Source organism: Rhodococcus sp. SJ-3 (assembly GCF_051918125.1).
GTDB lineage: Bacteria > Actinomycetota > Actinomycetes > Mycobacteriales > Mycobacteriaceae > Rhodococcus.
Genome location: NZ_CM123306.1, coordinates 3,436,115 through 3,492,977, shown reverse-complemented (window position 1 = coordinate 3,492,977; position 56,863 = coordinate 3,436,115). Strand labels below are relative to the sequence as shown.

Sequence of the window (56,863 nt, the reverse complement as noted above, 5' to 3'; positions counted from 1 at the left end):
GCTGCGGGAGATGCCGTACGCGGCAGCGAGATGATCGGGGAGATTCTGGGTGAGGAACGATTCCCACTTGTAGGTGTACTTCTGGCCGTTGAAGTTGCTCGGCGCGTACCAGTCGGCGTAGAAGCTCGACTGGCCGCCCACCGGCATCACGACGTTGATGCCGTTGTCGGCCAGCCATGCCGCATTGGTCTCGTGCTCCCAACCGCTGACATCGTCGGTGGCGCGCAGGCCGTCGAGCAGATACACAGCCTTGTTGCTGCCGTTGTTCGCGTGCCAGATGCGCACCTTGATCTGGCCGACGCCGCCGGGTGCGGCGACCCAGTCCTCGGAGAATCGGGTGTACGGGTCTGCGGACGCGGTACCTGCCCCGATACCTGCGAAAACGAGCGCGAGCGGGACCACGATCGCCGCTACGAGCAGCCGCACGAGGGCGCGCACTCCCCGTCGCGTTCCGTTATCGGACGAATTCGTCACACCAAGCTCTCCTTGAACGTTTACCCCAGAAATCACTCTCGTCACACGATATAAGTGCGCGCGAGACTTAAGCAGGCTTGCACACAATCGTTATCCTGCAAAGCCGAAACCGAAATCGGCGACTCGGCGGCTACCGTGTCTCGACGTGCCCGACGCTCCCCTTCCCGTCCGAGACGGACTGAATCCGACCCGCCTGCGAATTCCGGAAAACTGCACGTCGGAGACGGTGGTGGAGTACCTGTGCACCCGTTTTCCCGACGACGCAGCACGGATCGAAGAGAAGATCGACTCGGGTGAGGTCTTCTCCGGTGACGGAACTGTGATCTCACGTACCAGTCCGTGCGTTCCGCGCACGTTCGTGTTTCTCTATCGCGATCCGCCTGCGGAGACACGTGTTCCGTTCGAAATCGACATTCTTCATCATGACGACAATCTGCTCGTTGCCGACAAACCCCATTTCCTTCCCACTATCCCCCGAGGTTCGTGGGTTGCGGAAACCGCGCTCGTGCGACTGCGCCGCGAACTCGACCTTCCCGAACTCACACCCGCGCACCGACTCGACCGTCTCACCGCCGGGGTACTGGTGTTCACGGTTCGCCGTGAGGTTCGCCGCGCCTATCAGATGCTCTTCGAGAACCGAATGGTCGAGAAAGAGTACGAGGCGGTGGCACCCGCTGCGCCGCACCTCGGATTCCCTCTCGAGACACGAAGCCGCATCGTGAAGGAACGCGGGGTTCTCCAGGCGCGCGAAGTCCCGGGTGAGATCAACGCCGTTACCCACCTCGACGTGCACGATGTCCGCGGCGATCGTGCGCTGTACCGACTGTTACCGAGGACGGGGAAAACGCACCAATTGCGCGTACACATGAACTCCCTTGGTCTGCCGATCATGGGCGATCCCCTCTACCCGCACGTGTACGACGTTGCCCGCGACGACTATTCGTCACCGCTCCAGCTACTCGCGCGCGCGGTCGAATTCGACGATCCGATCACGGGTCGGCGGACTCACTTCACAAGCCGCAGAAACCTGGCAGCATGGGACCACAGCACCCCCTGACCCCGTTGGCAGCACGGGCTTCTCGTCGTGGAGGATCCATGAGTCTCGGCAGCATTTCTCGTACTTACGACGGCCGGGTGGCCCTGCGCTTCGAACGTGGCTTCCCTCACTCTCCGGAGAGGGTGTGGAGTGTCCTCACCGAGTCCGAGTACCTCGACGCCTGGTTTCCCGCCTCCGTCGACTGGGACCTCACCCCGGGCGCGCAACTACAGTTCCGCACCACCGATGAACAGGTACGCCGCTTCGATCTTCCCGCTGGGCATACCGCGAGCGGTTCGGTCCTGGTAGTGCACCCCGGACGAATTCTCGAGCTGATGTGGGACTCCGACGTACTTCACTGGGAGTTGGCACCCGACGGATCCGGCGGATGCTGGCTCACCCTCACCCACACCACGGACACCGAGGACGACGCGTACGCGCACGGTGCGGGCTGGCACGCGGGATTGGAGGTCGTCGAAGCCCAGCTCGACGGCAGACCGATCGATTGGTCGATGTGGGAACGTGCCGAGGAGCTCGCCGAGCACTACCGCCTCCCCGGCAGCTGAAGCGCGCCTCGGCCGGGTTATCGGATCTGTTCGGTGGGGACTCGCGCCCCGGTGCGTCCCGACACTCTCGCGACGATCTCCGACGCCCATGAACCGATCTCATCCCAGTCACGGAAGTCACCGAGCCGGGCCCCGGTCATCCGGACCACCACACGCTCACCGGCGCTGAGTACGGCGGGATCGACCTTTCCTGCGAACGTACGGTGTTCGAGAGCGCCTGTGCGGGCCATGGCGGGCGCGACGTCGTAATGGTTGTTCACGGGACGCCCCTGCTCCTTTATCGGTCCGGACGAGAAGAGGAAGACATCCCGGCGTCGCAGGGCCACAGCGTGCTCGTCGAGGAAATCTCGAACCGCGCGCAGCCACCGATTGCGGTAGACAGCGCTCCCCACGATCACGACGTCGTAATCGGCAATACTCGATACCGCCTCGGGCGCGCGAACATCGACGTCGGCGCCGTGATGACGCAGACCCGCAGCCAAAGCCGTTGCGAGTTCCGCGGTGGAACCGTGCTTGCTCCCCACCGCCACCAAAATCCTCATTCTCACCCTCCGGAGGCGCGCGTTTCCCCATGATCACCCGGAAATCGGCAGAAGACCAGAGTCCAAGTGCCCTTCTCCCGGGCTTTGTTGTGTTTCACATCCTGCACTCGCGACATATCGGGAACTCGATGGCACAGTTGCATTTCAGGGAGCACTCGGTGCACACCACCGACAGGAGGATCATGACGCCGGCGAAATCGACCACATCGGTATCCGAAGAGACCGAACGCAAGTACACGGCGACACCCGACCAGGACGTGCCCGATCTCTCCGGGATCGCAGGAGTCACGTCGATCGACACCGACACGGTCGATCTGTCCGCCCAATACTTCGATACCCCTGATCTGCAGTTGCTGCGATCGAAGATCACCCTTCGCAGGCGTGAGGGTGGCGACGACGCAGGCTGGCATTCGAAGCTTCCCGTCGGCGACGACACCCGGACCGAACTGCATCATCCGTTCGCGGCGAGCGGCCCCACCGACGTTGCGCCCGATGCGTTGCTCGGCTTGCTCCGCGGGGTTCGGCGGAATCGCCCTGTAGCGCTCGCCGCGCTACTGAACACTCGACGCCGTCGACATCGGCTCCGAGGGGCCGACGGCGCGCTGCTCGCCGAAGTGGTCATCGACGATGTGACCGCGATCCGCAGCGTCGACGACGCCGAACCGCAGTGGCGGGAGATCGAGGTCGAACTCGGGCCGGGGGCCGACCCCTCCATCCTGGATTCAGTCGAGGAACTCCTCGGTGCGGAAGGCATCACACGCTCCCCGAGTCCGTCGAAGGTGCACCGAGTCCTCGGCGACCTCATCCCGGCCACCGAACCCCTGCGCGGTACCGCGGGCTACCTGCGCGACTATCTCGCACACGAGCGACAGACGCTGTTGATGTCCGACATCGCCGTGCGACGCGACGCACCCGACGCGGTACACAGCATGCGCAAAGCAGCGCGCCGCCTCCGCAGTGCCCTGCAGACCTACGCAGACGATTTCGCGATCGACACCGCACTCGTCGAGGAACTGCGCTGGCTCGGAAGATGTCTGAGCCCGTCCCGCGATCTCGAGGTCCAGCACGAACGACTCGCCGATCGAGTCGCGGAGATCAGCGTCGAACGGTATCGCGAGGCCACCCGCGCGCGCATCGACGAGTACTTCACCGCCAAATCGATTGCGGCACGCGCAGAAGCGATCACGACGCTCGACTCCGATCGGTATCTGGCGCTGATCGACAGTCTCGACACGCTGATCGGCGAACTGTCGGCCACCCCGAAGAATCGTGACAAGCAGCACCGTCCCAAACCCGCAAAGCTCGCCCGGTCGATCGAGAATCTCGCAAAGAAAGTGACGAAACGTGTGGACCGGGTGGCCGAAGCCCGCGACGATACAGAGCGCGACGAACGGATGCACCGCGCACGTAAGGGGTCGAAACGCTTGCGCTACGCGATCGAGGTGATCGCGCCGCTGCATCCGAAACGCGCCGAGCACGCACTCGACAGGTTCGACGAGTTCCAGGACCTGCTGGGCGAGTTCCAGGATTCGGTGGTCGCGCGCGACCATCTGCTCGATCTGGCGTCCGAGCAGGGGCACTCCGCCGAGTCCAGTTTCGGACTCGGTGTCCTGCATCAGCTCGAAGCCGAGATCGGCGCTCGGCAGGCCGTGCACCTCGAGGCGGCATGGAAGAAGGCATACAAATCCGCACGCACGTTGTGGCGCTGAGCCAGGACCTCGAGACTCGCCACGACGCATCGCGGTTCCCGGGTATGCGTCGGATTCGTGTGGCGTAACGTGACATCCGTAGCCGATCGGTCGCCCCGTCCCGCAGGTCGCCGTACAAATGAAGGAGACATCGATGAGCACACCGAGCACCAGCAAGGCCGTCGTTGCAGGTGTCGACGGTTCCGAAACCTCTGCGGCAGCCGCCCGCTGGGCAGGCGCACTCGCCGCGCGTCTCGAGGTGCCACTCGAGCTCGTTCATTCGTTACCCAGCGAGGGGATCTTCTACAGCGAAGCTGCGGTCCTGATCCAGTCCCAGATGGTCGAACAACTCGAGAAGGACGGTAAACAGGTCCTCTCCGACGTCGCCGACCGCGTGCGTGCCGACAATCCCGGCCTGGAGGTGCAGAGCTTCATCGGCCCCGGGCCCGCAGCAACCTCCATTCTCGAGGCCGCCGAAAAGGCTCGCGTCGTCGTCCTCGGCGCCACGGGCGCAGGCAAGGTCGAAAACTTCCTGCTCGGCTCGACGGTCGTACGCGTCTCCAACCACGCACCGTGCCCGGTGGTGGTGTGGCGAGGCGACACCTCCAACCCCCTCCCCAGCTCGAAGCCCATCGTCGTGGGTGTGGACGGTAGCGAACTCTCTTCTGCCGCAGTGGAGTACGCATTCGAATATGCGCAGACCCTCGGAGCACCGCTCTCGGCCGTGCATTCGTGGATCGGCGACGCTGCACTCGGCGTCGGTGCCACGGCCGCGCTGGTCGACTGGGAGGCCGTGGAAGAGTCGGAGTCCGCCGTACTCGCGGAGTCCCTCGCGGGTCTGCATGACAAGTATCCGGACGTCGAGGTCCGTCGCGTCATCGATCGCGGTCCCGCCGCGAAGGTACTGCTGAACCACCTGCAGGATGCGCAACTCGCTGTGGTCGGCAGCCATGGGCGCGGCCAGTTCGCCGCCGCTCTACTCGGCTCCACCAGTCAGAATCTTCTGCACAACGCACCCTGCCCTGTCCTTGTCGCACGCAAGCCCTGAGAAAGCGCCGGACCGCACAACGCTCAGGCCCACGCCCCCGCCGCGGCGCGTGGGCCTTTGCGCGGGTCGATCAGAGTGCGACCCCGAATGCAGCGCCGAGTCCATAGGTCACCGCCATGGCAAGCGCACCTCCGAGCACAACGCGCGCCACCGCGCGCCCCGGTCGCGCGCCACCCAGCCAGGCACCGACGGATCCCGTTGCGGCAAGCGCACACAACACTGCCACGAAAGTCACTGGGATCCTGATAGTTTCGGACACGAATACGATCATGAGAAGCGGTGCCAACGCACCCGCTGTGAAGGCGACCGCAGATGAGAGGGCCGCGACCCACGGGTTCGCAAGCTCGCTCGGATCGATTCCCAGCTCTATTTCCGCGTGTGCCCGCAAGGCATTACGGGCTGTCAGTTCCTCCGCTGCCGAACGTGCCGTGGCACGGGACAATCCCTTGTGCTCGAGCAGGCCGGTAAGTTCTTCGAGCTCCTCTTCGGGCATCACTGCGAGCTCGCGGCGTTCGACCCGCAACGCAGCTCGTTCGGTGTCGCGCTGCGCACTCACCGACACGTACTCCCCCAACGCCATCGAGACCGCGCCGGCGGCCAGCCCTGCCACACCGGCAACGAGAATCGTCGACCGGTCTGTGGTGGCTGCGGCAATGCCTACGACGAGGCCCGCCGTGGAGACGATGCCGTCGTTCGCGCCGAGCACGCCGGCTCGCAACCAGTTCAGTTTGGTGGCCAGACCGCTGGTGTGCGGCTCGGCGGCGTGGTCGGACACCGACTCCGGTAGGGACATGATCGCCAGCGTAGAACTCGCACACCCCTTCCGATAGCACGGCCAGGCTCACCTCACCAAGGCGCGCGGCCGAGTTTCCTTTCGATCCAGTCGGAGTCGGGAGATCCCCCCTCCGTCGTATCGAGGACCACAGCACCCGGCCACTCGTCCCGCCGGTGCAGTTGTTCGTCGAGCACCGCCGGGGTGGCATCGGAGGCATCGTCTCCACGCGCGGTGCGAGAGGCGATGCGCTGCATCAGCACCTCCCGGTCGGCTCTGCATTCGATCTCGATCAGATCTGCAGCCGTCGAAACCGCGACCTCCCGCGCAGTGCGACGACGCTCCTCCGAAAGCCACGTCGCGTCGAGCACCACCGATTCGCCCCGTGCAAGCAGGTCACCGGCACGACGGCACAGTTCCCGGTAGGTGGCATCGGTGCTCTCCGCTGAATACAGACCCGAGCCGACACCGTCGCCGGTACGTTCGGTCGGAGCCATCCCGGCAAGTTCCTTACGGATCACATCGGTTCGCAGGACAGCCGCTCTCAGATGACCTCCGATCGTCTTGGCCAGCGTCGACTTCCCGGTTGCGGCAACACCACCGACGAGGACCAGCCGCACCCGTCCACGATCGAGATTGTGCTCTACCTGGTCGAGGTAGCCGAAGGTTTCCTCACGTGAGGAAGCATCGCCCTGCTCGTGGCGTAGCGCGGTCACCTTGGCGCGCACCAGGGCGCGGTAGGCGATGTAGTGATGCTCGAGCGACGCGGGGGGATGATCGTCCGCATGGGTGGCGTACGCATCGAGCAAGGTGCGCGCCGCGTCGAGAGCGCCGAGGCGTTCGAGATCCATTGCAAGAAAAGCGAGGTCGAGGGCCGCGTCTCCATAGCGCAGCTCGTCGTCGAATTCGAGGCAGTCGATGATGCGCGGGCCGTCGTCCATACAGAAGATGTCGTCGCAGAGCATGTCTCCGTGCCCGTCGACCGCTCTGCCTGCCGCAATACGGCCATCGAACAATGCTGTGCGTCCCTGTAGATAGCGTTGGGACGCAGTGCGGATGCGAGCCAGGGCAGACCCGGCCTCCCGCCCGACCTGCAGGCGATCGAGGTGATCGAGGCTCAGTCGCCACAGTTCGGCAACGAATTCCGCAGTCGCGCACCGATCGATGCCGGGGCTGTGCGGCGACGCGGCATGCAGGACTGCAACCTGCCGTGCCACATCGTCGATTGCCGCACCGACGTCCTCGCCCCGTTCGATCACCACCGCCATACGCCGATCGTCGGGAAGCCTCTTCATGACGACGAAGTGCTCGCACACCTCCCCTCCCGGATCGTGCATGTCGGCCACGCCGAGATACACATCCGGGGCGAGGCGCCGGTTGAGCACCACTTCCCTGTGACAGATCTGCTCTCGCGCAACGCGCGTGCGATTGTCGAGGAACCCGAGATCGAGTGGCTTCTTCATCTTGTGCACTCGATCGCCGACGAAGAACACCAACGAGCTGTGGGTTTCCCGCATCGACGCGTATGAGATCTCTGCTTGCCCCGCCACTGTGTACTCCTCGTATCGGTCCGCGGTCTCCTTGCCCCACTGTGCCCGCATCTCGCGCGGTTCGTGCACTCAGGCGCACAGTGACTTGCGCCGTTGCGCCTGAACGCCCCGTCCGAAAGCGGTAGTTTGCTGTCGAGTGGATATCGAACAGGGGAACGATGCATATCGACGGGGAGTCCAGCGTCGGCGAGAAGGACAGCGCCGCCGGGAACAGACGGGTCGTCATCCTCTCCGCGGCGAGGACGAAGATCGAACGTGACCTCCTGGACCGCTGGTGCAACTCCGAGTACGTGCCCGACGATTACCGTGCGGCGGCTCGTCCCGACGTCGTGGACCTCGACTCACGAGTCCTCACCTCCGAACTCTCCGCCCGAACCGACGACCCGCTTCTCGTCCCGGTCCGGGTGGTGTGGCTCCCTTCCGAACGCGACGGTGCCCGCCGCGCGCGGTTCTCGGATGTCCTTGCCTTGACCAACCCCCGCAACCCGAATGTCCTGATCCAGAAGTGGCTGGTCGGCAGGTCCTCCGACCGGTACCGGATCGTGGTGGCAGCACCCGCGCACCTCGACGATCTTCGTGAGCAGCTTGCCGCCGAGGAACACGGCCGAGTTCCGGACGCGGCGTCCCTCGCGCGTTATGTGACGCGACGAGCCGTGGTTGCGCTCGAGCGCGCCGAACGCGCCGTCATCGGTGATCGGTACAAGGTGCCCCGGCTCGTTGCCGCGCAGATCATGGATCAGCCGTCGTTCCGGCGGCGTCTCGACACGATCGCAGCCGAGGAACACCTTTCCCGAGACGAGGTCGATGGACGAGCCCGCGCCGCACTCGACGAGCTCGTCGCAGTGCAGTCACGCCTGGTCACGGACCTCTTCACACAGGCCATGCGTCCACTGCACAGCTCGGCATGGACGGTGCACGCCGACGACTCCGGACTGGAGGCGCTACGCGAGCTCAATCGCACGCATCCGCTGGTGTTCCTGCCGTCCCACCGGTCGTACGCCGACGCGTTCGTCCTGGGCAGCATCCTCGCCGATCACGATTTCCCCGGTAACCACTTGATGGGCGGTGCCAACCTCACGTTCTGGCCGATAGGCCCCATCGCACGTCGCACGGGCACGGTGTTCATCAGGCGGAGTTTCGGGAACGACACGGTGTACAAGGCTGCGCTCGAGGAGTACTTCGCTTTCCTGCTGGGCAAGCGATTCAATCTGGAGTGGTACTTCGAAGGGGGTCGCACCCGCACCGGCAAGCTTCGCAGGCCGCGCTACGGACTCCTCAATTACGTTGCGAACGCGATCCGTACTGGCCGTGTCGACGACGCGATGCTGGTACCTGTATCGATCACCTACGAAGGGCTCGCCGAGGTTGCAGCCGTGGCCGCCGAGCAGACCGGCGCCCCGAAGAAACCCGAAGGGCTGAGGTGGCTGGCGAATTACGCCCGCAATCAGCAGCGCAGCGCAGGCAATGTCTACGTGCAGTTCGGCACGCCGTTGTCGATGCGAGCACAACTCGCGGCGGGCGGGGACCCCGACCTGTCCGAGCCGGAACCCGGGGAGGGCACAGCCCACGACCCCGCAACCAGGGACGGTCTCCAGCGTAAGGCGATGCAGAAGGTGGCATTCGAAGTGGCGGTCGGTATCAACCGCACCACACCGGTCACCGTGAACAGCCTTGTCACCCTCGCCCTACTCGGGGTCCGCGACCGAGCGCTCACGCTCGACGAGGTGCGGGCTGTCGTCGCGCCGGTCCGCAGTTACCTCGACGCCCGCGGAGCCCCGCAAGGCGAAGTAGAACTCCTCGACCGCGAGGGTGGGCTCGCCCAGGTTCTCGCTGCGCTGACCGACGCCGGTGTGGTGACGACCTACGCCGGAGGCGACGAGGCGGTGTACTCCATCCAACCGGGTCAGCATCTCGTCGCCGCGTTCTACCGCAACAGCGGTATCCACTGGTTCGTCAACCGCTCGATCCTCGAACTCGCTGTGCTCTTCGTACACGAACACCCCAGTGACAACCCGGTGCGCACCGCGTGGCACGAAGCTAAGAATCTGCGCGACCTGCTCAAGTTCGAGTTCTTCTTCCCCGACCGCGACGCCTTCGAATCGGAGCTGCGAGATGAAGTGGAGCTTCTCGTGCCCGAATGGGAATGGGGAACGCCGCTTCCCAGCGAGGGCCGGGCGCTCAACGCGCTGATCGAGACCGGGTTGTTCATGTCGCACCGCACGCTGCGCTCGTTCTTCGACGCACAGCTCGTCGTCGCCGAGCGGCTGGCGCGCAGGGACCCTACGCTCGAAGTGGAGCGCGACGCATTCCTCGACGAGTGCGTCGCGGTGGGACGGCAGATGCTGCTGCAAGACCGGTTGTACGGTTCCGAGTCCGTATCCTCGGAACTGTTCGCAACAGCTTTGGAGCTGGCACGCAACCGCGGGCTTCTCGACCGGAACGACGACTCGGTCGCGCAGAAGCGTCGTGCGTTCGCGTCACAGCTGCTGGCCGTCGGTGAGCGGGTCGCATTGGCCGAGTCACTGGACGTGTCGAACAGGAAGGCGGAGCGGTGAACATCGAGCAGGCACTGCACAGGGTGCGGACGGGGCCTCAGGGCCCCGAAGTGGCTGCGTTCTTCGACTTCGACGGCACCATCGTGCATGGTTTCTCCGGGGTGCATTTCTTCCGCGACCGGCTCCTCGCAGGCAAAGTGACCGCGGCCGAACTCGCGTCGACCATGGTCAACGGTCTGCGCGGAACCGACAGCGAAGCCGATTTCGAACGCTTCGTAGCCGTTGCGTTCAAGGCATGGCGCGGCCACAGCGAGGAAGAACTGTACGAGATCGGGCAACGGTTGTTCATGTCCACGATCGCCGGGCACCTCTATCCCGAGGCGTGGCAGCTCATCGGAGCGCACCAGAACGCGGGCCACACCGTCGTGATCGCGTCGTCGGCATCTCGGTATCAGATCCAAGCGGCAGCCGACGCACTCGGCGTCGAGCACGTACTGTTCACTCCGCTCGAGGTGGTCGACGGTGTCCTCACCGGCAAGGTCGATGGAAAGTCGTTGTGGCGCAGCGGGAAATCCGATGCGACGCGCGCATTCATCGACGAGCACGGCATCGACGGTCCGCACAGCTACACCTATTCCAACGGCGGCGAGGACGCCGAGTTCCTCGCCACCACCGGAAACCCGACCGCGACCAACCCCGACCGCACACTCGACCGGATCGCACGCGAACGCAAGTGGCCCATCCTGCGGTTCCGGCCGCGTGGCACGCCCGGGGTGAAGGAGGCGGTGCGCACCGCTGCCGCGTACGGCGGAATCGTCGGTTCCGTCTGGACGGGGCTGGGACTCGGGCTGATCAATCGCAGCCGCAAGACTGCGCTCGACTCGATCGTGAACATCGGGTCCGATGTGTCGCTCGCGCTCGCGGGTATCGACGTGCGGGTGCACGGGGAAGGGAACGCGTGGGAGCATCGCCCGGCGGTGTTCATCTTCAACCACCAGAGTCAACTCGATCCAGTGGTCCTTGCGAAGGTCCTGCGTCACGACTTCACCGGCGTGACGAAGAAAGAGCTGGCGAACGACCCGCTCTTCGGTGCGTTGCTGCGATTCGTCGGTGCCACGTTCATCGACCGTGGCAACACCGAACGCGCCGTGGAGGCGCTGGCACCGGTCGTGGACACCCTGCGACAAGGCACCTCGGTCATCATCGCACCGGAAGGCACGCGCTCCCTGACACCGCAGATCGGGCGGTTCAAGAAGGGGGCATTCCGCATCGCTATGGAGGCCCGGGTCCCGATCGTCCCCGTGGTGATCCGCAATGCCGGGGAGTTGTTGTGGAAACACTCGACCCTGCTGCGGTCGGGCACCATCGACGTCGCAGTGCTCGCCCCCATCGATGTGAGCGAGTGGAGCGTCACCGATCTCGACACACACATCGCCGCGGTCGAAGACTTGTACCGCAAGACCCTCACGGACTGGCCGATCGAGTAGATGACCGACGACAAGACCCCCGACGAACAAGCGACGGACACCAGCGACACGACGGAAATACCCGGCCCGACGGACGCCGCAGTTGCGGGGAATTCCGGGGACTCCGGGGACTCCGGCAAGAGTCACGGCAACGGCTCTGCTCTGACTCCGAAGCGGCGTCGCTACCTGAAGTGGATCGTCGGCGGCCTGCTCGTGGTGGTGCTCACCGTCGAGGTGATCCTCGTGTGGCCCGAGCTGACCGACGGCGTCAGCGGCCTCGGCCACCTGTACTGGTGGTGGGTGATCGCCGCGATCCTCGCGTCGGTCGCGGAGATGACGAGTTTCGCCAGCGTGCAACGCACGCTGTTGTCCGCCGCGGACGTGAAGGTGACGCTTCGCCAGTCACTGGCCGTGGCGCTCGCTTCGAACTCGATGAGCGTGACCCTGCCAGGCGGTCCCGTCGTAGGAACCACCTTCACCTACCGGCAGATGCGCAAGTGGGGTGCGGCCCCCGTCATCGCCACGTGGCAGCTCGTGATGGCCGGCCTGCTCCAGGCCGCGGGACTCGCACTACTCGGGCTCGTGGGTGCTCTTCTCATCGGCGCCACCACGAACCCGTTCTCGCTGATCTTCTCCATCGGTGGCCTCGCCGCGTTCCTGGTGCTGATCCAATACGCAGCCAGCAATCCGGGGTCGCTCGAATCCATCGGCCTGATCGCATTGCGAGGGTTCAATCGGCTCAGGAAGAAGCCTGCGGAGGCCGGTTCGCGGGCGTGGCGCAAGATCGTCGATCAGATCGGGGCCGTGCAACTCGACCGTCCACACGCCGCACGCGCTTTCGGGTGGTCGCTGTTCAACTGGGTCTGCGACGGCGCGTGCCTCGCGTTCGCTGCCTACGCGGTCGGTGGCACGCCCAGCCTCGCGGGTATCGCCGTGGCCTACGCTGCAGGAACCGCGACGAGCCGTGCGATCCCGTTGCTGCCTGCCGGCCTCGGCGTGATGGACGCTGTGCTCGTTCCTGCGCTCACTGCAAGCGGAATGTCGGGCGCGGAAGCACTGTCCGCTGTGCTCGTGTACCGCCTGATCAGCTTCGTGCTCATCGCCGTGATCGGATGGGTCGTGTTTGCTCTGCGCTACCGCGGCGCCCCGGAGGAAGAGGATGACGACCCGGGCCCGGGACTCGACAAACTCTGGCAGGACTGACCCGATCGGGTGTGTACGAAGCTCATATCTGATCATGAATCCCGAATTTGTTCCGGTTCCGGCGCTGTGAGGACTAGCGTCTACGCAATCGAACGAGTGGAGGGACGAGGTTCGTGGCACAGCACGAAGCTGCACACAAGCGCGAGGTCTGGTCGGGACGGTCGGTGTTCATCATGGCCGCCATCGGTTCGGCGGTCGGCCTGGGCAATATCTGGCGATTCCCGTACATCGCATACGAAAACGGCGGTGGGGCATTTCTCATCCCCTACCTGGTGGCCCTGCTCACCGCGGGTATTCCGTTGTTGTTCGTCGACTACGCAATGGGCCACAAGTTCCGAGGATCTCCGCCGCTGGCGTTCCGGCGACTGAGCCGCGGCAGCGAATTCCTCGGGTGGTGGCAGGTCCTGATCTGCTTCGTCATCGGCGTCTATTACGCGGTGATCGTCGCGTGGGCAGGCTGCTACACGTTCTTCTCCATCACCGAGGCGTGGGGCGACAACCCCGAAGGTTTCTTCCTCGAGGACTTCCTGCATATGGACGCCGAGGCGACGTTCGGTCTGAGCTTCGTTCCGGGCGTCGCGTGGCCGCTGGTCCTGGTATGGGTTCTGGTCGTGGCCGTTCTTGCGCTCGGTGTGCAGCGCGGTATCGGCAACGCGAACCGCATCTTCGTTCCGCTGCTCGTGATTCTGTTCGGCGCCCTGGTGGTCCAGGCGTTGCTGCTCGACGGTTCGGCTCTCGGCCTCGACGCGTTGTTCACCCCCAATTGGGAGGCGTTGACCGACACCGGAGTGTGGATCGCGGCCTACGCACAGATCTTCTTCTCGCTGTCCGTTGCCTTCGGCATCATGCTCACCTACTCGTCGTATCTGAAACGCAAGACCAACCTGACCGGCTCGGGACTGGTGGTGGGTTTCTCCAACTCGAGTTTCGAGGTGCTCGCCGGAATCGGTGTGTTCTCGGCGCTCGGGTTCATGGCGCAGGCTCAGGGCGTCGCGGTCGACGAGGTCGTAGCGAGCGGTATCGGCCTGGCCTTCATCGCCTTCCCGACGATCGTGTCGCAGATGCCGGGCGGTCCCATCTTCGGTGTGCTGTTCTTCGGGTCGCTGGTGTTCGCCGGGTTCACATCGATGATCAGCATCATCCAGGTGACGGTCTCCGCCTTCCAGGACAAGACCGGGCTCGGCAAGGTACCCGCGTCACTTACGATCGGCGGCGCTGCAGCCATCGTGTCGATACTCCTGTTCCCCACTACAACCGGCTTGAACACCCTCGACGTGGTGGACCGGTTCGCGAATCAGTTCGGCATCGTGGGTGTTGCGTTCGCGGCCGTTATCGTGATCGCGTGGGTGCTGCGGCGCCTGCCCGAACTGCGTGACCATCTCAACTCGGTGTCGTCGTTCAAGGTCGGCGTGGTGTGGCAGGTCTTCGTCGGCGTCGTCACTCCGGTGGTGCTCGGTTACATGCTGTTCAGCGAGATCCGTGACCGCATCAACGAAGGCTACGGGGGACTCCCGGACAGCTTGGTGACGACGTTCGGGTGGGGTGTCCAGATCGCGGTGATCATTCTCGCGATCGCCATGTCGTTCATTCCTTGGCGTCGCGGGGTCGAAGCCGAGTTCGAACTCGACGAGAACCGTTCGGTTTCCACACCAGCGCTCACCAAAACAGAGCAGGGAGAGAATTCGTGAACACCTCCGCAATCGTGATGATGGTCCTCGCTCTGGCCACCTTGTGGGGCGGGCTGATCCTGAGCGTGCTCCATCTACGGAAGCACCCCGACGAGATCGAGTGATCTGCTCGACCACAGTGTCGGTTGAGTAACACACGGGGCGGCGCTCTGGCCGGAGCGCCGCCCTTGTGCTTTCCTTGATTCGGTCAGTCTCAACCTTTACTTGAGACTGAGAGTTCGAACAGTGTTGACACGATCCGTCGAGACCGATGTGTCGAGACCTGATCCACAGGAGCCCACATGACCCGCAGGACCACGCGCCTCCGGATGCGCCCCTTCGCCGCAGCGGCCACGCTGGCCGTCGCGGCCGGCCTCGCACTGCCCGTCGTCGCCACGGCGCAACCGGCGGAACCACCGATCGTCGACGCACCCGCGCCCGCCGATGTGCCCGCACCCGCCGCCGACAGCGCAATCGCCACCACGCTCGGTGTATTGCGCTCGACACCCGGCGTCGACCAGGCTGCACTCGCGGCGGCCGAGGCCATCGCAGGCGCACGCGGCAGTGCCGTCGACGCCGCCGAGGGAACCCCACTCGCCGCGTACGACGAGGGGATGGAATTCCTGCGCCGACTCGGCGTCGAGCCGTTCCTCTACCCCACCGGCGCACCGTTCTGCACGCCCGACGGCAATCTGCCCCTCGGAATCGCCCCCGCGGTGGCCGGAGCGGTACCCGGACCGTGGCCCGGTCAGAGCATCGGAGAGTTCTCTCTGGACGTCGTCGACCCCGCCCAAACACTGTTCGCCTTCGTGCCGATGGGCCTAGAGGACGACGCGAACGCCGACGGCATCCAACTCGCGTGGCTCAACGTCAACACGCTCCAAGGCGGACTGGTGCCGATGGGCACACTCGACGAAGCCTCACGCGCGGCGATCCCCGAGACGATCCCGGCCCCCATGCGACCGATGGTCGAGGCGGCCATCTCCCAGTTCCTTGCCGACACCGTTCCGTTCGGCGGTGTGCGCGTCGCACCGGTCGACACCGGCGCGGGCACCGTCCTGGCCGCCGTGTTCGGCACGGTACAGAACGGCGAGTCGTCGTGCTTCTTCCTGCCGACCGTCGGCATCGTCGAGGTGCCGGCCTGACATCTGCCGCAAACAGGATGCAGCGGGTGGGCTCAGCTCACCCGCTGCATCCGTTCGAGGCGGTCGAAGACCAGCCGCACCGCGGTGTCCATGTGCTCGAGAACGCCTTCACCGCCCTGTCGCCCATTGGCCCACGCAACCAGGGTCGACATCCACACGTCCGCAACGATGCGCACCGCGTTGAGCACCTCTTCGGTGACGACCTCGATACCGGCCGACTTCGCGAACAACTCGGTGAGCACCTGACCGAGCCGGTCGAGTTCAGGCGCCGACGACGCGTCGGCGAACATCACGGCACGCACCAGAGCGTCGTACTGGCGAGGATCCTGCTCGAGCCTCGAGACGGACGCTTGCAACACACCCATGATCCGCTCGTGCGGCGTATCGCCCGGGAGCTCGGCGCCCGAAAAGTACTCGCCGACCTCTTCGAACTGGGTCACCATCGCCACCACGAGCAGCTGATTCTTGGACGGGAAGTACCGGTAGACCGTGCCGAGAGCGACACCCGACCGATCAGCGACGGCACGCATCTGCACGGCGTCGTAACCACCCTCGGACGCGAGCGCCTTCGCAGAGTCGACGATCCGCAGATACCGTGCGCGCTGCGCCGGTTTCAGCCCGGCCCCCGGCGATTGAGCAACCTGACGTTTCCGCGCCTCGACCCCCACGGCCGACTCTTCCGTCATCGATGTCACCTTCCGCTAGTGCACGTCCAGGATAGTGGACCGCCTTCATCGACCCGGAAATACTAGACACCTGTCCGGAAACCCTTCCATCCAAAGATAGAACGCGTTACATTTTTTGCGTCATCCGATGAGAGGGGTCGCTGTGCGCCACGGAATCACCCTGTTCACGAGCGATCGGGGAATCCGACCCGACGCCGCCGCAAAAGCCGCGGAGGAAGCAGGCTTCGACAGCTTCTATGTGCCCGAACACACGCACATCCCCGTCCGGCGCGAATCCGCCCACCCCGGAACCGGAAACGAGACCCTCCCCGACGACCGCTACATGCGCACCCTCGACCCTTGGGTCGCGCTCGGACTCGCCGCAGCCGTCACCTCCACCATCCGCCTGGGCACCTCGGTCGCACTGCCCCTCGAGCACGACCCCATCACCCTCGCGAAGACCATCGCCACGCTCGACCACCTCTCCGGTGGCCGTGTCGTTATCGGAACCGGATTCGGCTGGAATGCAGAAGAACTCGCCGACCACGGAGTCCCGCCGAAGAAGAAGCGAACAGCCCTGCGCGAGTACCTCGAAGCCATGCAGGCGCTGTGGACCCAGGAAGAAGCGTCCTACGACGGCACGTTCGTATCGTTCGGGCCGAGCTGGGCATGGCCCAAACCGATCCAGCAACCTCGCCCACCGGTGTTGCTCGGTGCCGGCGCCACCGACCGGAACTTCGAGTGGATCGTCCGCTCCGGCGACGGCTGGATCACCACCCCCACCGAACGCGACATCGTCGACAACGTGCAACGCCTGCACAAGATGTGGGCCGATGCCGGGCGCACCGGAACCCCCGAGGTGCTTGCGCTCGCAGGTCGTCCCGACTCCGGACAACTCGAACAGTGGCGCGACGCCGGCGTCACCGAAGTGATCTTCGGGTTGCCCGACCGCTCCGAGGAAGAGGTTGTCGCCTACATCGACCGTCTCGCCGGAAAACTCGGCCTCACTTCCTGACCCACCCGCACCAGAAACGGATCACCATATGAGCACCGACATCCACCCCTTGCTCGCCGAGCAGGTCACCACCTGGGATCACGAGGCCGATGTTGTCGTTGCCGGATACGGCATCGCAGGCGTATCCGCATCCATCGAAGCCGCCCGCAGCGGCGCCGAAGTTCTCGTCCTCGAGCGCACCGGCGGGTGGGGCGGAGCAGCGTCACTGTCCGGCGGCATCGTCTACCTCGGCGGAGGCACCGGACTGCAGAAAGCGCTCGGATTCGACGACTCCGCCGAGAACATGAAAGCCTTCATGCTCGCCGCCCTCGGCCCGGGAGCCGACGAAGCGAAGATCTCGGAATACTGCAACGGCAGCGTCGAACACTACAACTGGCTCGTGGACAACGGTGTCGTGTTCAAGGAGAGTTTCTGGGGCGAACCGGGGTGGGAGATCCCCGGCGACGACGGCCTCATGTTCTCCGGCGGAGAGAACTCTGCGCCTTTCAACGAGATCGCCACGCCCGCACCGCGCGGGCACGTTCCGCAGATGACCGACAAGCGCACGGGAGAGAAGGGCGGCGGCTTCAAGCTCATGGAGCCGCTGGCGCAGGTGGCCGAAGAACTCGGTGTCCGACCCGAATACGACGTGCGTGTGCAGCGCCTCATCGTGGACGGCGCCGGGCGCGTCGTCGGGCTCGCCGCCAAGCAGTACGGCAAGGACATCCACATCAGGGCCCGGCGCGGTGTCGTCCTGGCCACCGGAAGCTTCGCGTACAACAAGGACATGGTCGCCACCTATGCACCGCAGCTGAACGGCCGGCCGGCCGCCGCCATCGAGGAACACGACGGTCGCGCCATCCGCATGGCACAGGCGCTCGGCGCCGACCTCGCGCATATGGACGCGACAGAGGTCGCCTTCTTCGGCGACCCGCAGTTGATGGCGCGCGGGATCCTCGTGAACGCCCGCGGCCAGCGCTACGTCCCCGAAGACACCTACCCCGGCCGGATCGGGCAGCTGACCCTGCTGAAGAACGACAACCAGGCCTACCTGATCATCGACGAGAGCGCGTACGAAGAAGGATGCGCCACAGTCAGTTCCACTCCGTACTTCCGATTCCAGCCCAAGTGGGTGGCCGAGACGGTGGAGGAACTCGAATCCGACATGGGACTGCCGGCCGGCACCTTGCAGTCCACCGTCGAGGTGTACAACCGGCACGCAGCCGACGGCTGCGACCCGGTGCTCGGAAAGAAGAGCGAATGGGTCAAGCACATCGGAACACCTGTTGCCGCAATGGATCTGCGCAACTGCACTGCCGGGTTCACCCTCGGTGGGCTGCGCACCACCGTCGACTCCGAGGTCCTGCACGTCTCGGGTGAGCCGATCCCCGGGCTCTACGCGGCGGGCCGCTGCACGTCGGGTGTGTGCGCGTGGGGCTATGCGAGCGGCACCTCGCTCGGCGACGGCAGCTTCTTCGGCCGACGCGCAGGAATCTCTGCCGCCAAGAACTGACGTCGAGGTCACCCGCCCCCAACTGAGCGAGTGTGCCCTTCATTCGATCTGATCGAGTGAAGGGCACACTCGCTCAACAGGGTTGGGACGGCGACAGTCAGAGGACAGTGAGCGGCAGCGGAATCCCCCGGTCTGCGAACACGAACTCCGCACCCGAGCTGAATCTGGTGATCTGCACGTCCTTGGACTCTCGCGCCGGCGTGTCCTCCCGGATCACGTCGACGACGAGTGCGTCGGGCGACTCCGCTACCACCCGCGTCGTGAAATGCGGGTCGACCCCGCGGACCAGCGCATCGAGAGGTCCGAGGTGGTCGGCGTCGATGAAGGTCGTCCATCCACCATCGGCGTCCACTCCCCGGTCTCGCCCGATGCGCATCCGAACGTGGTCATCGTGCAACTCGATCGTGCGTCCCACGTACTGATGCGGCGAGAGGACGGGATGGATACCCAGGACGGTCGCCAGATCGTCGAACGTGCCGGACAGGCCGAGTACGTTGCGGATCCGTTCCGAGGTCAGCCCGGCGATGCCGGTGAGTTGCTTCCTCAGCAACGTGGACGCAGAGTCCTCGTCGGTGCGTTTGCGGACCCCGATCAGGAATCCGAGGGTGAGCATGTGCTGCTGGAGGCACACCTCCTCCGCGATCCGGACGAGCGCCGAATGGGAGAAGTCGCCGAAACGCACGTCCGAGAGCAACGGCCCCGAGTACTCGTCACGCCCGGCACCACCGGGGACGATCGGGCTCAGCTCCACCGATCTCGCTGCCGTTCGTCCCAGCGCATCGGTGTGCGGCTCGACGGCCGGCGGAACATGCGCCGGGTCGATCGTCACCGTCCACGCGCAGTGCGGATGCCGGTCCTCCGGGCGGCGCGGCGGACGATGGATCGGTCGCACCTGCGCGTGCGGATTCGTCGCGAGTGCTGTGGCGTCGAATGTCGGATCTTCGATGTCATGGCACATCGCCGTCACATACTCGTCGCCGAGCGGTTCGACATCCATGAGCGCGCCGCAATGATCGAGCCAGAATTCACCGTGGTCGCGGTCGTCGACGCGGAACCGGAAGTCCATGAACTGCGGTGGTGCTCCGATGTCGAGTTGCAGGCCCTTGAAGATCGTCACGACGTCGTCTCCCTCGTAGTTCAGCGCCTGCTGCATGCGCCGGGTGTACCAGGGAGAGGATGCCTGCCATTCTTCGATCGCGATGGCCGCCATGCCTTCCCGGCCGAACGCGGAGATCAGATGGGCCATGCCGGAGCGGTCGATCAACTGACCACACAGCAACAGTTCAGGGACGAGAACCGCGAGATCCTCACGCGACAGCGCCTCGAACGATGTGCCGTTCCGCACCGTGGTCACCACAGCGGCACCGGAGCCTGCCCCACGGGGTACCAGCCGGGGAGGCGTTTTCCGGACGTGGAACGCTCGATGCGCTTGTTCATGCCGTCGGACAATGCCCCGTCGGTGATCATCTCGAGGAACAACTGCGACACGTTCCCGAAATCGAAGAAGTCGCGCTGCCACGACCACTGGAAGTTCCCGCCGTACCGGAACCAGCTGCCGCCGATACCGTGCACCGAGTAGTGCTCGCCGTTGTCGCGCTTCGCGTCGGCGATCTGCTTCCACATGCCGATCACATCGCCGCTGCGGTCGTCGACGATCAGCTGCTGGTAGGGGTACTCCCACCCTTCCAGACCACGCATCTCCTGGCCCAGCGCGAGCTCGCGGATCTCGTCCCGGCCGACGGCCATGAAATCGTCCTTGGGCCCGTAGTTCCACCCGTAGGTGGCGTCTTCGGTGTACATCTCGGCCAGGGGCTTCCAATCACCCGCCGCCTCGGCCCGCTTGTTGGCGTCGATCCAGCGGGAAATCATCTCGTCGAGCTCAGCACGGTCGAATGTGGACATAACGTCTCCTGTCGTCAGTCTTGGGCTAGTCGCAATGCTTGGGTGGGGCAATAACGGACAGCGGCGTCGACGTCGTCGCGCTGGTCGTCGGGGACCTCGTCGACGAGGACCTCCACGGTGCCGTGTTTGGGAACGGTGAACACCTCGGGTGCTTCCATCTCGCACATGGCGTGCCCCTGACACAGGTCGAGATCCACTTCGATCTTCACGACTACTCCGTTTCCCGGGTGCGGCGCCGATACCGCACTGTGCACGGCTGCGCGAGCTGCACCACCATCTTCGAATGATCGTTGCGGTAGGTGTCGGAGGGCTGGGCCAGCTCGAATTCGAAGTCGCGCAGCAGGATCGAGAAGATAGCCTTCAGCTGCATCAACGCGAACGCCGCGCCGACGCATCGGTGCCGGCCTGCACCGAAGGGAATCCACGTCCACCGGTTGACGATGTCTTCCTGGTTCGGGTCGATGTAGCGGCCCGGATCGAACACGTCGGGATTCGGGAAGTCCTCGGCAATACGGTTGGAGATCGCCGGGGTCGCGCCGACGAGATCGCCTTCGGCGATGCGGTAGCCGGCGACCTCGAAGTCACCGCGTGCAACCCGCAGCAGCAGAATCAGCGGCGGATGCATCCGAAGCGTCTCCTTGAGTACTGCCTCCAGATTCGGGATCTGCCGCAGCGCATGAAAACTCACGTCCGCGCCGTCCGAGTAGATCGCGTCGAGTTCGTCGGTCACCTGCTGCATGCTCTGCGGAGTGCGCAGCAATTCGATCAATGCCCACGCCGCGGTCCCGGAAGTGGTGTGGTGCCCGGCGAACATCATGGAGATGAAGATGCCGGTGATCTCGTCGGCGGTGAACCTCTCGGTGCCGTCCTCGTTCTTGATGGAGACGAGCACGTCGAGCAGGTCGCGGTCCTCCTTACCCTGCGGCGGATGTGCGATCCGACCGTTCATGATGTCCTGCACCAGTTCGACGAGCCCGCGGCGGGCCTCGTCGCGACGGCGGAAGCTGTCGATCGGTGCGTAGGGGTCGACGAAAGCGAGTGCGTCGGTGCCCTTCTCGAGATCGTGGTAGAGGTGCGCGAAGCGGTCGTCGAGTTCGTCGCGGAACTTCTTGCCGATCAGGCACGCCGACGACGTGTAGATCGTCAGCTCGGCGAAGAATTCGAGGAGGTCGATTTCGCCCTCATCGCCCCACCCGGCGATCATGTCCTGGACCTCGCGGTCGATGGTCGCCGCGTGCCCCCTCATCTGTTCGCCGCGCAGTGCCGTGTTGTGCAGCATCTCCTTGCGCCGCTCCGGGCTCGCATCGAACACGACACCCTCCCCGAACACGGGCGTCATGAACGGGTAGGCGGCCTGCTGGTCCAGTTCTTCGTCGGACGACCGGAAGAAGAACTCGTTGGCTTCGGCGCCCGAGAGCAGCACGACCGTCTTGTCGGCGAGTTGGAAGACGCCGACGTCGCCGCATTCGTCGCGGACGCGGTTCATCAGTGCGATGGGGTCGGTGCGCAGTTCTTCGAGGTGTCCGTGCTCGTGCTCGCCGCCGGAGACTCGAGGGGGTGCGACGGTCGTGTGTGGTGCCCCGCTGTTCGATGTCCCAGTGGTCACTTGTCTTCCTTCCGCAAGGGCGCTTCGGGCTGCACTTCGACGAGCACGATGTGGGCTCCGCGAGGGACCGAGACCACGCTCGCTGCCGCGGCGGCGATATCCGACGCCCGGAGGAAATACGGGTGCCGGGCGAAGCCCCAGCGCTCCCAGTCCTCGAGGAGCGGGCCGACGACCTCGGCCGGCGCTGTCATCCCAGCGCCGGTCTGGGTGGGGCCGGGCCGGACGGTGGAGGCGCGCACACCCGTCCCTTCGAGTTCCATCCGCAACTGGACGACGAGCGCTTCGAGGCCGGTCTTCGCCGCCACGTAGGCGCCCATCCGCGGCCTCGGAACGTCGGCGCAGTCCGATCCGATCACGACGAAGTCTCCGCGCCGACGTTCGATCATTCCGGGAAGCACGCGCCGCGCGAGACGTTGAGTGCCGTTCAGGTGGACGTTCACCTGGAACTCGAACCGGTCCGTATCCATCTCGTGAACCAGTGAGAAGTCCATGTCGCCTGCGCCGGAGACGACGATCTCGGTGGCTCCGAGGGCATCCTCTGCTGCCGCGACGAACGCGTCGACGGAGTCGGTCGACGACACGTCGAGGTAATGGGCGAAGGCCTCGCCGCCTTCGGCACGGATCTTCTCGGCAATCGCCTCACACTCCTCGACTCGGCGGGCACCGAGTGCGACGGGATGACCGAGTTCGGCGAGCGCGTAGACGGTAGCCGTCCCGATTCCCGACGACGCGCCGCTGACGAGCGCGGGCCTGCGCTCGGGGTGTGGCTCGAATCTAGGCATGTCGCTCCGTCACTTTCATGGGGAGGGCGGCGAAGCCGCGCACATTGGTGGAGTGGACCCGCTCGGAGCGGTCGAAGTCGATCTCGTAGTCGGCGACTCGACGCGCGAACTGTTCGAGGGCGATGTTCGCCTCGAGGCGCGCGAGGTGAGCTCCGAGACAGAAATGTACTCCCGCACCGAAGCTTGCGAGCTTGCCGGATGCGTTGCGGCCGAGCCGGAATTCGTCGGCATCATCGAACACCTCGGAGTCGCGGTTGGCGGATCCGATGAGCAGCAGCACTTTGTCGCCGGAGCGGATGGTGGCGCCGTGCAGGTCGATGTCCGCGGCGGCGGTGCGCGCGACGAGCTGACTCGAGGTGTCGTATCGGAGGGTTTCCTCGACCCACTCGGGTGCGCGCTGCGGATCCGAAAGTACCTGCGACACTTCGTTCTTGTTCTTCGCTCCCCAGTAGAGCGCGTTGCCGAGGAGTTTGGTTGTAGTTTCGTTTCCGGCCACCACCATCAGAAACATGAATCCGATGATCTCGTCATCGTCGAGCCTGTCGCCGTCGATCTCGGCGTCGAGCAGCGCAGAGGTGAGATCGGCGGTGGGCGCTTTCCGACGCTCGGCGATCATGTCGGCGTAGTAGCCCACGAGGTGCAGCGATGCTTCCATAGCCGAGACCGGGACGTCGAGCACACCTTCGTCGCGGTGCACCACGAGATCTGCGAGTCGCCTGACCTCAGCGCGATCGGCCTCGGGAACTCCCATGAGTTCGGAGATGACGTCCATCGGCAACCTGGCGGCGACGTCGGCGATCCAGTCGAATTCACCTCCTGCGAGCGCAGGTTCGAGGTGACCGAGGGTGAGTTCGAGTATTCTCTCCTGCAGTTCCGCGACCCGTCGCGGGGTGAACCCTTTCGACACGAGTTGTCGCATACGCATGTGTCGCGGGTCGTCCATCGCGAGGAACGACATCACCTTGTGGGCGTTCGGCCCGTAGGCCGCGGGATCCAGCGAGACACCGTTCGCGCTGGACAGTCGCGTGTTGTCGCGAAAACCTGCGACGACGTCGGCGTGACGCGACAATGCCCAGAAGTTCAGGTCCGGGTTGTAGTAGAGCGGCGCCTCCTCACGCAGCCGGCGATAGGTGGGGTACGGATCCTCGTGGAAGGCGTAGTCGTAGGGATCGAACGTGGGCGGGTCGATCGACACGGACTCCGGGGGAGCCTGGATCATGGATCACTCCAATAACAGTCGGGCCGAGATTTCCAGCCTGTCGGCGAGCTTTTCGTATGTTCCGTAACCCATTCCCGCGCGCACGAGCGCACCTGCGTAGAGCAGTTCGAGCGCCTCGAGCTCGTCGCCGTCCGGGCCGTCCCCGAGTGCGGCGGAGAGCCTTTCGCGGATATCGATACCGATTCGTGCGCGCAGATGCTCGACGTCGGGGTCGCGGCCGAGCAGCGCACTCGTGACTGCGGCGGCCAGTTCCGGCTCGTCGGCCATGAGCAGCGCCACGCCCCTGAGGACCGAAACCACGCGGTCGACTCGATCCGCTTCGCCCGACTCTTCGATGGGTGCGGTGGCGAGCCGGCGCCAGAATACTTCCGCGACCAGGTGCTCCTTGGAGGAGAAGTACGTGTAGGCGGTGGCGGGAGCCACGCCGGCGCGTGCGGCGACGATGCGGACGGTGAGTCCGGTGAATCCTTCTTCGCTCAATACCTCGACGGCGGCCTGCGTGAGGCGCTGCACGGTGTCGGCCTGCCGTTCGGTGAGCCGACGTCGGGTGGATTCGAGATTCACATTTCTGGACACGTGTCTGGACATTACTACGGTAACCATCGTCCGGCAATGGTCGACGACCTGCGCGCGCATGAATTCAGGCCTGGCGCGGGTGGATCCGCACGGGCATGGCCTTGATCCCGTTGATGAAGTTCGATCGCAACCGCCGCGCAGGCCCCGCCGGTTCGACGCGGTCGAGTCGCGTCGCGAGGGTCTCGAACATGATCTTCAGTTCGAGCCGCGCGAGGTGCGCACCGAGGCAGAAGTGCACACCGGTACCGCCGAATGCCACATGCGGGTTGTCGCTGCGCGCGATGTCGAAGACGTGGGGGTCGTCGAACACGTCCGCGTCGCGGTTGGCACTCGGGTAGTAGACCACCACCTTGTCGCCCCGGTCGACCTCCTGGTCTCCGATTGCGGCCGGGCAGGTGGGTGTGCGACGGAATCCGATGACAGGACTGACCCAGCGTAGGACCTCTTCCACCGCGCTCGGCAGGAGTTCCGGTTCGTTCTGCAGACGTCGCCATTGATGGGGGTGGTCCATGAAAGCCTGCATTCCGCCGGAGATCGCGTTGCGGGTCGTCTCGTTCCCCGCGATCACGAGGAGCACGAAGAACATGTCGAATTCCATTTCGGAGAGTGTGTCGCCGTTCTCGTCTGGAGTGACGAGCCTGGTGACGATGTCGTCGCGCGGCTCCACCCGTCGCTGTGCGGCAATCTCGTTGGCGTAGAGGAAAACCTCTGCCGCAGCAAGTTCGCCATCCGCACGGGTGCTGCCGTACTCCGGGTCGTCCCAGCCGATCATCCTGTTCGACCAGTCGTAGAGTTTGCCGACATCTTCGGCGGGTGCGCCGAGCAGTGCGGCGATCACTTCGAGCGGGAGTGGCGCTGCCGCGACCGGCACGAAGTCGACAATCTTCCCGTCGCGACCCGCCTCGATCAAGTCGTCGACCACGCGTGTACAGATGGCGCGGATTCGACCTTCGAGCTGCTTGGTCACGCGCGGGGTGAAGCCTCTGCTGACGAGCTGACGCAGCCGCGTGTGGTCCGGGGGATCGAGGTTGAGGAGCATCGATGCCTGTTTGAGCCGGGTCTCCTCGTCGAACTCGTCGATCTGGGTGGATCCCATTGCGGCCGAGAAGGTCGTGCCGCGTGAGACGCCGATGACGTCGGCGTGCCGGGTCACCGCCCAGTATCCGGGCCCGTCGTCTTCGGGCTGCCAATACACCGGGCAGTGCCTGCGGAGGTCGTCGAAGAAAGCGTGCGGAACCCCCTCGGTGTAGAGATCGGGATTCTTCAGATCGGTACGGGAAGTCGTCATGGTTGCGCCTCACGCTCGAACGGCTCAGATTTGAAGGTGACGAACAGTCATCACTTATAAACTACATATCTTCGTTTGTAACGTAAGCCCCTTAGACTGAATTCATGGCACGTGACAATTCCCGACCGGTCAGACGACGAACCCTCACGCGCGACAAGGTGATCGACGCTGCGATCGATGCGGTCGACGAGGCCGGGTGGGAGCAACTCTCGATGAGCACGCTGTCGAGCCGGCTCGGGATCGTCGCAGCCTCCCTCTACAACCACGTCCGCGGCCTCGACGACGTCCGCGCCGCAGTACAGGCGCGCGCGATGACGGACCTCGGGCTTCACCTGCGTGAAGTGGCGATGGGGCGCAGTGGCAGAGACGGTCTGCGCGCTCTGATCGACGCCCACAGAGCGTGGGCCACGACGCGCCCGAGGCGCTACCAAGCGCTGACCACTGCGCCGATCGATCGGGAGACGCTGATCGCGGCAGCGCTCGATGCCAACGTCGCGCTCAGCACGATGCTCGCTTCCTGCGGGGTCCCCGAAAAGAACAGGCTCGAAGTCACGATCGGCATGTTCTCGGCTCTGCACGGGTTTGCACTCCTCGAGAGCAGCGGCTTCCTCGGCGACGAAGTAGCTCTCGACCGCATCTACGAGACGGTAGTCCGGGGCGTACTGGCGTATGTGGGCGTGGACAGCGCACAAACGCGGGGTGAGGACGCAAGGTAGGTGTAGCAGCCCTCACGCCCGCGCGGGGACCGGACCATTCTCCGGATGCACGCATCGATCGGCGCGTCCTTCGCACTGGGATTCGAGAAGAACCGGCCGTGTGTCGCACGCACCGGGTGTGGACATCGCGCAGCGGGGGTGGAACCGGCAGCCGGCAGGAATCGCGTTGGGAGGAGGCACGCTGCCGGGAATCGGGTCGAGTCTGCCACCGCGACCACGTCGCGGCGTCGCGGCGAGTAGTCCCTTGGTGTACGGATGCGAGGGCCGTACCAGCACGTCCGCCGTCGGGCCTTCCTCGACGATCTGCCCGCAATACATCACCGCGATCCGATCACAGGTCCCGGACGCGACACCGAGATCGTGAGTGATGAGCAGGACCGCAACATCAAGATCACGCTGCAGTTCGGCGAGCAACTCCATCACGCGGGCCTGCACGGTTGCGTCGAGCGCGGTCGTCGGTTCGTCGGCCACCAGGACGGACGGTTCACACGCAAGCGCCATCGCGATCATGACGCGCTGCGCCATCCCCCCACTGAAGCTGAACGGCATCTCGTGCGCACGCCGCGTCGCGTCCGGAATTCTTACCCGATCGAGCATCTCCACAGCCCGCGCCCACGCCTCCTTACGGCTACCACCGCGATGACGTCGCACAGATTCTGCGATCTGTCCCCCGACCGACATCGTCGGATTCAAACTGCGGCGTGGCTGCTGGAAGATCATGCCGATATCGCGACCGAGAATCGCACTGCGCTGCTTGGGTGTGAGCGCGAGGACATCGATGTCACCGAGACGGACGCTGCCGGACACGATGCGGCCACCGGTGTATTCGGTCAGGCCCGTGATCGCGAGAGACGTGACGCTCTTACCGGAACCGGATTCCCCTACCAGCCCGAGCATTTCACCGCGCCGCAGTACCAGGTCGACGCCGTCGACCGGCCGAATCACATCCCGCCCGTGACCGAACTCGATCGTGAGGTCGCGCGCTTCGAGAACGACATCTCCTCCAGTAGCACTCTGCTTGCTCATCGTGTCCCCTTCGTGTCGCCGACAGCGGTGCGCAGACCGTCACCGATCTGGGAGAACGCCAGAACCGTCAGTGCGATGGCAAGGCCCGGCGCGAACATCAAGAACGGTGCCGCATAGAAGTTGTCGAACGCGGTGCGCAGCAACGATCCCCAACTCGCCTGCGGTGGGGTCACACCCAAGCCGAGGAAGCTGAGGTTCGCCTCGGCGATCATTGCGATCCCGAACAGCAAGCTGACCTGAACAAGCACCGGCGGAAAGGTGTTACGTAGCACATGGACGAACATGATGCGCAGAGGCCGGCATCCGATCGCCACGGCAGCTTCCACATAAGTTTCGGAACGCACCGCCATCGTGGCACCGCGGACAATGCGGAAGATCGAAGGTGAGAACACCACGCCGATCGCGAACATTGCGGTGGTCAGGCCCGGTCCGACTACCGCCACAACAGTCACGGCGAGCAGGAGGGCGGGCACGCTCATCAGCGCATCGTTGAGTCGGCCGAACACCGCGTCGATCCTCCCCCCGAAGTATCCGGATACCAGCCCCAGCGGCAGACCGATGATGACCGACACGAGGACAGCCTCTGTCGCCGCGATCATGGTCACGCGCGTCGCGTCGACCAGTCGGCTGAACTGATCACGACCGAGATCATCGGTGCCGAGCCAAAATTCGGAGTTCGGCGATACCAGGGCGTGCCGCAGGTTCAAGGTGTTGGGGTCGGTGGACACGACGAGCGGACCGACAATTGCCACGAGCGTGACGAACCCAAGAAAGACGAGGGCACACAGTGTGGCTCGATCTCGACACAATGTGCGTACGGTCGCGGCAGCCATACTCGCGTCCGCGGCGGGGGGCTTCTCAGCTTCGGCCGATGCCGGAGGCGCGACAGGGGCCGGGGCCCGGACCTTTTCATCATGCAGCGACACGGTTGACCGTCCTCGGGTCGATGAAGCGATAGGAAAGATCGACGAGCAGGTTGATCACCAGAACGACAGCAGCGGCGAGCGCGACGATCCCGAGAATCGTCGGAATGTCACGTCCGAGCACGGAGTCGATGGTCAAGGTTCCGAGGCCCTGGATGCCGAAAACGGTTTCGATCACGACCGTGCCGCCGAGCAACTGCGCGATACGGATGCCCAGCACGGTGACGATCGGGATGCCCGCATTGCGCACGACGTGCATCGTGTAGATCCGCCAGGTCGGCATACCCTTTGCTCGCGCGGTGAGAATGTGGTCTTTGTCCAGCACTTCCAGCACCGAGCCTCGGGTGTGCCGGGCGAGCTCGGCGGCAGGCATGATGGCCAAGGCGACCGCAGGCAACACCACATGCGCCGCCCACGGGGCCACTCCCTCGGACAACGGAACGTATCCGGTGGCAGGCATGGTGCGCAGGGTCAGCGCGAAGACCATGACCAGAAGCATGCCGACCCAGAACTGCGGGAGTGCGATACCTGCCGCGGACACCACACCGACGATCCGGTCGATCACCCCTCCGGGGCGCACGGTGGCAACGATGCCCAGGCCCACACCCAGAACGATCGCAATGACAATCGCGACCAGCGCGAGCGACAGGGTCGGTTCGAGTCGCGAACCGATGAGCTCGGTGACGGGCTGCCGTCTGCTGTAGGACGTACCGAGATCGCCCGTCAGGGCCGAGGAGAGCCAATTCCAGTACCGAATGAAGAACGGTTGATCCAGACCCAATTCACCACGCACGCGGGCGATATCCTCGTCCGTAGCATTCTGGCCGGCAAGGTCGATAGCAGGGTCTCCCGGTGCGGCCGCCATCATCGCGAAGACCGAGAAGGTGACCAGCAGGAACAGGACCGGGGTCGTGATGACGACCCGGCGCAGTGTCGTCACGACGGTTCTGCCTCTCCGACCCGCCCGACGTAGCGCAGGTCCATCATGAACTGGGACTCACCGTTGAGCGCCTCGTCGAAGCCGACCACGTCGGACGCTATGAGGAAGTACGTGTTGTAGTGGCAGATCGGAACGAAGATCGCAGCTTCGGCAAGAGCAGTCACCAGTTGCGCGTTGATCCGTTCGCGTTCCTGCGGATCGACTGCCCTGGAAGCCTGTTCGGCAAGCGCGGCAAGCTCAGGATCGTCGTAGGAGAGCCGGGAGTCGGCCATGGTCCACTTCACTGTGTCGGCTACCGTGCCCTCGGACGCCATCGAGTACATGAACGAATCGGACTGTGCAGTGCGGAAGGCAGTCAGTGCCTCGATGCTGGTGCCCGGCCGGAGCACCGTCTCGACACCGATCTCGGCAAGATTGTCGGCCGCGATCACCGGGAGCGCTTCGCGGCCTGCGGTGTAGGAAATCTCGAACTTCCTCCAGCCGGCCGCCTCAGCGAGTTCCCGGGCCTTCGCTGGATCGTGCGGATACGGATCGGTGAAGTTCTCGACATAACCTGGGAATCCCTCCCTCGGCAGCTGCGCCGACGGAACGCAATCACCTTGGTAGTAGCCCTCTGCGATTGCCTCGCGGTCGATCCCGCGCACCAGCGCTTCGCGAACTCGAGGATCGGGCAGACGATCGGATTGGATCCACAATGCCGCAAGCTGGCTGGTCGGCACCTCGACGAGCCGCAAAGTACTGCCCTGCGCTGCCAGCTGAGCCTGCCGCACTCCTTGCGCGACCACCGAGTTGACGTAGGACACGTCGATTTCCCCGGAACGGATCGCGGAGTCACGGGTACGGTCGTCGGCAATGAAGCGAATCTCCAGATTTGCCAGCGCGCCCGCCTCAGGATCCCAGTTCTCCTCTGCGGCGCGGACATAGCTCACCGACTGGCTCGGAACAAAGGTCTCGACGAGATACGGACCGGTGCCCGCGGTACCCGGATCGACCCGTAGGTCGCGGTTCGGGTCGGCGAGTGCGGCGGGACTGATCATCGCACCGGCCGGCCCGGCGAGGACGGTGGGCATATCCGGAGTGGGCGCCGAGTAGTGGAACACCACCTCGTGATCGCCCACGATCTCGATGCGCTCGAGAGTTGCCAGGAATGGCGCCACCACCGAGTCCGGCAACTGCTGCGCGCGCGTGATCGACGCGACCAGCGCCGAGGCATCGAACGGTGTGCCGTCGTGGAACTCGACGTCATCGTGGAGCACCATCGACATCGACATCGCGTCGGGAGCGGTAACCCACGATTCGGCGAGCATCGGCACGATCTCCCCACCGTTTTCGGCCCTGGTCAGGCGGTCGAAAACCGGGTAGTAATACACGCGTTCACCCGACGTGCGCTCACGGTGCGGGTCGAAGCCGGTCGGCACCGCAGTAGTGGCAGCAATGAGGTCCGCCCCGCGGTCGAGGACCGCGGTGTCGGGGTCCGGCGCCTCGGACGCACTACCCGGCCCGTATCCGCAGCCGGCGGCGAGCATTATCACGACAAGAACCGCTGCCCCGACGTGGCGCCGCGATCTGTGAACGGCCATAGTTCTCCTTACGAACTCGATGTGACCGAGATACCGCTCCCCGCGGCGTCGACTCGTTACTGCGTGACGCTCGTGCCCTCGTAACGGGCAAGCAATGTGCGCTTGAGGATCTTGCCGCTCGGCAAGCGCGGTACCTCACCGAACTCGACAGTCCGGGGCGCCTTGAAATGCGCAAGTTTGTCCCGTGCATGAGTAATCAGCTCGGCCGCGAGAGCCTCGTCCGCAGCGATGCCGTCGGCCGGGGTCACCACTGCGTGCACCCGCTGCCCCATCTCGTCGTCCGGTATGCCGATGACCGCGACGTCGAGGACCGCCGGGTGCATCGTCAGCGCGTCTTCGATCTCCTGCGGATAGATGTTCACCCCGCCGGACAGAATCAGGTCGGTGCGTCGGGCCGACAGGTAGAGGTAGCCGTCCTCGTCGACATGCCCGAGGTCACCGAGCGTGCTCCAGCCCTTGTCGTTGTACGCACCGGAGGTCTTGTCGGTCTCGTCGTGGTACTCGAACGTCGCCGTGCCGCTCATCCAGATGCTGCCGACTTCTCCCTGCTCGAGTTCGTTTCCGTCGTCATCACAGATGTGTACTTCGCCGAGGAGCGGCCTGCCGACCGACCCCCGATGCTCGAGCCACTCCGGTGTGGTGATCAGGAAGAATCCGTTGCCCTCGGTGGCCCCGTAGAATTCGACGATCTTCGGGCCGAACCACTCGATCATGCGTTCTTTGACCTCGACCGGGCACGGCGCGGCCGCGTGGATGACCACGCGCAAGCTCTCCACGTCATACCGGGTCCGGGACTCGTCCGGAAGTTTGAGCATGCGCACGAACATGGTGGGCACGAACTGGGCGTGCGTGATCCGCTGCCGCTCGATCGCGGACAGTGCGCCTTCGGCATCGAACCGCTCCATGACGATTACGGTGCCACCGTTGCGGACGGTGCCCATGCTCCATCCGAGGGGTGCTGCGTGGTAGAGGGGTCCAGGGCTCAGATACACGGTGTCCGAGCCGAACCCGAAGGCGTTTCGCATCGTCGAGTCGATGGTCAGTCCGGTCCCGAAAGGTGCGCCGGTCAGTGCAGGCAGGATGCCTTTGGGTCGCCCGGTCGTGCCGGACGAATAGAACATGTAATACCCCTCGAACTCGTCGTCGATCGGGATATCGGGAAGTCCGACAATCGCATCGGCGAGCCGCTCGGCCCCACTCACGGACACGTGGCCCACCGTCAATCTTGCTTCAAGAGCTGAGTTTCCGGACTCGATGACGGAAGCGAGCCGGTCGAGTTGTTCGGAATGCACGAGCACTCGGGCGCCACAGTTCTCGACTATGTACGCCGCCTCATCGTCTGCAAGATGCCAGTTGACGGGCGTGTAGAGAAGACCCGCGCGCTGCGCGGCCCAGACGACGGGGAACACGTCCAGGCAGTTCTCCATGAGCACCGCGATATGGTCACCCGCCTGCAGGCCACGCTGCCGGAACAGGTGAGCGATGCGGTTGGACGCGTCTTCGAGTTCGCGGTAGCTCAGCGTGTCGCCGCTGCCGGCCATCACCACCGCCGGCTTGCTCTCGTAGTTTGCCGCCAGATCCGTCAGGTTCATCGCCGTCACAGCAATCCCTCCACGAGGCCGCCCCGAAAGAACGGCAAATTCGCAACTTCACTTAGAACACTTTGTATACTATGTTGCACGCATCACACAACCCGTGGCATCCACTGACCCGATGGAGCACCATGCCCCTTCTCGACGTTCACTCCCTGTCGAAGACATTCCCGCACGGATCCGCGTCGCGGCCGGCGGTCGACGACGTGTCCTTCACTGTGGGCGAGGGTGAAACCCTGGCTCTGGTAGGCGAATCCGGCGCAGGAAAATCCACGACGGGTCGTCTCGTCTTGCGACTGACCGACGCGGACTCGGGCGAGATCACATTTCGCGGACGGGATCTCCGCAGCCTGCGTGGTGCCGGCCTGAGGAGCTTCCGACGCGACGCGCAGATGATCTTCCAAGATCCGTTCTCATCCCTGAACCCGAGGATGCGAATCTGGAAGGCGGTCGCCGAACCGCTCCTCGTGCACGGACTGTGCCCTCGCGGGGAATTGAAGGATCGTGCCGCTGCGCTGCTCGACAGCGTCGGCCTCGGCACGCATCTACTCGACCGATACCCCACCGGTTTGTCCGGTGGCCAACTGCAACGAGCGGCGATCGCCCGCGCGCTGAGCACGGACCCGTCGTTGATCGTGTGCGACGAACCCGTCGCGGCACTGGATGTATCCGTTCAGGCGCAGGTCATCAACCTACTCCTGGACATACAGCAGGAGCGGGGCGTGTCCTACCTCTTTGTCAGCCATGACCTGGCGCTTGTCGAGAAACTCGCGCACTCGGTCGCGGTGATGCAGTCCGGCAGAATCGTGGAGTACGCGGCCACCGACGCACTCTTCGCCGATCCGCAGCAGGAGTACACCCGAACCCTGCTGTCTGCCATCCCGGAACTGCCCGAGGCCGCAGCGGTGTGACGGATGCCGCGCGGCCTGCGCTCCGCAGCCCCAGATGCGTGCACCTCCGCTCCCTACGAAGGAAGAAGAGTGTCCGATACATTGTCACCCACCGAGATCGACGTAGAAGTCACCGATGGGATCTGCTTGGTGACTCTTGATCGTCCAGCACGTCTCAACGCCTTCACCTCCACAGGTTATCTACAGCTGACTCGCGCTCTCGCAGATGCCGAACTGGACGCCTCCGTCCGAGTCGTCCTCATTCGTGGTGCGGGAAGGGCATTCTCGAGCGGCGTCGATCTGGATGCCCTGACGTTCTCCGATCCCGAAGAACTGAGAACACGGTTCGCCGAGCTTGTGGGGACTCTGGCGGGGATGTCGAAACCGGTTGTCGCAGCCCCCCACGGTGTTGCGGTGGGATTCGGAATGACACTGCTGTTGCTGTGCGACGTCGTCCTCGTCGCCGAGGGATGCAGGCTCCGGGCACCGTTCACGGCATTGGGGACGGTACCCGAGGCGGGCAGTAGTCACCTCCTGCCGGCGTTGATCGGCCGGCAAGCGGCGATGGACGTAATCCTCAGTTCCCGGTGGATCGACTCGGCCGAGACGGTGCGTCTGGGCCTGGCCGCTGCCGAGATTCCGCTGGCAAACTTCGACGAGGTCGTCCGCAGGTATGCCCGAACGATTGCGGATTTCGCACCGGAATCGATTGTCGCGTCGAAACGCCTGCTCTCCGCGAATCGCAAGCAGACCGTACTCGACGCGCTCGCGGCGGAGTACGAAGCGGCGCGAGCGCTTCCAGCTATGGGCCCGCGGACCGGTTGATGGGTCCTCGGGCACAACGCTATGAGGTCGGATCATGACCCTGATCAAGCTCTCGGCACGCCCGGCACGCCTCCGTGCACCTCTATGCGCTGGCCGGTGACCTGACGAGCGCGGTCGGAGATCAGGAACTCCACCGCTTCCGCGACGTCTTCCGGTCGGGTGACTCGCCCGAACGGCATCTGCGCGTCCAGTTCGGTCGCGCCTGCAGCGCCGGTGACGGCCCGGGCCAAACGATCCCCCATTTCGGTGGCGATAAGGCCGGGTGCCACGATGTTCACGCGGATACCGTTGCAGGCTTCTTCGGCAGCAACGGTCCTGCCCAGCGCCTCGAGCGCCACCTTGCCGATCGTGTACGGCGCGTTACCCGGCGCCGCCGTCGCCGCCGCGGTGCTGGAGATCAGCACGACCGACGCCCGATCGGACTTGCGCAGTATCGGAATCGCTGCCGACAACAGATGGAATGCGCCGAATGCGTGCACGCCGATCACCCTGGCCATCTCCGCCGGTTCCGTGTCGGCCACGGTCTTTCCTCGACTGGCGATTCCGGCGTTGTGGACCAGTGCGTCGATGCGGGCGAAATCGGCCGATACCTGCTCGACCCGCTCCGCGACGGCGGCTGTGTCCGCGACGTCGCACCGATACATTCGGCACTGCACACCGGTCGACTCCACCTCAGCTCGAGTACTTTCGGCAGCTTCGTCGTTTCGCGCATACAAGCCGGCGACGTCGAATCCTTCGCGCGCCAGACGTAGCGCAATCGCACGACCGGTTCCGCGGCCCGCCCCGCTGATCAGGACGACCGGCGCTTCACGTTTCGAACCCTCGTTACTCACGGAATCTTTTTCTCATCGGTTCTCGTAGGTGGGCGACCGCTTCTCCACGAATGCGGTCATCGCTTCTGCCTGGTCGGCTGTCACCGAGGTGAGAGCCTGCTGTCGGTTCTCGAATTCGACGGCGGTATCGAACGACGGCATCTCGAGCGAAAGCCACATGCCGCGCTTGGTCAGCGCCAGCGACAGCGGGGGTGCCGCGAGCAGATCGCTGACGCAGGTGTCGATGCGGCCGTCGAGTTGGTCATCGGCAACGACGTCGGCGAGCAGACCGATCCGCACGGCTTCGTCGGAGCCGAACTTGCGGGCGGTGAGCATCAATTCGTGCGCCCGGCCCGCGCCGACGATGCGCGGCAGCAACCAGGATGTGCCGATATCGCAACCGGAGAATCCGACCTTGATGAACGACACTGCGAAGACAGCACTTTCGGCGGCGATACGCACGTCGCACGCACATACCAGCGCGAAACCCCCGCCGGCCGCAGGACCGTTGACGGCAGCGACGAAGACCTGAGGCAGCCTCCGGATCTTCTGAACGAGCGAGGCGATATCTTCCTGGCGCGCGAGCGTCCGGTGCACATCACCGGACTGCTCGGTATCGGGCACTTCGCCGTATCCGTCGAGGTCGAGGCCCGCGCAGAAGCCGCGTCCGGCTCCGGTGAGGACAACCACCCGAGTCGTACGATCCGATGCGAGGGCATCGAATTCCCGATGCAGTGCCGCGGCAAGCTCGATATCCAATGCATTGAGTTTGTCCGGACGGTTCATCCGTAGGATCTTGACGCCTTCCCGCGGATGCTCGATCGACAGCACATCGGTCATGAATTCCTCGATTCTCTGCTCGGGTTGCCTTCTAAGTTTTCGAGGTTCGCCAGCCGGACGGTTCCGCGGGACACGAGCCGGTCGTCGGGCCCGACGATCTCGACCTGCCACAGCTGCTGGGTCCGCCCGCGGTGGATAGGGGTCGCCTCTGCGGTGAGCACACTTCCCGCGCCTACCGCTCGAATGAAGTCCGTCGAATTGTTCACCCCGACTACACTGCGGCCGGGGCCCGAGAAGTACCGGCCTCCACCGATACTTGCAAGCGTCTCGATGATCGCGCAGTGCACGCCACCGTGGACAATGCCCGCGGGCTGCAGGTGCTCCTCGGTGATCTCGATCGTCGCGGTGACGCGATCAGGCCCGACCTCGGTCAGCGTCACACCGAGATGCGAGTTGAAGCCGGAGAGCGTGAGCGAACCAGGAGTACTCGTCATGATCGCTCGTACTTTGTGCGGGCCACCGCGGCCGCGAGCGCAGCGCGCCAGTCGCCGGCGTCTCGGGCCGCGCCCAATTCGTGCGCCAGCCGGTCGACCACGCCCGCCACCGGCGGAACATCATGGATCAGACCGGTCGAATGGCCTCCACTGAACACCGTCTTCCACGGTTTCACACCGGCGGGCAGGTTCGGGCGGTGTCTCGCCAGTGGTTTCGGCAGGTCTGCAGGGTCGAGCCCGTTCGCGGCAATGGATGGCGAAAGGAAACTGGCTGGCAAGCCGGCAATCGCGTCGGTGAACAACACGTCCTCACTGCGCGAATCCACGAGCATGTCTTTGTGTTCGTCGACCGTGCCCGATTCGAGGGTCGCGATGAACCGGGTGCCCATCACCACGAGGTCGGCCCCGAGCGCGAGTGCTGCGGCGATTCCGTGTCCGTCGGCGATACCACCGGCCAGCATGATGGGTCCGTCGAAGATGCGGCGCACCTGCGGCAGGAAAGAGAACGGCGACAATGTACCCGCGTGCCCACCTGCTCCTGCACACACCAGCATGAGCCCGTCGACACCGGCCTCGATCGCCTTTTCTGCGTGCCGGATAGTCGTCACGTCATGGAACACCGTACCGCCCCAGCCGTGCGCGGCGTCCACGACCTCCTTCGGATCACCCATGTTGGTGAGTATCAGCGGTGCTTCGTGTTTCGCGACGGTCGCGAGTGCACGGTCACGCTTGTTCTTGTCGACCGCGGACGACGCGAGCAAGTTCACGCAGAACGGCGCGAACGGCTCACCACGATCGATGCTTTCGCGCTCAGCGGCGCGGATTGCGCCGAGCCAGTCGTCGAGTGTCTCGGGAGCCCGCGGATTCGCAGAGGGGAATGCGCCGATGACACCCGCGCGGCACGCGGCGATCACGAGGTCGAGATTCGAGACGATGAACATCGGTGCCGCCATCACCGGCACCCGTAAGTCCTGCCAGCGCACACTCATCGGATACCGCCCTTCGGGAAATGCTCGGCGCGCAGTTCGGCCTTGCGAATCTTGCCCAACGCCGTGCGTGGGAGTGAGTCGACGAGAACAAATCGCTCGGGGGTCTTCTGCTTCGCGAGACCGGATTTCGCGAAGTGCTCGCGAATGCTGTCGAGATCGATATCGGTGCCGGGCACAGGCACCACGACTGCGGCGACAACTTCGCCGTATCGGGGGTCGGGTGCTGCGACGATTGCGCCCTCGGCCACCGCCGGGTGGGTGACGAGCACATCCTCGAGCTGGCCCGACGAGATGGTTTCACCCGCACGGATCACCACGTCCTTGATGCGGTCGGTGATCGTGAGCCGACCGTCGGCATCGAGATGGCCCAGGTCACCAGTGCGCATCCAGCCGTCGACGGTGAATGCCGAGACGTTCAGACTCGCATCTCGGTAGCCGACGAACTGGTCGGGCCCGCGCGTAACGACCTCGCCGTCGGTGCCGGTGGGCACATCGGCGCCGGCCTCGTCGACGATGCGCACCCGCACACCCGGGAGCGGCGATCCGTCGGTTCCGAGGCGTGCGACCTCGGGATCGACTGCGGAACCCGAGGTGATGGTGGGCTGTTCGGTCGACCCGTAACAACGGTACGTGCTGATACCGACGGTCGCCGCACGTCGAACCAGTTCTTCCGGCACAGTGGCCGCACCGATGAGGAACTCACGCATCGTCGCGAGCTTCCCAGCGACATCTCCGAGGTCGAGCATGCCCGTGAGGTGGAAAGGGGTTCCCGACGTCGCGGTGACATGGTGGCGAGCGATCAACTCGACTGCGAGGGACGGATCCCACGTGTCCATGTAGACCGTATCGTGGCCGTGGAGCAGCGGCCGCAGCACGCTGCCGACGCCCGCAATGTGGCCGGGCGGGAACGAGACGAGCTGCACGGCGTCGTCGCCCGCACCAAGGTACTGCGGTGCCGACCGTTGCTCGGCGAGCAGCGAATTGTGGCTGTGCTGTACGCCCTTGGGCGCAGATGTAGTGCCCGAGGTGTAGATCAGCAGCGCGACGTCGTCGGCGTGAACGGTCGGCGGCATGTACACCGATGTGGTGGTGACGAGATCCTTCCAGGCGCATGCGTCGGCGGGTACGGCATCACCGACCACTACGACGTGTTCGAGAGTGGGGATATCGGAGTACACGGCAAGACGGTCACCGTACTCGACCGACCGCCAGCGATCGGGCTGGACGAGAACCTTTGCGCCCGACTGTTCAAGGATGAAGCGGACCTCGTTCGGTCCGTAGATGTGCACGATGGGGACGAGAACCGCGCCTGTCAGCAGCACCGCCTCGTACGCAACCGAGGCTTCGATCCCGTTGGGAAGCTGCACAGCGACTGCGTCTCCTGCGCGGACGCCACGATCCTGCAGTGCCGCGGCGACGCGCTGAGCGAGCGTGTGGATCTCGCCGACCGTCGTGACGAGTTGCCCACCTTCGGCATCGGCATACACGACGGTCGCTGATGCTCCCGAAACACAACTCTCGGCAAGCACGTCGGGCCACGTGAGCTCGCTGTAGAAACCTTCGCGGTACCACAACTCGCGTAACGCATCGGGGTCGTAGGTGGTGATTTCAGGTGCTGTCATCTCGGGCGCCTCGGTTCTGGTCGGTCGGCGTAGTATGGAAAGACGCAAGGGGTTGGAGTTACCGGCCCAGCCACACAGGTCGGCGCTTCTCGGCGAACGCGCGGGGGCCTTCTTTCGCGTCCTCGGTGGCCCGGTTCGCAGCAGTCTCGATCAGATTTCTTTCCCAGGCATCATGTTCGGTGACGAACTCGCGGTCGACGATGCCCGCCACCACACGCTTGGTGGCCTGCACCGCAAGCGGCGCCTGCCTGCCGATGGTCTCGGCCATCACGAAAGCCTCTTCGAGAGCGCGTCCAGGCGGCACGACACGGTTGACGAGTCCCCACGCGTAGGCTTCGGCGGCAGTGAATCGGCGCCCCAGCAGCAGGAGTTCCATGGCGATCGGCCGAGGTAGCCACGCGGGAAGCCGCACTGCCGCGCCGGACGAGGCAACGAGGCCGTTGCCGACCTCGGGGAGGGAGAACACGGCGTTCTCCTCTGCCACGACGAGGTCACATGTGAGAACGATTTGAGCTCCGCCGCCGACAGCAAAACCGTTGACGGCCGCGATGATCGGCTTGTCGATGGGGTGCCTGCACACTCCGCCGAAGCCCCACGCTTCCTTGACGGGATCGGCTGGTTCGAGGGACTGTCCTTCGGACATCGCGACGAGGTCCCCGCCACCGCAGAACGCCTGTTCACCGGCACCGGTGAGGACCACCACCCGCACCTCAGGATCGTGGTGCGCGCGTTCGAGCGCGTCACCGATCTGTTCGGCCATGTCCGCATTCATCGCGTTGCGGGCGTGGGGTCTGTTGAGCGTGATGACGAGTACTCCGTCCCGGAGTTCCGTCAGCGTCGACGGTGCGGCGACGTCGGTCCGTGCGAGAGTCATGACCCGAACCCTTCCTGTCGCCCGGTCGCGGGCGCTGCAACGCCGTTCATCCGAGCCCGCCATGTATCGAGGTGTGCGGGGTTCGCGCCGTGGTCGAGCATCCACTGTGCCGGTCCCCCGGGTGCCGACGTGAGTTGCTCGACGATCGGTGAGATCGCATCGGCGGGTGCACGCAGAAACTGTTCGGCGAGTGGCGGAGAGTTGCGGGTACGGACGCCCACATCGAGCCATCGGTCGATGAGGTCGAACAACGCTTCTTCGCTACGGACGTAGTCGTCGACTACGGCATCCGGCTCGACACCTGCAGCGAGCAGCAACACCGCGACGAGGACGCCCGTGCGGTCCTTGCCGGCAGTGCAGTGCAGCAGGACGGGGCCTTCGGGTTCGACAACGAGTCCGAGGATTTCTCCCGCCCGAGTTTCGTTGTAGTAGAGCATCCGTGCGTAGAGCGACTGCAGGTCGGCCGGCCGCGCACCGGGCGCGGCTGAATCGAACAGTGGCATGTTGTGTACCACCGTGCCGTTCGGCCAGCCGTATGCGAATCGATCACGTTCGGCATCACCCCGCAGATCGACGACGGTGCTCGGCGGCCAGGAGTCGAGTTCGGGGAGGACCGAGTCGCCCGGGTAGGGGGCGTCGCCGCGGTACAGGACGCCATGCGCGGTCACCCCTCCGTCGACGAGCGGCAGCCCGCCCACATCGCGGAGATTGACGAATCCGCGTGCTGTCATCGAGACCACCGGGCCTCGAGGAACGAACCGGGTGCCGTCGTGTCGACCGCCACGAAGCGGTGCGCGATGAGCCAGTGGTCGCCGACCGGCACGAAGGCGTCCCGGTATCGGCCCCAGTGATCCGCGCCGTCCGGCCCGAACACTACGAAGTAAGCACGCGTCTCGATGCGGTCGGGCGTGATCGAATCGAACGTCAGATTGGCGACGAAATGCCGCTGGAAGAACTTTGCGCCCGACGCGACGCGCGGTGGGTCGGCATGGGTCGCGCCGCCTCCGAGCATCTCGACGATTGCATCCCGGCCTGTCGCGCTGGACCGGCTCTTGATCTCGAGTGTTCCGTCCGAAGTAAAACACTCGGCGAGTTCGGTGAGCTTTCCACCGTCGCCCGCGTGGGTGTACCGGGCGACCGTGTCGCGAACGCATTCGCGGGCGTGTAGCTCTGTAAAGTCCATCGTCACGACACCGTCGCCGACTCATCGCTGCGCTTCGGTGCGGGGCGGTAGCACGTTCCGAGTAGGATGCCGGCCGCGGCCAGGCCACCGATCAACGCGATTGCACCGCCGATCCAGCCATCGAGCAGGTTGCCGCCGAAGATCAGGCGATCGAGGCTCGCGCTACCGGCGCCCATGATTGCGACAGCCACTGCTCCCCCGGCCAGCACGAGGTTGTATTCCCAGCCGTCTGCCGTCACGAAGAAACCCTTGCCCTTGTGCACGGTCCACGCGGCGACGAACATCAGCGAGACGAATCCGGCGGCAGCGAACGGAGTGAGCAGGCCCAGTGCGAGGGCGATACCCGCGCCGACCTCTGTGAGGGCGGCCAGCCACGCGTGCACCTTGCCGGGTCGCATACCCATGCTGTCGAACCATCCTGCCGTGCCGGGGATGCGGCCACCGCGGAAAAGTTTGCCGTATCCGTGGGCGACCATCGTCATCCCCAAAAGCACTCGGAGTATCACCAGGCCGGTGTCGATCGCGTCCACTTCAGCTCCGTTTCCCTCGACATGACCACTCACGGACGGATGCGTTGCCGACGCCGCACCAATCCTGCTACACAAGTATTACCTGTATAACTAGGTTGTCGGCAAGGGTAGACGTTCCAAACTCCCGAGCAATACCTGTTTGTCCAGTTCCGTACGAACGAAAGGTCACGTTTCCATGGATCTCACCAACGCGTCCGCCGCGGTCACCGGCGGCGCCTCCGGCCTCGGGCGGGCAACCGCCGAGGCGTTCATCGCGCGAGGCGTCCCGACCGTCATCATCGACCTCCCGTCCTCCGACGGCGAGACCGTCGCCAAGGAACTCGGCGAACTCGCGACGTTCGCGCCTGCCGACGTTCGCGACGCAGATGCCGTCGACGCTGCACTCGCCGAGGCCGAAAAAAGGGCCCCGTTGCGCGCCGTCGTCCACTGCGCCGGCCGTGGAGGCAAGCTGCGCCTCGTCGAGAAGGACGGCACTCCCGGCAGCCTCGACCTCTACCAGGAAGTCGTCGACATCAATCTCGTCGGCAGCTTCAACGTGCTACGTCTGGCTGCGGCACGCATGGTCAAGAATGAAGAGGTCGGCGGAGAACGCGGCGTTGTCATCATGACCGCGTCTGTCGCAGCCTTCGAAGGCCAGATCGGCCAGGTACCCTACGCTTCCGCCAAGGCAGGCATCGTGGGCCTGACCCTCGTCGGCGCACGCGACCTCGCGCGCAAGCTCGTTCGCGTCGTCACCATCGCTCCCGGCACGTTCGAGACACCGATCCTGAACAACATCTCCGACAAGGTCCGCGAATCCCTCGCGTCGCAAGTCCCTCACCCGTCGCGCCTGGGCGTTCCGGCCGAGTACGCCAAACTCGCCCTGTCGATCGTCGACAACGCCATGATCAACGGTGAAACCATCCGGATCGACGGCGCAATCCGCATGGGTCCCGTGTAGATCCCGCATTCTCGAGCTGAACAGGGATAAGGCCGACCGGTAATTCATCCGGCCGGCCCCTTTCCGGCTTCTCTCAATCCGCCGACGCGATCGCCTTCACCTGCGCGTCGATGAAGGCGTCCCAGTCCGACGCGCGTTGCACGAGGACGTCGCGAACCTGGGGGTCGGTCGGCAGCCAGAAGGTGCCATCGACGATGGCGTCGGCAACCTGCTCACCGACAACCTCCGGTTCCAGGAATCCGAACTGTGTTCCAGGACCCCGGGTTCCGGTAGCAGGGCCGAAACCCGGTGGCAGTGACGCAGCGATGTTGGTCCGGACCGGACCCGGGCACAGCAGCGTGACGCCGATACCCTTCGGTCGCAGGTACAAGGCCAGCCCTTCGGAGAGCTGCACGATCGCTGCCTTGCTTGCCGCGCGCGGATCGCCTCGGCGACATGATCGGTAGCCAGGGGCCCGACGCCATTGGTCTGTCCATGGGGACCCAACACAACTTTGCTTCCTTGACCGGCCCGAGTCCGCGGCATACCGGGGCTTGCGTCGCACTTTCAATCCCGCCTTCGTCCATCCTGCCGACCTTCGGCAACGCGGGATTTCAGAGAATGACACGATCACTATCCGGTCCCGTCATGGTTCTATCCGGGCCGTCGCAGTTCCGGACGAGACAATACGGCGGGGCATCGTATCGATGACGCATTGTTACGGATCTCTGAACCCGGATGCCGATCTCCACACCCACGGTAGCAACGTCGCAGCACTGTTGACGTGCGATACGAACGTCCAGACGATCAATCACATGCCGACGATGACCGCGGTACCGGTCACGGTCGATGCCGTAGCGAAACTCGACCGCCACTGATTGTCGTATCTCACCAAGTCATATATTTTTGGGCAAGTGCACGCATGCCGCCGAGCGCCACAGTCGTATCCGGATTCGAGGAAGACATGCCAGAAGCAGTAATCGTCAGTGCCGTCCGCACGCCGATCGGTACCTCCTTCAAGGGCTCACTCACCGAAACAACACCCGCCGAGATGGCCCAACTCGTCATCACGGAAGCTGTCGCACGTTCCGGGCTGGCACCCGGGAAGATCGACGACGTCGTACTCGCCGAGTCCAACTACGGGGGCGGTGACGTCGCCCGTTACGCGGCGATCGAAGCCGGCTTGGTGCACGCTCCCGGCCAGTCGGTCAATCGGCACTGCGCGGGCAGTCTCACAGCAGTGCAGAACGCGGCCGGGTCGATCCGGTCCGGCATGGACCGTGCCGTCGTCGCAGGTGGAGTCCATTCGTCCTCACTCAACCCCAAGCAGCAGCATCGCGTGCCCGGCACCGCCGACGAGTGGATCGACAACTGGATGAGTCCCGCGCATCCGGACACCCCGGAGGCACCCAACCTCGACATGACCATCACGGTTGGATGGAACACCGCCCAGGAAGCCGGACTCACGCGCGAAGACATGGATGCGTGGGCACTTCGCTCGCACGAACGTGCTGTCGCCGCGATCGACGCAGGACTGTTCGACGACGAGATCGTCCCTGTCAAAGCACCCCAGAAAGACGGCCCGTCCCTCGTCTTCTCGGTCGACGAACACCCCCGGCGCGGTTCCACACTCGACAAGCTCGCCGCACTGCGGGTACTGCATCCGGAAATCGACGGTTTTTCCGTCACCGCCGGTAATTCGAGTGGCGTCAACGACGCCGCGGCGGCACTGACCTTGGTCGCCGACGACCTGGCCGCGGCCGAAGGCCTCACTCGACTCGCGACCGTGAGGGCGTGGGCCAACGTCGCCGTCGAACCCCGGCGCAATGGAATGGCGGCGGTCGACGTCATCCCCAAGGTCCTCGATCGTGCGGGTCTGGCCGTGTCCGATGTAGATCTGTGGGAGATCAACGAGGCATTTGCCTCCGTGCCGATCGCGGCGTGCCGCGCTCTCGGGATCGACGAGGACATTGTCAACACCAGCGGCAGCGGTTGTAGTCTCGGGCACCCCATCTCGGCGTCCGGGGCTCGTATGATCACAACTCTGGTCCACGAGTTGCGTCGTCGCGGCGGCGGTATCGGTGTCGCGGCCATGTGTGCGGGTGGCGGCCAGGGTGGTGCTGTGCTCATCGAGGTCCACTGACTCCAGCGTGCCATGACGTGACGGGCTCGGTTGCGGTCCGCAACGATCCCCGGCAACGCGTCACCTTCCATGAAAGGCAAGGGAAAATGAAGGTCGATCTCCCGCTGTCCTCCCCCACCGGGGCCTTGGCCGACGTCGCGGACATGGCCCGCGACGCGGAAACGAAGGGATTCGACGGCGTTTCCTACAGCGAGGTGGTGTCGGATCCGATGCTCCACCTCACCATCGCCGCCGGCGTCACCCAGCGCGTCGACCTGCTCACCAACATTGTGGTCGCCTTCGCGCGGTCGCCCATGACCCTGGCCGTCCAGGGTAGGGCACTGCAGGACTACAGCGGTGGCCGTCTCACACTCGGTCTCGGCAGCCAGATCAAGCCACACATCGAACGTCGGTTCTCCATGCCGTGGAGCGCACCCGCGCCCCGCATGGCCGAGTTCATCTCGGCCATGCGTGCCATATGGGATTCGTGGGCGACCGGCGAGAAGTTGGACTTCCAGGGCGACTTCTACAGCCACACCCTGATGACGCCGATGTTCACGCCTCCGAGCAACTTCCCTGCGCCGAAAGTGCTGCTCGCCGCAGTCGGCGAGAAGATGACCGAAACTGCGGGACGCACCGCCGACGGAATGCTGTTGCATCCATTCACCACCGAACGCTATGTACGTGAGGCGACACTGCCCGCGCTCATGCGTGGTCGGCGCGCCCCTGGTGCGCCGGAGGCTGATCCTGAAATCGTCAGCTCCGGGTTCGTGGTCACCGGACATACCGACGAAGAACTCGCAGCTTCGAAGACAGCGGTACGTCGTCAGATCGCGTTCTACGGTTCGACCCCAGCGTACCGACCGGTGCTCGCTCTGCACGGACTCGGCGATCTCGCTGACGAATTGAATCTCCTGTCGAAGTCCGTTGACACAGACAGGTGGGTAACCATGGGCGAGTTGATCGACGACGACACCCTCGCGTTGTTCGCGGCGGTCGGTTCACCCGCGGAAGCGGCGAAAGAGCTTCTCGCGAGATACGGCGATGTGGCAACCCGCTACTCGATCAACAACGTCGGGGTGCCGACACCGGAATTGCGTCTGGAGGTCGCAAAGGCGCTCCAGGTGGCGGGCGCGTAAGCGTCGTCGCCACGAACACTGTCTACTGGACGCACTCAGCTCGCTACCCCTTGAAGTAGTCGCTTAGCCAGCGAAATCCACTCCGGCAGGTGTGGGTCCCGGAGGGGATCGCGCGGCTCGATCGCGTAGGTGAGCGCGACGCCGCGCATGCTCGTGTTCAGCACTTCCCGGATCATGGGACAAGCAGGCCTCCGTGCGATGTCGGGGCCGAAAGAAGATTTCGGTCGCCGAGCGCACCATCGCGGCCATGATGTGCTCTCCCGGAACGAGCGCTTCCCGCAATTGCTCGTCCGACCGAGCAGCTATCCACAACTCCACCGAAGCCCAGAAATACGGTTGTTGGTAGGTCAGCCACATCGTCTCGACCGCAGCCGCGATACGTTCGCGATCGTCTTCAGGCCAATCCGTTCTGGATCCGAGGACCCGTACGCGTTCGGCCGCAAGATGGTGGGCGGCAGCCACGAGCAGCTCGTCCTGTGATGGAAAGTGATGCAGTAGGCGTCCTCTGGAGACGCCGGCTTCCTTCATTCAAACCTGTCAGCGTTGACTGCTTCTTCTCCACCCAAGTCGACCGGGCATGCCATGAACGTTGGCGACGCAGCGACTTCCGGTAAGCTCATCGCCGACGGGTCCAGTTCGACTGGGTTGCTACATTATTCAAGAGTTTTTCGTGTCCACAAGTGGGCACTCCTACTCGGTTACCCACAGTCCGCGGGGAACCCATGCCAACGGGCTGGTCGTGCCCGCGTAATCACTCTGTGCGCTGAACCCACCGATACGAGTGTTGATGATCCACTGGTCATCGAGCCACACGATGGGAGCAGCGATCGCTTGTTCGACAAGATATCGGTTGATCGTCTGATAGCGAGCGGCGCGTTCGGCGTCGTCGAGACGATTGTCCGCCGCATTCGCGAGCATGCTGGTGAACTCCTCCGGGATGCCTTTCGGTTGGAATCGCGGTCCCCACCTGGTCGCGGCCCCGGCGCTGAACTCGGTGCCGGCCTGAGTGAATGTGAGCATCGCTGCGTTGCGACCTTCGCTCCATTGTGTCGCAATGGCCTGCGGGTCGACGACGATCGGTCGGACGCGGATACCGACCTCGGCGAGTTGTTCGACGACGGCGTCAGACGTGCCCGGAACAACGGCCTGGGAGACCAGGAGATCACCCAAGTCGATACCGTTGGGGTGGCCCGCTTCGGAGAGGAGAGCCCTCGCCTTCTCCGGATCGTACTCGTACTCACCCTCCAGAGCTGGGTCGTACGCGGGAAACCCTTGGCGCGCATGCTGATACGTCACTTCGGAGCCGGGCATGAGCGCATCGACAATCGATGTGCGGTCGATCGCGTGGTTGATCGCCTGACGCACCTCGAGTTCGGCGAGTGGAGCGATCGACGAATTGAGCACGATCTGAACGCCGGTACCGGTGGGGACCTCTACTACGTCGAGGTGATCTTGGCCCTTCGCGGCGTCACCATAGCTCTGGTAGTTGCCGAGGTCGACCTGCTCACCGACCACGGCGTTGACGTAGGACTGTTTGTCGGCGAAGGCCTGGAAAGTCACGGTCTCGACGCGCGCAGCGTCAGGATCCCAGTAGTTGTCGTTGTCACGGACGAGTTCGAGACTCTCGCGGGGCGTGAACGACACAACGCTGTAGGCACCGGAGCCGTTGGCTTCGACGGCCGGGTCGCCGTTGGCGATCAGGTCCGGATGCATGATGAAGCCTGCACACTCGGCCAGCACATAGGGAATCGTCGGTGTCGGCGTTGCAAGGGTGAGCCGGACTTCGTAGGGTCCGACCACATCGACCGCAGTGACGGGCTCCATCCGCTTCTTGACAACTGGGGAGTCGAGAGTGCGGGCTCGGTCCAGATTCAACTTGACGGCAGCCGCATCGAGGACCGTGCCGTCCCGGAAAACCACGTCGTTGCGCAACATCAAGTTCAATGCCAGCCCATCGTCGCTGTAGGACCAGCTGTCGACCAGGCGACCTTCGGGTGTGCCCTCCTCGTCGAGCGAGAAGAGCTGGTCGTACACCAGCGGCATCGTGCTGAGCATCCAGACGATCTCGGCTGCTGTCGCATGCGGGTCCAGAGTGGGCGTTCCTGCGACATTCGCGACCTTGATGGTCCCATTCGGGTCGATCTCACCGGAACGTTCGGCCTGTGCCCCTGAACACCCCGCGAGCAAGACGGCGGTCATGCATGCCGCCAACGCAATCTTGGCTTTCGAGCCCACCTTCATGTGTTTCTCCTCGGAGGTAGTCGGTCCGAATACGCCGAGGCGTCGAGTAGGGCATGGCCCCGCCGCGGTACCACTTCACAGCAGGCCGAACAGCCGACTCCCTTTATGGGGAGTCGGGTTCGACGTCGAAGGGTCAGGCGATACCGATGCCTTTGACGAACAGGAACTCCTCGATACCGGCCTTGCCACCCTCCTTACCCAGGCCACTGACCCCCAGACCACCGAACGGACGATTGACCGCGAGATTGGACGCACCGTTGATCAACACCTCACCGGTGACCAACTCTTCCGCCACCCGCAGACCACGCTTGAGATCCTTGGTGTGCACGTAACCCGACAGACCGTACCGAGTGCTGTTGGCGATCTCGATCGCATGCGCCTCATCACGGAACGGGATGATCGAAAGAACCGGCCCGAACACCTCGTTCTGCGCCAGATCCGACTGCGGGTCGACGTCGGCGAACACCGTCGGCTGCAGGAAGAACCCGCCCGCGAGTTCACCGCCGAGCCTTGCCGGTTCACCGCCCGTGACCAGCCGTGCGCCGTCCTCCTTCGCCTTCGCGATCACACGCTGGATCCGCTCGAACGCTGCCTGGTTGACCACCGGACCGGCGAAGGTACCCGCCGCGAACGGATCACCGACCACGATCTGTTCGGCGATGGCCTTGACGGTGGCCACGACCTGCTCGTAGATCGACTCCTGCACAAGCATACGAGTGGGGAATGCACAGCCCTGCCCGGACATCGCACCGACCGACATGACCGTGCCGAATCCGCATGCGGCCTCCAGGTCCGCATCCTCGAACACGATGTTGGCGGACTTGCCGCCGAGTTCGAGCACCGCGGGCTTCATCGTCGGCGCGCACGCGGCAAGGATCTTCGACGCCGTGGCCGGTCCCCCGGTGAACGAGACCTTCTTGACCTGTGGGTGTTCGACAAGCGCCGCACCGGACGCGGCATCGCCGGGCAGAATGTTGATCACACCGGGCGGAAAGCCCGCTTCGACCACGAGAGCAGCGAACAGTTCCGCCGAGAACGGCGTCAACTCGGACGGTTTGACCACCACGGTATTGCCCGCGGCCACCGCGGGAGGAATCTTCATCGCCAGAGAAATCAGAGGCCCGTTCCACGTGATGATGATGCCCACCACCCCATAGGGCTGATGCAGGGTGTAGCCGAATTCGCCGTCGGCGCTCAGCGTCGACGTCACCTCGGCGGTGATCTTGTCGGCCCATCCGGCGTAGTACCGGGTCCACGCGATCGACTTCGCGGTGAGGCTTGCGACCGTACCGAGCGGAGTGCCATTGTCCATCGCGCCCAGCCGGCCGAACTCCTCGGTGTTGACCTCGATCAGATCCGCCAGTCGATGCAGCAATCGTGCCCGCTCTGCAGGCGCGGTGCGCTTCCACGACTCGAACGCGTCCGCGGCCGCAGCCACGGCGCGGTCGACCTCGGCCGGGCCCGCCAGCGGAATCGTCTTGTCGACCTGTCCCGTTGCAGGGTTGACGTGATCGAACGTGCCCGCTGATCCTGCGGCCACGCGCTCGGCACCGATATGCAGTTGGACGTCGGGACGAGTGAGATCAGTTACTACAGTAGTCATTGGTCACTCCTGTGATCATGCTCGGAAGTCGGTGTGGGACTAGCGGATGTTGAAGCCGGCGTCGAGCGGCAACGCGATTCCGGTGACGAATTTGGCCTCGTCGGACACCAGCCACGCGACGGAGTTGGCAATGTCCTCGGACTGCAGAATCGGGATCGGCAGTGCGTTCTGCATGGTCGCCATCCCCGAACCCTCGCCCGCGGCTGCAGCGGCGAACAACTTCTCCATCGTTTCGTTCATCGTCATGCCGGACACAACCCCGGTGGGGTGGATGGTGTTCACGCGAATCCACTCGGGCGCATACTGATTCGCGAGCGATTGCATGAGGCCGACCAATCCTCGCTTCGCAGCCGTATACGCCTGCGAACCGGCCTGCTCGGATCCTGTCCCCTTCAGTCCGGCGCTCGAACTCGTGAGGACGATCGACCCGCCCCGTCCGCCTTCGCGCAGGAGAGGCAACGCGACCTCGACCGTGTTCCATGCACCGGTGAGATTGGTATCGATGATGTCACGCCACAGGGTTTCGCGTTCCTCGTCTGCACACGGAGTCAGGCGAACGATGCCTGCGTTGGCGATGACGATGTCCACACGGCCGAACTCCGCGGCGCCTTCTCGGAACGCCGCGGCCAGCCCGGCACGATCCCGCACATCGGCGACTCGGCCGACCATTCGACGACCCTCGGCTTCGACGAGCCGGATCGTCTCGTCGAGATCGTCGCGCGAGGCGTTGGGATAGTCCATCGAGTCGATGTCCTTGCAGATGTCGACACCGATGATGTCTGCGCCGAGCGAGGCCAGCTTGACAGCGTGCGCGCGTCCCTGTCCGCGGGCGACACCGGTGATGAATGCGACTCTGCCTTCGAGATCGGCCAAGGGTAGTCCTTTCGGAGGGAAGCGTCGGCAGGCCACGCAACGTGTGCGCAGTGACACCGCGCCTCGACAAAGACGTAGAGGATCACCTAGATGAAGATGTTAGGCAGATCACAGAGTATTACGGACGTTTGAAGTCCGCAAGGGCGTGGCTCCCACCACTGCGCAAAATGTAAGGATCGACGGGATACAGTTCGACATCCGGAATGAGGAGCAATGCCCGACGAGCAGCAAAGACCGGCCGGGCGTCCGCGCGACCCCGACGTCAGCGAACGTCTCATTGCTGCCGCGCTCGAGGAGTACGCCCGAACCGGCTGGGCCTCGTTCACGATGCAGGGAGTCGCGCGCCGCGCCGGCGTCGGCAAATCTGCGCTCTACCGTCGCTGGGCAACGAAGGAGCAATTGCTCATTGCCAGTGTCGAATCGGTCGCCTTACCGCTCGCCACGACAACCGATTCCGGTAACCTTCGCGACGATCTTACAGAGGTCGCAACCCGGAACCTCCGCCACTTCCTCGACCCCACCGGGTGGGCAACCCTGCGTATCACGGTCGACTTCACCGCCGCCCCCACGATGCTCGGCCCGTTCCAGGAGCGAATTACCGCAGCGAGCCGAGCCAGCATCACCACCGTCTTCACGCGGGCCATCAACCGTGGTGAAATCGCATTCGATGTGCCTGTTCTCCCACTCGCGCAAGCACTCGTAGGTTCCATCCTGGTGCACGTTCTCTCGATGCCTCTGGACGAACGCGACGACGCACGACAAAACACGGCAGCACACGTCGAACCTCTCGTCGACGTGATCATGAGGGCAGCAACCCCGCACCCCTCGCCTTGACCGGATCGACGACGACGATTCCGGACTTCGCGACGACGTGGGGACCATACGATCCCCGCCATCTCGCAATGACAAACTGGCCGTTGTCAGATCGAATACGTGTGCCCGGATCGATCTCAAGCGAAGCCGGCAACCGGCCTTGGGCAGTAGGGCGATTCGAGTGCAGCACACTCCTCATCGGTCAATTCGAGTTGCAAGGCGGACAGCGCGTCGGTGAGGTGCGCGGGCTTTGTGGCACCGACGATCGGTGCCGTCACGGCTGACCGACTCAACACCCACGCAAGCGCTACCTGGGCTCGCTCCACACCGCGCTCATCCGCGATGCGACCGACTGCATCCACGATCGGTTCGTCGTCGCCGTACAGGCCCTTCCCGAACTCGTCGCTCTCGGTCCGCGCGCTGGTCGCATTCCATGGACGTGTCAGGCGGCCACGGGCCAACGGGCTCCACGGCAGCACCCCGATCCCCTGGTCCTCGCACAGTGGCAGCATCTCGCGTTCCTCCTCGCGGTAGAGGAGATTGTAGTGAGGATGCATCGAGACGAACCTGGTCCAGCCGTGCAGGTCTGCGGTATACAGCGCCTTGGCGAACTGCCACGCGAACATCGACGATGCCCCGACGTATCGGACCTTGCCCGCCCGCACCAGATCGTGCAGAGTCTCGAGGGTTTCCTCGATCGGGGTGCGGCGATCCCAGCGGTGGATCTGATATAGATCGATGTAGTCGGTACCCAGACGGCGCAGACTCGCCTCCACCTCGGTCATGATCGCTTTGCGCGACAACCCGCTCCCGTTGGGGCCCGGCCGCACCCGGCCGAACACCTTCGTGGCGATCACGACGTTCTCGCGCTTGGCGTACTCCTTCAGCGCGCGGCCGAGGATCTCTTCGCTGGTGCCGTCCGAGTAGCTGTTCGCGGTGTCGAAGAAGTTGATTCCGGCCTCGACGGCGGTGCGTATGAAGGGTCTGGCATCTTCCTCGCCGAGCGTCCATGCATGCTGACCGCTGTCAGGGGTTCCATAGCTCATGCATCCCAAGCCGAGTCGGGATACCTGTAGACCGCTCTTGCCCAGTCAGATGTACTTCATGTGTACTCCTGCCCGGTGTTCGAGGGGGATGCCCCGGTTGCAACGGAACCCCGACGCGCGATGAAGAGACCTTCGGCGACGGCGCTGACTTCGCCGTCCACGACGATCTGGCCGATCGTGAACCGTTTGCGGCCTTCCTGGCTCATCTGCTTGGCCCGCACCAGAATGGGATGGTAGAGCGGAGTCGGTCGCTGGTAACGAATTTCGAGCCTGGCGGTCATGCCATTGTTTCCCGCACGATGATTGGCGACGGCGAGCGCGGCGTCGAGCAGCGCCGCGCAGACACCACCGTGCACCGCAGCGGGCGGACCCTGGTACGGCAGGCCCAAGGTCACCTCGCCCTCGACCCAGCCGTCCTCCGCGACGTGCATGACCAGGGGGGGAGCAAGTGTGTTCTCCGGTCCGGTCACGGGATCGTGCCGCACGACGCCGTCTCCGTCCCACATTCCGAACAGGCGATCAGCGGGTGACTCGGTGTGCACTTCGAGTGCGTCGGCGAGGTCTCGTAGCCGCTCGGTAACCGACGAAAGATGCGCCGCTTCAGGTTTCGTGAGCGACAACGCCTCGACGATTCGACGGAGCTGGGCCGCAGTGTCATCGACGGGGGACTCTCCGGGGACGGACGTCAGATACTTCTCCGTACCGGTGTAATACCGCGACAGTTCCTTTCGGGCATCCGGAAGTCTCCACGCGACCACGTTTCCTCCTGACCAGTACGATTACCGTGCGGACTTCAACTGCTTCTCGATGAACAATCCCTCGGCCGACACCGCGACCTGTCCGTCGATGACGAGTTCACCCGTGGCCCACCTCTTTCGCCCATCGCGCTCCGTCTCACGCGCGACCATGGTCACAGGCACGAACAACGGAAGGGGCCGGTGGTACCGGACCGTGAGTTGTGCGGTGACGATGGGTGTATCACCGGGGGGCACGGCCGCACTCAGGATATGGTCGAGGACCATCGCCGATACACCCCCGTGCACAAAGGCATTGGGTCCCTGATAAGGCAGCCCGAACTCGAGCTCGGCGCGTACGGTTCCGTCGGACTCGAACTCGAGTACCAGTGGGGGCGCGATCGCATTCTCGACGCCGCTGACCGGATCGTGACGCCAACCGGGGTTGCTGACCGTCTCTGTCACCGTCTCGACCGGATTCTCCAGTCGCTCCGACAACGCGTCGAGCCCTTCTGCAACTTCGAGAAGCAACGGATGGCCGCTGTCGACCCGCTGGATCAGGTCCACGATTCTTCGCAGTGCTGTGGCATCCCGCTCGAGTGCCGCGGCGTAGTCCTGCTCAGCGGGAGACACCTCACGGGGGCGAGCCCTGTGTTCGAGTGTGGTCACAGCGACAACTCCTTCGTGACGAACAACCCATCGCACACCACAGCGTCCTCACCATCGACTTCGATCGTGCCCCGAGCCCATGTCTTGCGTCCCTCGGCACGTATGTAGCGGCCGCGTACGGTCACCTCCCGATACAGGGGAACCGGTCGCAGATAACGCAGCGTCATCTCGGCGGTCACGCCCGGTCTGCCCACCCCGCTGTTCGCCACCGCCATGGCCACGTCGAGCACGAGCCCCGAAACTCCGCCGTGCACGAATCCTGCCGGGCCCTGGTATTGCGTCGGAAACGCGGTGCGTGCCGAGGCCTCACCGTCGTCTCCCGGCTCGAACCGCAGGGGTATCGCCACCGGATTCTTCGCGCCGCTCACCGGACTACGTTCGAGCACACCGTCGTGTGTACCGACCTTGCCGCCGATGCAGTCGCCCGGATCGGCGGCCACTGCCTCGAACCGGTCGGCAAGAGCGGAGATTTCGGCTGCCACGTCCGGATTCGCCGCGCCGTGTGAGCGGGCATCGAGGATCGCAGTCGCGAGGCGACGGACCGCTCGTGCGGCGACATCTGCAGATTTCTCTTCGTTCATCCCGTTCTCCTCACGGTGCATCTGCAGCCGAGTCGTCCTCTCGGTACACCATTTCCTGAGCCAGACTCGCGATCCGGCGCCCCGCGCCGTTGTGGATCGATCCGGAATACCAGCCGCGCTTCGCCGCCGCGGCTCCCGGCTCGTATTCGACGCGCAACCATCCGTCCCATCGAGGCACGTCGTGGAACCACAGAGCGTGGTCGAGGCTCGGTCCGAGGACCTCACCGCCGAGCATCCTGGGTAATCCCGCGGAGAAGTCCGACATGTACGTCAGTGCCGCGGCGTGCGTGAGGATGTCGTCGGGCAACTTTTCGAAGGTGCGGACGAAAAAACTGGTCGGGAAGAACTGGCGACGGCTCGGTTGCTCCTCCACGCGTACCTCGAGAGGCAGACCCGAGAGGATCTCTTCGGCCGCCTCGGGCGTGCCGATCGGAGTCGAGGCGCCGAGATCAAGTTCGGCGCCCTCGGTCGCTGTACGGAACGAAACAGCCATGCTGAACAACACGGCATCGCCCTGCACTGCAACCACGCGTCTGGCGGAGTAGCTGCGGCCGTCCCGGTCTCGTTCGACGCGATAGACGACCGGCCGCGTCGAGTCTCCCCGCCGGAGGAAGTAACCGTGCAGCGAATGGGGGTGTCTGCCCTCAGGCGCGGTGGAGCCGCTCGCGAGCAGGCATTGCGCCGCGATCTGCCCCCCGTACAACGGCCGGCCGTCGTCGTGCATCGGCAATGCACGAAACAGATCCCGGTCGAGTTGCTCAACTGTCAAAATCTCGTTGAGCGTCCGGCCACCAGTATCGGTCGCGCCGGTGTCGACGTCGGTCATGGACTGCCTTCCACTCGAAACCCGCGCTGCGTCCGTTACACCTGTACTGCCGCACCGGTGCGGAAGTCCGGTGTGCGCTTCTCGAGGAATGCGGCCTTCGCTTCCTTGGCGTCGTCGCCGTTGATGTTGTTCGCCTGAGCGTGCGCCTCACGACGCAACGCCGCTTCCATGCTGCCCCCGTCGGCACCCGCGTCGAGCAGTTGCTTGGTGAGGGCCAGTGCCTGTGCCGGCCCGTCGACGAGGCGGCGAGCCATCGTGTCGACGGTCTCGTCGAGTTCGTCGGGTGTCACGATACGGGTGACCAGGCCCATCTCGGCCGCATCGGCGGCAGAGTACATGTCGCCGAAGAACGCGATCTCCTTGGCCTTCTGGATACCGACGAGCTTGGGCAGGAGCCACGATCCGCCCATGTCCACGGACAACGCGCGACGAACGAAAATTTGGGAGAACCTGGCGCGGTCGGTGGCAACCACGAGATCACAACCGAGCGCGAGATTCCAGCCGGCGCCCACTGCGACGCCGTCGACCTTGGCAATGGTCGGGATCGTCAACGCGTGCAGAGTCCGAGCTGCTTCCCCCGCGTCCGCCATGTAACGAAGCGCATCGTCGCGCATGCCCGCGAGATCGGCTCCGGAGCAGAAGTCTCCACCGGCACCGGTGAGGACCAGCGCCCGATCCAGTTCGTTGCGTCCGACCTCCGTGAACGTCTCAGCGAGCTCACGCCACATCGCTTCGTCCGCGGCATTCTTCTTCTCCGGGCGGGACATGGTCACCGTCACGACACCGTCGTAGCGTTCCACCTGCAAGGTCTCCATGGACGAACTCCCTCGTTCAAATACAGTCAACGTAGTTTACTACGTTATGTACGTTCTCGGCACCTAGCGACCGGTCCACTTCGGTGGACGCTTTTCGAGGAATGCCCGCACACCTTCAGCAGCGTCCTCGGAGCCGAGAATCGAACGCTTCGCGCTATCGGTGGCCTTCCACCCGGCGGGGTCGTCGGCCGAGACCACGTCGTTGATCGCGGCGAGAGACGCACGCACGGCGGTCGGTGCATTCCGGCCGATCCGCTCCGCCAGGTGCACCGCGGCAGCTCTGGCTTCACCGCCTGGCGCCAGCACATTGACGAACCCGGCCGCGTAGGCACGCGATGCCGGAATCGGGTCGCCGGTCAATGCAAGTTCTTTCGCGAGGTTCAGGGGCAACGACCGGGGTGCGCGGAACAGTCCCGCGCATGTCGGCACGAGACCGATCGCGACCTCGGGCAACCCGAACACGGCGTCTTCCGACGCAACGACAAGATCACATGCGAGTACGATCTCGA

Annotated in this window: 58 protein-coding genes (2 of these 58 cut by a window edge); 20 read left to right on the top strand and 38 right to left on the bottom strand. The window is 64.6% G+C overall.

The annotated features are described in order from the left end of the window. Positions 1-474: the 5' end (the start) of an alpha/beta hydrolase gene (locus tag ACTDXD_RS16180; protein WP_440123332.1), read on the bottom strand. The gene continues 519 nt to the left of window position 1, outside the view; 474 of the gene's 993 nt are visible here — the first part of the coding sequence; its start codon is at positions 472-474; the stop codon falls past the left edge of the window. Positions 475-619: 145 nt separating this feature from the next. Here ACTDXD_RS16180 and ACTDXD_RS16175 point away from each other — a divergent pair, with 145 nt between their 5' ends. After that, positions 620-1,531, top strand: a complete 912-nt coding sequence (locus ACTDXD_RS16175; protein WP_440123331.1) for a pseudouridine synthase — start codon at positions 620-622, stop codon at positions 1,529-1,531. Between the two features lie 38 nt (positions 1,532-1,569). Continuing rightward, on the top strand, positions 1,570-2,076 hold the full coding sequence (locus ACTDXD_RS16170; protein ID WP_440123330.1) for an SRPBCC family protein: 507 nt from the start codon (positions 1,570-1,572) through the stop codon (positions 2,074-2,076). A 17-nt stretch (positions 2,077-2,093) separates the two neighbouring features. On the opposite strand, the gene ACTDXD_RS16165 is transcribed toward ACTDXD_RS16170, so the two are convergent. Then, complete coding sequence (locus ACTDXD_RS16165; protein ID WP_440123329.1) at positions 2,094-2,618, bottom strand: flavodoxin domain-containing protein; 525 nt, start codon at positions 2,616-2,618, stop codon at positions 2,094-2,096. A gap of 182 nt (positions 2,619-2,800) precedes the next feature. Here ACTDXD_RS16165 and ACTDXD_RS16160 point away from each other — a divergent pair, with 182 nt between their 5' ends. Next, positions 2,801-4,327, top strand: a complete 1,527-nt coding sequence (locus ACTDXD_RS16160; protein WP_440123328.1) for a CYTH and CHAD domain-containing protein — start codon at positions 2,801-2,803, stop codon at positions 4,325-4,327. 133 nt (positions 4,328-4,460) lie between these two features. Next, complete coding sequence (locus tag ACTDXD_RS16155; RefSeq protein ID WP_440123327.1) at positions 4,461-5,354, top strand: universal stress protein; 894 nt, start codon at positions 4,461-4,463, stop codon at positions 5,352-5,354. A 70-nt stretch (positions 5,355-5,424) separates the two neighbouring features. Here ACTDXD_RS16155 and ACTDXD_RS16150 read toward each other — a convergent pair whose 3' ends face one another. Together ACTDXD_RS16150 and ACTDXD_RS16145 are read right to left on the bottom strand one after the other, a co-directional pair. Next, positions 5,425-6,147, bottom strand: coding sequence for a VIT1/CCC1 transporter family protein (locus tag ACTDXD_RS16150; protein WP_440123326.1), 723 nt, complete (start codon positions 6,145-6,147; stop codon positions 5,425-5,427). A 53-nt stretch (positions 6,148-6,200) separates the two neighbouring features. Beyond that, positions 6,201-7,643 (bottom strand): AAA family ATPase, encoded by a 1,443-nt coding sequence (locus tag ACTDXD_RS16145; protein ID WP_440127668.1) that lies wholly within the window; start codon positions 7,641-7,643, stop codon positions 6,201-6,203. A gap of 191 nt (positions 7,644-7,834) precedes the next feature. Between ACTDXD_RS16145 and ACTDXD_RS16140 the strand changes: the two genes are divergently transcribed. The 6 genes from ACTDXD_RS16140 (at position 7,835) to ACTDXD_RS16115 (ending at position 15,652) form a co-directional block, all read left to right on the top strand. Beyond that, positions 7,835-10,231 carry a glycerol-3-phosphate 1-O-acyltransferase gene (locus ACTDXD_RS16140; RefSeq protein ID WP_440123325.1) on the top strand — a complete coding sequence of 799 codons (2,397 nt, stop codon included), beginning with the start codon at positions 7,835-7,837 and terminating at the stop codon, positions 10,229-10,231. Beyond that, positions 10,228-11,658 carry an HAD-IB family hydrolase gene (locus tag ACTDXD_RS16135; RefSeq protein WP_440123324.1) on the top strand — a complete coding sequence of 477 codons (1,431 nt, stop codon included), beginning with the start codon at positions 10,228-10,230 and terminating at the stop codon, positions 11,656-11,658. The genes ACTDXD_RS16140 and ACTDXD_RS16135 overlap by 4 nt, the downstream gene beginning before the upstream one ends. Continuing rightward, the gene (locus ACTDXD_RS16130) at positions 11,659-12,840 is read left to right on the top strand and encodes a lysylphosphatidylglycerol synthase transmembrane domain-containing protein (protein WP_440123323.1); all 1,182 of its coding nucleotides are present in this window, start codon (positions 11,659-11,661) and stop codon (positions 12,838-12,840) included. A gap of 113 nt (positions 12,841-12,953) precedes the next feature. Further along, entirely contained in the window at positions 12,954-14,528 is a 1,575-nt protein-coding gene (locus ACTDXD_RS16125; protein WP_440123322.1) for a sodium-dependent transporter, read from the top strand. Beyond that, positions 14,525-14,632 carry a methionine/alanine import family NSS transporter small subunit gene (locus ACTDXD_RS16120; RefSeq protein ID WP_169688341.1) on the top strand — a complete coding sequence of 36 codons (108 nt, stop codon included), beginning with the start codon at positions 14,525-14,527 and terminating at the stop codon, positions 14,630-14,632. The genes ACTDXD_RS16125 and ACTDXD_RS16120 overlap by 4 nt, the downstream gene beginning before the upstream one ends. 177 nt (positions 14,633-14,809) lie before the next feature. Beyond that, the gene (locus ACTDXD_RS16115; protein ID WP_440123321.1) at positions 14,810-15,652 is read left to right on the top strand and encodes a hypothetical protein; all 843 of its coding nucleotides are present in this window, start codon (positions 14,810-14,812) and stop codon (positions 15,650-15,652) included. Between the two features lie 32 nt (positions 15,653-15,684). Here the strand turns inward: ACTDXD_RS16115 and ACTDXD_RS16110 are convergent, their stop codons facing one another. After that, positions 15,685-16,338, bottom strand: coding sequence for a TetR family transcriptional regulator (locus tag ACTDXD_RS16110; RefSeq protein ID WP_440123320.1), 654 nt, complete (start codon positions 16,336-16,338; stop codon positions 15,685-15,687). Between the two features lie 142 nt (positions 16,339-16,480). On the opposite strand from ACTDXD_RS16110, the gene ACTDXD_RS16105 reads away from it, so the two are divergent. Next, positions 16,481-17,332 carry an LLM class F420-dependent oxidoreductase gene (locus ACTDXD_RS16105; protein ID WP_440127667.1) on the top strand — a complete coding sequence of 284 codons (852 nt, stop codon included), beginning with the start codon at positions 16,481-16,483 and terminating at the stop codon, positions 17,330-17,332. Positions 17,333-17,360: 28 nt separating this feature from the next. Beyond that, entirely contained in the window at positions 17,361-18,824 is a 1,464-nt protein-coding gene (locus ACTDXD_RS16100) for an FAD-dependent oxidoreductase (RefSeq protein WP_440123319.1), read from the top strand. 97 nt (positions 18,825-18,921) lie between these two features. Here the strand turns inward: ACTDXD_RS16100 and ACTDXD_RS16095 are convergent, their stop codons facing one another. The 8 genes from ACTDXD_RS16095 to ACTDXD_RS16060 all read right to left on the bottom strand — a co-directional run bounded on the left by ACTDXD_RS16095 (position 18,922) and on the right by ACTDXD_RS16060 (position 26,197). Continuing rightward, a complete protein-coding gene (locus ACTDXD_RS16095) occupies positions 18,922-20,181 on the bottom strand; it encodes a hypothetical protein (protein ID WP_440123318.1) in 1,260 nt (419 codons plus the stop codon). Beyond that, positions 20,175-20,726 (bottom strand): nuclear transport factor 2 family protein, encoded by a 552-nt coding sequence (locus ACTDXD_RS16090; protein ID WP_440123317.1) that lies wholly within the window; start codon positions 20,724-20,726, stop codon positions 20,175-20,177. Before ACTDXD_RS16090 ends, ACTDXD_RS16095 begins: the two co-directional genes overlap by 7 nt. A 14-nt stretch (positions 20,727-20,740) precedes the next feature. Beyond that, the gene (locus ACTDXD_RS16085) at positions 20,741-20,935 is read right to left on the bottom strand and encodes a ferredoxin (RefSeq protein ID WP_440123316.1); all 195 of its coding nucleotides are present in this window, start codon (positions 20,933-20,935) and stop codon (positions 20,741-20,743) included. Positions 20,936-20,937: 2 nt separating this feature from the next. After that, complete coding sequence (locus tag ACTDXD_RS16080; protein WP_440123315.1) at positions 20,938-22,332, bottom strand: cytochrome P450; 1,395 nt, start codon at positions 22,330-22,332, stop codon at positions 20,938-20,940. Continuing rightward, positions 22,329-23,114 (bottom strand): SDR family oxidoreductase, encoded by a 786-nt coding sequence (locus tag ACTDXD_RS16075; RefSeq protein WP_440123314.1) that lies wholly within the window; start codon positions 23,112-23,114, stop codon positions 22,329-22,331. The genes ACTDXD_RS16080 and ACTDXD_RS16075 overlap by 4 nt, the downstream gene beginning before the upstream one ends. After that, on the bottom strand, positions 23,107-24,333 hold the full coding sequence (locus ACTDXD_RS16070) for a cytochrome P450 (RefSeq protein ID WP_440123313.1): 1,227 nt from the start codon (positions 24,331-24,333) through the stop codon (positions 23,107-23,109). The genes ACTDXD_RS16075 and ACTDXD_RS16070 overlap by 8 nt, the downstream gene beginning before the upstream one ends. Positions 24,334-24,336: 3 nt before the next feature. After that, on the bottom strand, positions 24,337-24,897 hold the full coding sequence (locus tag ACTDXD_RS16065; RefSeq protein WP_440127666.1) for a TetR/AcrR family transcriptional regulator: 561 nt from the start codon (positions 24,895-24,897) through the stop codon (positions 24,337-24,339). 76 nt (positions 24,898-24,973) lie between these two features. Then, a complete protein-coding gene (locus ACTDXD_RS16060) occupies positions 24,974-26,197 on the bottom strand; it encodes a cytochrome P450 (protein ID WP_440123312.1) in 1,224 nt (407 codons plus the stop codon). 104 nt (positions 26,198-26,301) lie between these two features. Between ACTDXD_RS16060 and ACTDXD_RS16055 the strand changes: the two genes are divergently transcribed. Next, positions 26,302-26,913 (top strand): TetR/AcrR family transcriptional regulator, encoded by a 612-nt coding sequence (locus tag ACTDXD_RS16055; RefSeq protein WP_440123311.1) that lies wholly within the window; start codon positions 26,302-26,304, stop codon positions 26,911-26,913. 12 nt (positions 26,914-26,925) lie between these two features. Here the strand turns inward: ACTDXD_RS16055 and ACTDXD_RS16050 are convergent, their stop codons facing one another. From ACTDXD_RS16050 to ACTDXD_RS16030, 5 genes are all read right to left on the bottom strand, one after another. Beyond that, complete coding sequence (locus ACTDXD_RS16050; protein ID WP_440123310.1) at positions 26,926-27,939, bottom strand: ABC transporter ATP-binding protein; 1,014 nt, start codon at positions 27,937-27,939, stop codon at positions 26,926-26,928. Next, the gene (locus tag ACTDXD_RS16045; RefSeq protein WP_440123309.1) at positions 27,936-28,772 is read right to left on the bottom strand and encodes an ABC transporter permease; all 837 of its coding nucleotides are present in this window, start codon (positions 28,770-28,772) and stop codon (positions 27,936-27,938) included. The genes ACTDXD_RS16050 and ACTDXD_RS16045 overlap by 4 nt, the downstream gene beginning before the upstream one ends. 79 nt (positions 28,773-28,851) lie before the next feature. Beyond that, complete coding sequence (locus ACTDXD_RS16040; protein ID WP_054809948.1) at positions 28,852-29,802, bottom strand: ABC transporter permease subunit; 951 nt, start codon at positions 29,800-29,802, stop codon at positions 28,852-28,854. Next, positions 29,799-31,382 carry an ABC transporter substrate-binding protein gene (locus tag ACTDXD_RS16035; RefSeq protein ID WP_440123308.1) on the bottom strand — a complete coding sequence of 528 codons (1,584 nt, stop codon included), beginning with the start codon at positions 31,380-31,382 and terminating at the stop codon, positions 29,799-29,801. The genes ACTDXD_RS16040 and ACTDXD_RS16035 overlap by 4 nt, the downstream gene beginning before the upstream one ends. A gap of 56 nt (positions 31,383-31,438) precedes the next feature. Next, entirely contained in the window at positions 31,439-32,974 is a 1,536-nt protein-coding gene (locus ACTDXD_RS16030; RefSeq protein ID WP_440127665.1) for an acyl-CoA synthetase, read from the bottom strand. A 131-nt stretch (positions 32,975-33,105) separates the two neighbouring features. Here ACTDXD_RS16030 and ACTDXD_RS16025 point away from each other — a divergent pair, with 131 nt between their 5' ends. Then, entirely contained in the window at positions 33,106-33,885 is a 780-nt protein-coding gene (locus tag ACTDXD_RS16025; protein WP_440123307.1) for an ATP-binding cassette domain-containing protein, read from the top strand. Positions 33,886-33,954: 69 nt separating this feature from the next. After that, the gene (locus ACTDXD_RS16020) at positions 33,955-34,689 is read left to right on the top strand and encodes an enoyl-CoA hydratase/isomerase family protein (protein WP_440123306.1); all 735 of its coding nucleotides are present in this window, start codon (positions 33,955-33,957) and stop codon (positions 34,687-34,689) included. A gap of 44 nt (positions 34,690-34,733) precedes the next feature. Here the strand turns inward: ACTDXD_RS16020 and ACTDXD_RS16015 are convergent, their stop codons facing one another. From ACTDXD_RS16015 to ACTDXD_RS15975, 9 genes are read right to left on the bottom strand one after another with little or no spacing between them, the layout of a single operon-like run. Continuing rightward, a complete protein-coding gene (locus tag ACTDXD_RS16015) occupies positions 34,734-35,522 on the bottom strand; it encodes an SDR family NAD(P)-dependent oxidoreductase (RefSeq protein ID WP_440123305.1) in 789 nt (262 codons plus the stop codon). 12 nt (positions 35,523-35,534) lie between these two features. After that, positions 35,535-36,341 carry an enoyl-CoA hydratase/isomerase family protein gene (locus tag ACTDXD_RS16010; protein WP_440123304.1) on the bottom strand — a complete coding sequence of 269 codons (807 nt, stop codon included), beginning with the start codon at positions 36,339-36,341 and terminating at the stop codon, positions 35,535-35,537. Beyond that, positions 36,338-36,775, bottom strand: a complete 438-nt coding sequence (locus tag ACTDXD_RS16005) for a PaaI family thioesterase (protein ID WP_440123303.1) — start codon at positions 36,773-36,775, stop codon at positions 36,338-36,340. The genes ACTDXD_RS16010 and ACTDXD_RS16005 overlap by 4 nt, the downstream gene beginning before the upstream one ends. After that, positions 36,772-37,764 carry an NAD(P)H-dependent flavin oxidoreductase gene (locus ACTDXD_RS16000; protein ID WP_440123302.1) on the bottom strand — a complete coding sequence of 331 codons (993 nt, stop codon included), beginning with the start codon at positions 37,762-37,764 and terminating at the stop codon, positions 36,772-36,774. The genes ACTDXD_RS16005 and ACTDXD_RS16000 overlap by 4 nt, the downstream gene beginning before the upstream one ends. Then, a complete protein-coding gene (locus ACTDXD_RS15995; protein WP_440123301.1) occupies positions 37,761-39,386 on the bottom strand; it encodes an AMP-binding protein in 1,626 nt (541 codons plus the stop codon). Before ACTDXD_RS15995 ends, ACTDXD_RS16000 begins: the two co-directional genes overlap by 4 nt. A 58-nt stretch (positions 39,387-39,444) precedes the next feature. Beyond that, positions 39,445-40,260 (bottom strand): enoyl-CoA hydratase-related protein, encoded by an 816-nt coding sequence (locus ACTDXD_RS15990; protein ID WP_440123300.1) that lies wholly within the window; start codon positions 40,258-40,260, stop codon positions 39,445-39,447. Further along, positions 40,257-40,991, bottom strand: coding sequence for a tyrosine-protein phosphatase (locus ACTDXD_RS15985; RefSeq protein WP_440123299.1), 735 nt, complete (start codon positions 40,989-40,991; stop codon positions 40,257-40,259). The genes ACTDXD_RS15990 and ACTDXD_RS15985 overlap by 4 nt, the downstream gene beginning before the upstream one ends. Next, on the bottom strand, positions 40,988-41,443 hold the full coding sequence (locus tag ACTDXD_RS15980; protein WP_440123298.1) for a nuclear transport factor 2 family protein: 456 nt from the start codon (positions 41,441-41,443) through the stop codon (positions 40,988-40,990). The genes ACTDXD_RS15985 and ACTDXD_RS15980 overlap by 4 nt, the downstream gene beginning before the upstream one ends. 2 nt (positions 41,444-41,445) lie before the next feature. Then, entirely contained in the window at positions 41,446-41,973 is a 528-nt protein-coding gene (locus ACTDXD_RS15975; protein ID WP_440123297.1) for a DoxX family protein, read from the bottom strand. Positions 41,974-42,148: 175 nt separating this feature from the next. On the opposite strand from ACTDXD_RS15975, the gene ACTDXD_RS15970 reads away from it, so the two are divergent. Then, positions 42,149-42,913 (top strand): SDR family NAD(P)-dependent oxidoreductase, encoded by a 765-nt coding sequence (locus ACTDXD_RS15970; protein ID WP_440123296.1) that lies wholly within the window; start codon positions 42,149-42,151, stop codon positions 42,911-42,913. 73 nt (positions 42,914-42,986) lie between these two features. Here the strand turns inward: ACTDXD_RS15970 and ACTDXD_RS15965 are convergent, their stop codons facing one another. Then, positions 42,987-43,457 carry an SDR family NAD(P)-dependent oxidoreductase gene (locus ACTDXD_RS15965; RefSeq protein WP_440123295.1) on the bottom strand — a complete coding sequence of 157 codons (471 nt, stop codon included), beginning with the start codon at positions 43,455-43,457 and terminating at the stop codon, positions 42,987-42,989. Between ACTDXD_RS15965 and ACTDXD_RS15960 the strand changes: the two genes are divergently transcribed. The 3 genes from ACTDXD_RS15960 (at position 43,447) to ACTDXD_RS15950 (ending at position 46,153) form a co-directional block, all read left to right on the top strand. Then, positions 43,447-43,770, top strand: a complete 324-nt coding sequence (locus tag ACTDXD_RS15960) for a molybdopterin dinucleotide binding domain-containing protein (protein ID WP_440123294.1) — start codon at positions 43,447-43,449, stop codon at positions 43,768-43,770. The genes ACTDXD_RS15965 and ACTDXD_RS15960 overlap by 11 nt on opposite strands. 86 nt (positions 43,771-43,856) lie before the next feature. After that, complete coding sequence (locus tag ACTDXD_RS15955; protein ID WP_440123293.1) at positions 43,857-45,035, top strand: thiolase family protein; 1,179 nt, start codon at positions 43,857-43,859, stop codon at positions 45,033-45,035. Between the two features lie 17 nt (positions 45,036-45,052). Beyond that, positions 45,053-46,153 (top strand): TIGR03617 family F420-dependent LLM class oxidoreductase, encoded by a 1,101-nt coding sequence (locus ACTDXD_RS15950; protein ID WP_440123292.1) that lies wholly within the window; start codon positions 45,053-45,055, stop codon positions 46,151-46,153. Positions 46,154-46,843: 690 nt separating this feature from the next. Here the strand turns inward: ACTDXD_RS15950 and ACTDXD_RS15945 are convergent. The 3 genes from ACTDXD_RS15945 to ACTDXD_RS15935 all read right to left on the bottom strand — a co-directional run bounded on the left by ACTDXD_RS15945 (position 46,844) and on the right by ACTDXD_RS15935 (position 50,870). Then, entirely contained in the window at positions 46,844-48,394 is a 1,551-nt protein-coding gene (locus ACTDXD_RS15945) for an ABC transporter substrate-binding protein (protein WP_440123291.1), read from the bottom strand. A 133-nt stretch (positions 48,395-48,527) separates the two neighbouring features. Continuing rightward, a complete protein-coding gene (locus tag ACTDXD_RS15940) occupies positions 48,528-49,997 on the bottom strand; it encodes an aldehyde dehydrogenase family protein (RefSeq protein ID WP_440123290.1) in 1,470 nt (489 codons plus the stop codon). 39 nt (positions 49,998-50,036) lie between these two features. Continuing rightward, positions 50,037-50,870: a mycofactocin-coupled SDR family oxidoreductase gene (locus tag ACTDXD_RS15935; protein WP_440123289.1), complete on the bottom strand. Its 834-nt coding sequence runs from the start codon at positions 50,868-50,870 to the stop codon at positions 50,037-50,039. Positions 50,871-51,083: 213 nt separating this feature from the next. On the opposite strand from ACTDXD_RS15935, the gene ACTDXD_RS15930 reads away from it, so the two are divergent. After that, positions 51,084-51,704 carry a TetR/AcrR family transcriptional regulator gene (locus ACTDXD_RS15930; protein WP_440123288.1) on the top strand — a complete coding sequence of 207 codons (621 nt, stop codon included), beginning with the start codon at positions 51,084-51,086 and terminating at the stop codon, positions 51,702-51,704. Positions 51,705-51,820: 116 nt separating this feature from the next. Here ACTDXD_RS15930 and ACTDXD_RS15925 read toward each other — a convergent pair whose 3' ends face one another. From ACTDXD_RS15925 to ACTDXD_RS15895, 7 genes are all read right to left on the bottom strand, one after another. Further along, complete coding sequence (locus ACTDXD_RS15925) at positions 51,821-52,774, bottom strand: aldo/keto reductase (RefSeq protein ID WP_440127664.1); 954 nt, start codon at positions 52,772-52,774, stop codon at positions 51,821-51,823. An 11-nt stretch (positions 52,775-52,785) separates the two neighbouring features. Then, the gene (locus ACTDXD_RS15920; RefSeq protein WP_440127663.1) at positions 52,786-53,451 is read right to left on the bottom strand and encodes a hotdog domain-containing protein; all 666 of its coding nucleotides are present in this window, start codon (positions 53,449-53,451) and stop codon (positions 52,786-52,788) included. Positions 53,452-53,508: 57 nt separating this feature from the next. Further along, complete coding sequence (locus ACTDXD_RS15915; RefSeq protein ID WP_440123287.1) at positions 53,509-54,132, bottom strand: PaaI family thioesterase; 624 nt, start codon at positions 54,130-54,132, stop codon at positions 53,509-53,511. Next, positions 54,129-54,713 carry a PaaI family thioesterase gene (locus ACTDXD_RS15910; RefSeq protein WP_440123286.1) on the bottom strand — a complete coding sequence of 195 codons (585 nt, stop codon included), beginning with the start codon at positions 54,711-54,713 and terminating at the stop codon, positions 54,129-54,131. The genes ACTDXD_RS15915 and ACTDXD_RS15910 overlap by 4 nt, the downstream gene beginning before the upstream one ends. A 10-nt stretch (positions 54,714-54,723) precedes the next feature. Then, positions 54,724-55,539, bottom strand: coding sequence for an acyl-CoA thioesterase (locus ACTDXD_RS15905; protein ID WP_440123285.1), 816 nt, complete (start codon positions 55,537-55,539; stop codon positions 54,724-54,726). A 35-nt stretch (positions 55,540-55,574) separates the two neighbouring features. Then, positions 55,575-56,354: an enoyl-CoA hydratase/isomerase family protein gene (locus tag ACTDXD_RS15900; protein ID WP_440123284.1), complete on the bottom strand. Its 780-nt coding sequence runs from the start codon at positions 56,352-56,354 to the stop codon at positions 55,575-55,577. 63 nt (positions 56,355-56,417) lie between these two features. Then, positions 56,418-56,863: the 3' portion of an enoyl-CoA hydratase-related protein gene (locus ACTDXD_RS15895; RefSeq protein WP_440123283.1), read on the bottom strand. 319 nt of this gene lie beyond the right edge of the window; the window shows 446 of its 765 coding nt (coding positions 320-765); its start codon lies beyond the right edge, outside the window; its stop codon occupies positions 56,418-56,420.

Bases quoted from the DNA above. Each gene is read 5' to 3' on its own strand.
- ACTDXD_RS15955 (WP_440123293.1), top strand. From the start codon at position 43,857: ATGCCAGAAGCAGTAATCGTCAGTGCCGTCCGCACGCCGATCGGTACC.
- ACTDXD_RS15995 (WP_440123301.1), bottom strand. From the start codon at position 39,386: ATGACAGCACCTGAAATCACCACCTACGACCCCGATGCGTTACGCGAG.
- ACTDXD_RS16000 (WP_440123302.1), bottom strand. From the start codon at position 37,764: ATGAGTGTGCGCTGGCAGGACTTACGGGTGCCGGTGATGGCGGCACCG.
- ACTDXD_RS16110 (WP_440123320.1), bottom strand. From the start codon at position 16,338: ATGACGGAAGAGTCGGCCGTGGGGGTCGAGGCGCGGAAACGTCAGGTT.
- ACTDXD_RS16155 (WP_440123327.1), top strand. From the start codon at position 4,461: ATGAGCACACCGAGCACCAGCAAGGCCGTCGTTGCAGGTGTCGACGGT.
- ACTDXD_RS16075 (WP_440123314.1), bottom strand. From the start codon at position 23,114: ATGCCTAGATTCGAGCCACACCCCGAGCGCAGGCCCGCGCTCGTCAGC.
- ACTDXD_RS16025 (WP_440123307.1), top strand. From the start codon at position 33,106: ATGCCCCTTCTCGACGTTCACTCCCTGTCGAAGACATTCCCGCACGGA.
- ACTDXD_RS16145 (WP_440127668.1), bottom strand. From the start codon at position 7,643: ATGCGGGAAACCCACAGCTCGTTGGTGTTCTTCGTCGGCGATCGAGTG.
- ACTDXD_RS15945 (WP_440123291.1), bottom strand. From the start codon at position 48,394: ATGAAGGTGGGCTCGAAAGCCAAGATTGCGTTGGCGGCATGCATGACC.
- ACTDXD_RS16115 (WP_440123321.1), top strand. From the start codon at position 14,810: ATGACCCGCAGGACCACGCGCCTCCGGATGCGCCCCTTCGCCGCAGCG.
- ACTDXD_RS16005 (WP_440123303.1), bottom strand. From the start codon at position 36,775: ATGACGAGTACTCCTGGTTCGCTCACGCTCTCCGGCTTCAACTCGCAT.
- ACTDXD_RS16055 (WP_440123311.1), top strand. From the start codon at position 26,302: ATGGCACGTGACAATTCCCGACCGGTCAGACGACGAACCCTCACGCGC.
- ACTDXD_RS16170 (WP_440123330.1), top strand. From the start codon at position 1,570: ATGAGTCTCGGCAGCATTTCTCGTACTTACGACGGCCGGGTGGCCCTG.
- ACTDXD_RS16150 (WP_440123326.1), bottom strand. From the start codon at position 6,147: ATGTCCCTACCGGAGTCGGTGTCCGACCACGCCGCCGAGCCGCACACC.
- ACTDXD_RS16090 (WP_440123317.1), bottom strand. From the start codon at position 20,726: ATGTCCACATTCGACCGTGCTGAGCTCGACGAGATGATTTCCCGCTGG.
- ACTDXD_RS16010 (WP_440123304.1), bottom strand. From the start codon at position 36,341: ATGACCGATGTGCTGTCGATCGAGCATCCGCGGGAAGGCGTCAAGATC.
- ACTDXD_RS15940 (WP_440123290.1), bottom strand. From the start codon at position 49,997: ATGACTACTGTAGTAACTGATCTCACTCGTCCCGACGTCCAACTGCAT.
- ACTDXD_RS16070 (WP_440123313.1), bottom strand. From the start codon at position 24,333: ATGATCCAGGCTCCCCCGGAGTCCGTGTCGATCGACCCGCCCACGTTC.
- ACTDXD_RS15970 (WP_440123296.1), top strand. From the start codon at position 42,149: ATGGATCTCACCAACGCGTCCGCCGCGGTCACCGGCGGCGCCTCCGGC.
- ACTDXD_RS15910 (WP_440123286.1), bottom strand. From the start codon at position 54,713: ATGAACGAAGAGAAATCTGCAGATGTCGCCGCACGAGCGGTCCGTCGC.
- ACTDXD_RS15905 (WP_440123285.1), bottom strand. From the start codon at position 55,539: ATGACCGACGTCGACACCGGCGCGACCGATACTGGTGGCCGGACGCTC.
- ACTDXD_RS16060 (WP_440123312.1), bottom strand. From the start codon at position 26,197: ATGACGACTTCCCGTACCGATCTGAAGAATCCCGATCTCTACACCGAG.
- ACTDXD_RS15985 (WP_440123299.1), bottom strand. From the start codon at position 40,991: ATGACAGCACGCGGATTCGTCAATCTCCGCGATGTGGGCGGGCTGCCG.
- ACTDXD_RS16035 (WP_440123308.1), bottom strand. From the start codon at position 31,382: ATGGCCGTTCACAGATCGCGGCGCCACGTCGGGGCAGCGGTTCTTGTC.
- ACTDXD_RS16140 (WP_440123325.1), top strand. From the start codon at position 7,835: ATGCATATCGACGGGGAGTCCAGCGTCGGCGAGAAGGACAGCGCCGCC.
- ACTDXD_RS16045 (WP_440123309.1), bottom strand. From the start codon at position 28,772: ATGGCTGCCGCGACCGTACGCACATTGTGTCGAGATCGAGCCACACTG.
- ACTDXD_RS16160 (WP_440123328.1), top strand. From the start codon at position 2,801: ATGACGCCGGCGAAATCGACCACATCGGTATCCGAAGAGACCGAACGC.
- ACTDXD_RS16030 (WP_440127665.1), bottom strand. From the start codon at position 32,974: ATGAACCTGACGGATCTGGCGGCAAACTACGAGAGCAAGCCGGCGGTG.
- ACTDXD_RS16050 (WP_440123310.1), bottom strand. From the start codon at position 27,939: ATGAGCAAGCAGAGTGCTACTGGAGGAGATGTCGTTCTCGAAGCGCGC.
- ACTDXD_RS16130 (WP_440123323.1), top strand. From the start codon at position 11,659: ATGACCGACGACAAGACCCCCGACGAACAAGCGACGGACACCAGCGAC.
- ACTDXD_RS15930 (WP_440123288.1), top strand. From the start codon at position 51,084: ATGCCCGACGAGCAGCAAAGACCGGCCGGGCGTCCGCGCGACCCCGAC.
- ACTDXD_RS15980 (WP_440123298.1), bottom strand. From the start codon at position 41,443: ATGGACTTTACAGAGCTACACGCCCGCGAATGCGTTCGCGACACGGTC.
- ACTDXD_RS15900 (WP_440123284.1), bottom strand. From the start codon at position 56,354: ATGGAGACCTTGCAGGTGGAACGCTACGACGGTGTCGTGACGGTGACC.
- ACTDXD_RS15990 (WP_440123300.1), bottom strand. From the start codon at position 40,260: ATGACTCTCGCACGGACCGACGTCGCCGCACCGTCGACGCTGACGGAA.
- ACTDXD_RS16100 (WP_440123319.1), top strand. From the start codon at position 17,361: ATGAGCACCGACATCCACCCCTTGCTCGCCGAGCAGGTCACCACCTGG.
- ACTDXD_RS16165 (WP_440123329.1), bottom strand. From the start codon at position 2,618: ATGAGGATTTTGGTGGCGGTGGGGAGCAAGCACGGTTCCACCGCGGAA.